Here is a 57,671-nt window from a genome sequence, read left to right as displayed (position 1 = left end):
AAGCCAACACCAAAGGGCAATTGGACACCCGTACCATCCCGATCATTGAAGACCTGCGCTCCATCCTCGCCACCTATCAACCAGTTGCAGGGGATGTGTATTTATTTCCTGGTCGGTTCAATGCTGGACACATCAACCCCGACTCCGCCGCCCGGATATTGAGAAAAGCGAGTCAGCGGGTCGGAATTGAAGGAGCCTCAACGCACTCTTTTCGACGCACGGCTCTAACTCAGATGAGCAATGCAGGAATTCCATTGCGCGTCATCGCCGCTTACTCAGGACACCGCGACTTATCCCAACTGTCAGCGTACCTGGAAGTTAGAGACGAACAAATCTTGGGAGCCGCCGCCACCCTATCAATGCTCTCTCCGATTGTCGGGCAGGTCGGGAAAGTCCAGTATTCCGACATCCCAATTTCTTTGGGGAAAGAGCAGATGGAGCGCCCCTAAAATGATTGCCCTTTCAATGTCACAAGTCGCTGTCACGCTACCCCAAATTCTGCCTCTACAGTTTCGTTAAAGGAGCGCACGAGCGAGATAAATTGGTCGGCGTCGTTGTCTGTGAACATCCCATCTAAGCCTTCTGGATGCGAGTCGGTGAAGGGAGGCTCATGCTGAAGTTGCCCCCCTTTAGGCACGTTGTGAAAGCCGGCTTCGCTTCGTTGCGATCTAACCCTACAAGCTTGCGAATAAAAAGCTTAAGGCTCACGTCTTTGCCATACACTTCCTCGAAACGTTCGCGACTTTCAATCTCCTGTGCGCCGAAGAGCATCTGCTCCAAAGACTCTAAATCGGATGGGGTTAGAGGTGCATTTCGCTTGAGCTTGGCGATCGCCAGACGATTTTCAGGCATTGCATAATAGAGGGATGAATTAGGGTGGGTTTTGATGCAATGCCCAGACTGTCAATCTACTCATATCCGTAAAAACGGCAAGAGAAGGGGTAAGCAAAATTACATATGTGTTAGTTGTCGCCGTCAGTTTATCGAGCGCTACACTATGGCTCAAGGATACAGTGACGACATCAAGCAGCAATGCTTACGGATGTATGTCAATGGCATGGGCTTTCGAGGGATTGAACGAGTGACAGGTGTTCACCATACGACTGTCATCTACTGGGTCAAACAGGTTGGAGAACACCTGCCTGATGCGTATGATCCTGAAGTGGTTCCACAAGTCGGTGAACTTGATGAACTGGAAACCTTTGTCGGGGCTAAAAAAACAAAATCTGGCTGTGGACAGCGGTAGACCACTTTAGAGCAGGCATTTTAGGTTGGGTGTTAGGTGACCATAGTGCAAAGACGTTTGCACCGTTGTGGGCAATCGTTGGAGCATGGCAATGTTATTTCTATGTCACTGATGGTTGGAGTGTTTATCCAGGATTTATTCCATTGGGAGATCAGATTGTGAGCAAAACCTACATGACACGAGTCGAAGGTGAGAATACACGTTTGCGGCACTATCTAGCACGATTACATCGCAAAACATTGTGTTATTCCAAATCCCAAGAAATGCTGAGACATTCAATCCGCTTGTTACTTCACTACTTGAGATTTGGAGATGTCCCGATTCCTGCTTGATTCCTCCCACTATTCAGCAACGCCGATTTTCATTACCCCGAATATAAGCCTCGACTTTCTTCCGGTATTGGTATGGACTAAAGCCCTTTTTTTGATAAGGGGACGTTCACCTCGCGAATCTCTCCTTGTATCTTGGAAGTCGGAGTAAACCAATGTATTGCGACTCACACCACAAAACAAATCCTGGCTCAATTTTGCCCCTGCCGCACCACCTAAGTACAGAGCAATCTCATACAACTGTTTCCCTAAACGTTGCGTTCGTCGGACTCACAGTGCCATCCCACTGAGTATCCGTTCGGTAAAAATCCGACGCTGACAGGGAGCACTGTAACAGAAAAACTTTCGCACTTTCACCTGAAGCGCGATCTCGTAGTCTGCCCATGACAGATCAGCTAACCGACGAATATAGTGGCTATGCACTCGATGGGTTGACTGTCCACAGAGCCGACAAGCATTTGTCGGCTGGATGAAGCAACCAAAGAAAACGATGCGACGATGGTCGCGACCTAATTCAAAATTATGAAGTTTTAGCTGTTCTTGATTAGGTAGTAATTCGTTGAACAGTTTCGCAGTAGAGTTCATCCTTCTATTTTGACAGCCGATTTACTCAAACTAGACAAAAACCTGTAACTGACGCCTTATAAGACGCAAAGTCTTTCGGTATAACTACTTTCTTAAAGTTTTATTTCTAATAGGTGTGTTAGTTAAGTTTACAGGCTTTAATAGTCGATACGTAATTTTACTGATAGTGATTTCATTTCAAAAACAAAGACCAGTCAGGAATTTTGGTAAATTTTAATATAATGTATTATCTGTGAAAAATGAACTGTTTTTCTTGTCTTTCATTTATGTTTTGAACTGTTTTACTTTAAGTTAAAGAAGGGGTGCTTTACCTTGAGAAGTGCTCATTATAACTAAATGATCGTAAGTTTTCAATTGCTAAAAATAATCCTTTTAGGACATAGCTATTAGGCTTAAAGGCAAGCAACTAACTAGTTTTATTGCTCTAATTAGTGTGGGATGGATGGCAGTAGAACGCCTTATCTCGTTGCTTAGGAGCCTCCAATACCGTGCACGATCGATTTCAACAATGCTGTCATAATACTAAATTGTACAAATCATTGTCATACCCGTTATATGGCTTTACAGTGAGAAGTAAAGTTATGATTGAGATTATCGGATCTATCAGGCTCAACCCAATTAAAGTTTTTCGCACTCAAAGTCCAATAGTTGGAAAAATGGTTTTAGTTTCGAATTTCGATTCATTAATCGCTAATTCGACAGAAAGGCTGTTCAACTTGAATACAAAAGACGTTTCCCCTAACTCATCAGACTATCCAAATTTGCCACCAGTTAAGGAGTTTTTGATAAATTGGCATACGCCAATTGGAGAACAATCTGGCTTCAAAGAAATATCTGGCTTCGAATATGATGAAGGCAAGATATTTATAACTGAGGGTTCAAACCTCTGGCAACTAGACCGTGATGGGGCAGTTATAGATCCAGAGAAAAAAACGATCAAGGTTTGGAAGAATATCGAAGTGAAAACGAAGCTACTTCCACCAATTCAATATGGTGATTTCATATTTGTATTGGAAACCGACGGAGAATTACACCAAATCAACAAACTTAACGGTCACAGGGAATCCCGAAAATGGGGAGGAGAAAAAGGAATAGCCTCCCATGTCCCTATTCTGGGTAAAGATTCGCTTTACTATATTAGAGGCAATATTCTCTATGCAGTTAACTTAGATTACCTTCAAGAGGCGTGGACATCAGAATTAAAAACTAATGTGCAGTTTGAAATCTATAGCGGCTATTTCCAAACATGGATGTCCTCTCTCTCGCCATTACCAGTTTTGTTGTTAAAGACTCTTCTACTTATTCCTTTTGCTGCTGATACAACTGGAGTAAATGGGGCTAACATCTTTTCCTACTTAAGTTCACATCTTGGCAAACAGGAAACAAATTCATTTGCTTGGCTAGCTAGCTTCTTCACAGCAAATTTTATATCCGGAAAATTAGACCTTCCCAAAACAACGATTGAAAACCATAGCTTGAGAGGCGCTAACCAATGCGCTTTGCTAACAATCAACGGATGGGAGGCAGGAAACGACTTAGCCATCTTTTTCGGTATTGAAAACAAATGGACTGTGAGGCCAGGGATACCGGATGCTCCAGTGGAGCAGCCGGTATTGGGGTTAATTCTTCTGAAAGATGATGAACAAATAGAAATATCCTACGTACCCTTTGAAGAGCTTCAAGGAGCTTCAAGTGTTTTCATTTCGCAGGTGTCCGAAACCAAAAATGGAGCTACTTTCTGGCTTGCATTTTCCTCATCTTTGCTTTTTGTGGAGCTAACTCTGGAGGAATCAGGCGACCTGACAAAAGTCATTCATAAGAATTTTTTATGTGATGGATTACAGATGACGTGTCCACCTGTTCTAGGTGTAAATGAAATTGCTTATGTCGGAGGCAAAGACAACAAAAATGGCGACTATTGGATAGCAGCTTTCAACCTTCGAAGTACAGAATTCGTTAGCTGATTCAAATTAGCTAAAGACTTTCAGTTGAACAAAACAATTAAACAACAGGTAAACATACGATGACAGAACCTCTTTGGCAGCACGATCCGATAAGATTTATCGAGGCACCTCCAGTTTTATGCGGAGATGTTATGGTAGTCTCCACTTCACAGGAGTTGCTTGGTGTCGATCTATATACAGGTGAAGCGCGCTGGAAGAAAAATATTTCTAACGGAGGGATTCGGGAGATTTCCTACTACGGAGGCTCAATCTTCTTTTTAGGATACATCGTTGATTTCAATCCAACCACTGGTGGTAATTCAGAAAACGATGATGGTTGGGGTGGGCATTCCGAACAAGCGGAGAACCAACTAATTGGATTAGATGCTGGCACTGGAAATTATCTAAACAACTGGTCGAGTGTATCTACCAATCAACCTGGGTTAAGTCAGGTGCTGATCGAATCTGGCATGCTGATTCTCAGAGATAAAAAAAATCTGTACGGCTATGATGCCCATCCTGACGCCAAGGAAGCACTGAGATGGAGTGTAGGTTGGCAGACTATAGTTTCAGATACGGACAGTTCACCTGGACCTATTGGACTCGGAAACGATGCAGTTTTTTTCGTCGCTGGCAATGAACTTTTAGGGGTCAATGTTCGTTCAGGACAGGTACGCTGGCGTTTTCAACCATCTTTAGATGATTTGCCGCAAGATAAGTTACACATGCCCTTGGTGGGAGATGGCTTGGTTATTGTTACTGGCAACAATGCGATCTATGCGCGAGATTGGATAACTGGAGCAGAGAGATGGACATATTCCACTGGTGTCCAAGCTTGGAATACACCAGTAGTTTCATGGGATGGCGGGTGTATCTTTGCAACTTCGTCAACCACTGGAGATGTGATCGGTTTGACTACTGAGTCAGGTGAGGTTTTCTGGCAGTCATCCCTTGAAGATCTAGCGCGTGAGAAAAACGTCGCAGGTCAGTCAGGCGGTTTCCTCCGGCCAATTATTAATACGGATGTAGTTGAACAAGATATAGAATCAGGGCACCTAAAATCAGAAAATCGCGTTTTTCTACCCGCTCGCGCAGGTGCTGTATTTATCCTCGATGTTAACGTTAATAACACCAAAGCTAATTTGGCTATAAACGAACGTTTTGAGGTCGTAGTGAGTGATGATGTTGATGAAGTGAATGGAATAGAATTCACTCCTGTCATTGGTAATGGCTGCATATATATGGTAGATGCTAGGAATGATCACCAGATTGTTGCCAAGACATACTCCCCACACCGCGCTGCATATTTTTCGGGTGATGGCAACTCTCGACTCTCAATTCCAGTACGCTCTAGCTTCAATTTTGGTTTAGACGACTTCAGTTTGGAGGTATGGGTTAGAACGACAGTCGGTGGAGATGTAATCACCCAATCGCCAAGTACAAGCGGTACGGGATTTAGACTTGCTGTTGTGAATCAGCCTGATGGAATCATTGCTGAAAATTATGGGGAAGGGCGAATCCAATTCACGATTGCCGATGAGAAAGCACAAGTGTTGCTCTTTGTTCAATCTGCGGCAACTGTAGTTGCAGATGGCTCCTGGCACCATATTGCGGTGGCGCGCTCTGGGTTAGATATCGATATGTATGCGGATGGAATACACCTACCGATCAACAAGATGATCTATCAGGAATTAGTTCCTGCCGAAGAGCGCGCAAGACTTTCTAAGGGTGTGCAATACTTCCCTCCAGAACTTTTGTCTGAAAATATCAAGATTCCCGCTGTTGGTAATTCTGTTGAGCCGATCTGCATCGGGTCTTATTCACCAAGCGACGGCGCTTTTGTAGACGACACCGCAAAGGATTACAGCGGCATGATAGCTGATGTCCGATTGTGGAATCGACGACTCAATGCCAAGCAGATTACGAACCGGATGGGCAAACTGCTTACGGGGCAGGAGCCTGGGCTGATCGGAGATTGGCCTCTTAATCAACCAAATCCTAGTGATTTCAAAGACCTCACGACTGACCAGAAACTGGGACTTGAAAATACTAAAGGTGTCCTGACAAAGCCTACCAATCTCTCGTTTGATGACAGTCTTTACCCATACCTACTCAATCACGTCAGCCCGAAATGGCCTTATAAAGAGCGTTGGATGGTACGCGGAGAGGATGCACCAAAGTGGTCTCCTGCTGGTGCTGGTGAGGTGGTCTGTTTTTCTACTGATCGGGCTTTTTATGCCATTGACCTCATTCATGGAAACCGCAAATGGGGTCGGGATATGGGTAATCCTTCCGCACCCGCTGCGGACTTGTCTGGTTGCATCGTTCTAGAGGATACTACTGTTCGCTCCTTTGAATTAGAGAAAGGAGTAGAACAATGGTTTACTGACTTAAGTGCACAAACTAACCCGACTGGAGAGCGTATTCCCTCTTCGCCGATACCTGTATTAATGCAACAGTACGCTGTGGTATCAGCAGATGGCATAAATATTTACTGGCTAAATAAGCGAACGGGAGCAGTGATAGGTTACTTCCAAACGCCCTCAAGCGTAGGTAGTTCAATCTATGCTACTAAAGATCAGGTCTACATGATCGCTGGCAATACACTTTACCGCTTTGAGCAGCCGTCTAAAGACAATGGCAACACTCCACTAACGCCATCTGCTAGAGCTGTGCTTCAAGGAAGCGGTGATAGTAGCCTCTGTATAGATGGTGGACGTCTGTTCGTTCATAACGGTGAATGGGTTGAGATACTTGATGCGATGACATTGCAAAAGCCTGAAAATCTTGCGTGGAATCCATCTTCGTTAACAGGGCAGACAATTACTGGAATGGCTGCTTCTGCCAGTGCAAATCGACTAGTGATAACGACCAAATCTTCTGTGTTGTTCTGGGATTTTGGATCTGGAAAACAGGTTAAGGCATTTGACATACCAAACATTTCTAGTCCTTCTGTCTTTGCACCTGTTATCTATGGCAAAGAAGTTTATTGCACTGTTGCAGGCAGCACTGGATCTGTTGCAGGAGGACTATGGATTTTCGATCTACAATCTGGCGACTTGCGAGGGCAAGAGGAAGTTGAGTCTCCTCCAGTAGGCGCACCTTATGTTAATTCACAAACGGTCTTTTTTGGTGTTAATGATAACGGAGCGAGTAACCATTTAGACCACGAAGCGCTCCATTCTGTGGTTGTTGGTAATACTCTGACGCTAAGGCGCAGAAAAGGTACTCCTGCAATTGAGGTACCAGGGATCGAACCAGTATTTTCTGGGCCAGACAGCGAGGGTAGTAACGCCTTCAATGAAGGGCACTTTACATTAGAAGTCTGGATTAATGCAGAGTCTGCTTCCGCCGGGGATATCCTTTATCTGCCACCTGGAAAAGACAACGCAGGTTTCCGGTTGGCCGTTACGGACAATAGCCAAATTATTGCTGAGCATCTCAAGCCTAACAACGCCACTAAATTTACAAGCCAACCGACCAAGGTTGCTGATGGTCGCTGGCATCATGTGGCGGCGGTTTTTCGCGTCAATGATAAGAGTCAACAGATGGCTTACCTTTACCTCGACGGAAAACCGCTTACTGGGGTGGCCCATACCCCATTAACTGCCGTTCCCGAGGCGCAGGTGGATCGGAAGGTTGCTATAGGTGGAGATCGTGCAAGTGCGTTTGAAGGACTCATAGATGATGTTCGAGTTTGGGCAACATGGTTACACGCCGCTGAAATTTCGTTGCGTAAAAATACGAAGCTAACTGGTGCCGAGCCAGATTTGCTGGCTGCTTGGACATTTTCCACCAATGCAGTGCACGATGCTTCTCTGAACCAGCTCAATGTTGATGAAACGCAAGATCTTGATCTGTGGTTGTCAGATCTCAGCTTTGTCCAACCGAATTACCCATATATAACGGCTAAATCAGTTGGTGTGGAAATTGATGAGGAGATAGCTCTCGAAGGCAATGGCGCAACGATTAAAACGGCTAAATACAAAACAGAAATTTCGGTGAGGAAAGCCGATGGTTCACCACGCCCTAGCACAGTTAAGATCTGGGCAAGCGAACCAACTGATATTTCATCCGAAACAAATTCTGGCAGTCAGCCGGTAAACGCAACGGTGTTTGCAGAATTTACTGTTGGTTCAGATGGGAAACTGGAGCTAAATCTATCCTGCAAAGACCTTGAGCATAGCCCGGTTCTATGGATTTGGGCCGACTTTATGTACCCAAACGAACGGTTCCACGTTTCCCCTGCTGTCGCAAGCCAGCACCATGTCATCGCACCACCACCGAAGCTAATAGCCCAATCAACCATGATTCAGGACTATGACTATGCGTCGGGAGATAGCCTCGGGACACACAACGGTACCCCCGGTGATTACACGCCCAATGGCAATGTGGATATCACAACGATTCGGACCACGATTACAGCTGAAACTAACCAAGGTGATTCAATTCCCAAGCAGTCGTTGGAGATTTGGGCAAATGGACATCTAACTATTGAAGTGGGTTCAAAAAGCTACGAAATAAACAAAGAGAACTCGGCCAAATTCATAACCGATGCTGCCGGTACACTGACCGTGGTTATTCACGAGAAGTCGTCTGAGGTAAACTTGCTGGGTACACCGGAGTTACAAGTGCGCGCTGGCTGGATGCCCCGCTCTCAACGAGTTGTCATCAGTCCAGCCGAAAACCAGCACCAAATTTTGTCACAGGTGACTGGCGATCAGATTATAGGCGACCATCAGCTAGAACCCGGTAAGCCAACGCAGACACTAATCACAAAGCTTAAAGGCGATAATCCGGATGCGGCAAAACAGCAGGCACCTGCTATTGCCTCGACACTTCGACAAATGGCGAGTGTAGTCAATAAACCTGCATCGGTGTCGAATAGTGCAGCTGGTTCTGCCCCAGGTAGTTCCACCATTCCGCAAACGGGCGCAGAATTGCCAAATCCGGACTTACATCCTGCCGATCGCGTGAGTACTCTCCATTCACTTGGACACATGGGGGGTGATATACCGATCACGCCGGAGTACATGCCTGCTAAGCATTTTGTCTTCTCACTCAATGGTGATGGAACTTGTACCTACAAGCTTTGCCACACTGAGGAAGATTTGGATGACCACTTGCAATCCTTGAACCTACCAGCATCGAACGAACTATTCGGTGGTGTTGGGTATATAGGTGATGATGATCCTGCCGGTGGCTGGTTTAACAGCCTAGCAGGCTCTATTAGCCAAGCTTTTCATGCAGTAGAACATAGTGTGGAAAAAGCTTGGGATCGGGCACAACACTTCGTTGTGAAGACATGGGATGAGATTAAAGAAGATGTAGGGCAGGTTATCCATCAGGTTGAGGTTGTTATTGCTGATGCTGCTAATGCAATCGGCAAGTGGGTTGTTAAGACAGTGAACGACATTGCTAACCACATTGTTGCTTTTCTAGACAAGGTTTGGGTAGCCTTAAAAGACATTTACAACTTTCTGCGCTCCCTACTTGATTGGAAAGGAATCTTGAAAGTTCGAGATCTAATCGAAACCTCATTCAATCACTTTTTAGATGTTCTGGGGACATCTGCGGCTGAAACCATTCCTAAGAATATCAACGCTGTTTTCAGTACTGCCAAAGAGCAAATTGCTAAGGGGCTGGGTGTACAGCCAGCACCATTTGCTGGATCACTGGCAAGTCAAAAGGATCAGCTATCTGGTGATGGTGCTGCATACGTTTCTCATGGGAAAAGTAGCAAGGGACAATGGATGCAGCAGAAAATGCAAAAGCATGATAACTCCACGCAAAAAATAAGCTATGGTGCTGGAGATGCAACACTAGCGGCTCCCTTTGGTGGCTCGTTCAATACTTCCAAGTATGGAGCGAACATCGAAGAAGACTTCAAAAGGGTTATTGACGATTTTTTAAACATCTTGCAACAGCCTGGAGGCATCACACACTTGACGGTGCCTGAGATTCTTCAGATTGTTTACGATGTCATCAACGTGTCCTTTGACATCGCTGAGGATTTGATCCTTGGTGTGGTTAGCATTGCCTCAGAATTGATTGAGTTTATCAAGGAGGTTCTGAATCACGAGATACATATCCCATTTATTTCAGAACTCTATAAGCTGGTTTCAGGTCATGAACTCACTATTCTGGACGTTGTTTCCCTAATTCTTGCCATTCCAACTCACACCATTCTGGTAATTTTTGATATCAACATTCCTGAAGATGCTGCTGCTATTGTGAGTAGTGCAACTTTCATGGAAAATCCAGATGCTGCGGGCTCTGCTCAAACATCTACGAAACTGTTTTGCATACTTTTTATAATTTCTTCAGTGGTACAGGGAGGCGTTGCTTGTATCACGAACGTGGTTGAGGGTATTGTCAAAGGAGACAATCCTAATCTTGAAGAGGTTGAGGTTCCTGGTTGGCAAAAATGGCTAACAGTGGGTTATTATTTCTGCGCTATCACGTCAGCATCGTTTCAGTTCGTTGCGCGACACCTTTACTTTGGGTGGCCTAGCCCTACCAGTTCCATTTCAAAAGCGTTCAGTTACATGCCACCAGTTACTGTCCTTTGTTATCTGGCTCTTATCGGGCTCAAATTGGGTCCAACTGGAAACTCTGGAGGCTTTCTCCAGTCTCTAAAAAATTCCTCTATAGGAAGAAGACGGGAATTTGTCCTCACTGTTATGGGATTAGCCTTGCTAGGTGTAGGTGTTGCTGGCTTGGCAACTACCGACTCAGGGAAACCAGAATATGGAGAAAATGCAGTGAATACAAGTTCGTCTATCGACATTGTTTGTGCTTTTCTTCTCTACCAGCCAATTTGCGTGGCGACTCAAACTGAAGTGAATGTCCCACTGTCTGCTGCTGGGAAAGGAGCTATCAGTCTTGTTGTTTATAGCATATGCAACACAGCAATAGAAGGAAGCATGGGAATTGCAAAGGCAGAATAAGCCTCTGCTACCCATGCTTAGGCTCATGAATCTCATCAATCCGTAAACTGTAGGGGCGGACTTAGTAGACTAATTGCATCTTGGAAGGGATTTGACGGCAAAACCCGCCTCTACCAAATATCAAACTTATTTAATTCCCATTCCTTAGCAGCACTATTAGCTTGGGAAGGAAAGAGAAGGCATGATTTTAGAACTTGTGCTGCCAAGGCAATAATTCAAATCTTAGGAGCAGATGATGGTTGAAGTGAGCAATACTGGCAATGTTAACAGTCAACTTGTCGGGCCGCCAGTGAATTCGATTATGCCCGATCAGCTTAAAGCTCCCCAGTTTTGGGAAGCAGTGGCGTTTTATTTTACGAAACAGTCTAATCCGATGGCACCGGCAGCAAACGGTGTTAATTGGTCTGGTGTGGACAAGGCTGGGGTTGATCTTACCAATGCAAACTTGAATGGTGCAACGCTAATCAGCATTAATCTAGAAAACGCGAAATTGGTTGGCGCAAAGCTCAACGGGGCCGCGTTGATTCAGGCAAATATTGCTGGAGCCGATTTTTCGGATGCTTCAACAACAGCGGCAATATTCTCGAAGGCTGCTGCACAGAAGTCTATTTTTACACGTGCTTCTCTTGTGGGAGCAGATTTCACTAGCGCTGATCTGACTGGAGCAGTTCTGACTGGAGCAGTTCTGACTGGAGCAGTTCTGACTGGAGCAGTTCTGACTGGAGCAGTTCTGACTGGAGCAGTTCTGACGGGCCTAAATCTGGCGGGTCTAAATCTGGCGAGAGCAAATCTGACTGGAGCAAATCTGACTGGAGCAAATCTAACAGGAGCAGTTCTGGAGAGAGCAGTTCTGGGAGGAGCAAATCTGATGGGAGCAAATCTGGCGAGAGCAAATCTGATTGGAGCAAATCTGACTGGAGCAAATCTAACAGGAGCAGTTCTGGAGGGAGCAGTTCTGACTGGAGCAGTTCTGGAGGGAGCAAATCTGATGGGAGCAAATCTGGGGGGAGCAGTTCTGGGGGGAGCAAATCTGATGGGAGCAAATCTGGGGGGAGCAGTTCTGGGGGGAGCAGTTCTGACTGGAGCAGTTCTGGGGGGAGCAAATCTGGCAGGAGCAAATCTGGCAGGAGCAAATCTGAGTGAAACAAATCTGAATGAAACAAATCTGAATGAAACAAATCTGACTAGAGCAAATCTAACAGGAGCAGATCTGGGGAGCGCAAATCTGACTGGAGCAAATCTAACAGGAGCAGATTTGAGGGGAGCAGATCTAACAGGAGCAGATTTGAGGGGAGCAGATCGGACGGGAGCAAATCTGACTGGAGCAAATCTGACTGAAGCACTTTTTTGACGGAACTGCGATTGGAGGGACAAGGAGTAAATCTGATGGAATCAAATTTGAGGAGAGTAGATTTGACAAGCAAATAGAATTGAGCCGAAATACTTGTACATGAATTTTATGTTACACAAGCTTACACGCCTTGCTCTATTTAATTTTCATTGATTTTAAGCGGGGGCTGCATCGCCGTCTCTAGGGGTTGTGTAATGTTCTGTAAATTCGGCACATAGTCTCCAAAATGCTTGACGTGCCTTGTGATGGAAGGACTAGTGGCTGCAAGTGTCTCTCAGTTTAGCCGGCGGCCTTCTGCACTTAAGATTTGAATTACCCACGAAAAATCGACTGCGTTTTGCAAGGTGACAGCACAGGCAACGACATCCGGATATTTGAGACGTTTCTCCTACTCTTCAAGGTAATTTTCTAGGATACCCCCATCCTTACCAGACCCAAGAAAAGCCAACTCAAAAATTGATTCAAGCCTTCCACGATGTTCGCGCACACTGTAATCTACTGTCGTAACTCTCAGTCAGAAATATACTGCAACAAAAAGACGGTTTGTACCACCTGCCTAACTTTTGCAAGCTTGGTAGAGCTTGTTTGTGCGGCTATAACTACTGAGCTTGCGGACACTTCTTTTACGCCTTTATATAGCAACGGAGACAAAATGGTCGCTAAGAGCAACTATCCCGTAGGCTATAGCGAGACAGTTTGACCCTTTAAGCGTCTAATCAAAGTAGTCACTTAAAGCTTTACTCTGTGATAGTTTCAGCCTTGCGACCACCATTTCTCTCTCTCTTTACAAAGGTGACTATGGTATCCCTACGCACAACTGCTCCACCTATTCGATGCCAGCAAGGACTTAACTCCTGCATGGCGATTGTTATCTGCGATGCAATATGGATGTACCTCCAACTGAACCTAGCGGGTTCCACTTCCGCCGAACTGTTTGCTCCTTCGCCACTATTCCTTTATTACAACGCCCGAAAGTCTACTGGTAATGAAAATCACAATATTCCAGTTTCCCCGTCAGCCGCGATCGCAGCATTAGAAGAATTTGGAGTCTGTCCCGAGAGGTCCTGGCGTTACGATGTCACCCGATGGCGCGATCGTCCTTCTCAGGAAGCTTTCAACGCTGCACGATGTTTATGTAATATATCCTGTGAAAAACTTGAGCAAGATATTGACTTGCTTATTGGAAGCCTGACAGAAGGACGGCCGTTTTGGTTTTGCCTACGGTTATATTATTCAAACATGCACAAGTTCGATCGTGGCGAAATTAAGTGTGGGGAACTGTTGCCGAGGCCAGAGATTAATGAAAATCCTGTGCGGAACCATGCGATGCTCGCTATCGGTTACGATGTTGCTACCAACTCCTTCGAGGTTCGTAATTCGTTTGGTCAGGAATGGGGAGACTCGGGACATATCTGGATACCAGCTGATTATATGCTAAATAAAGCAAGCTGCTATGCGTTTTGGCACATCAAAGGTTTGACTTTTAGTCCCATCTATTGAGAAGGCAGTGCATTCAGTAGAGGAACAACTGATTCGGGCTACAGCTTTAATGTTAAGACCGCACTTCTAGGAGAATAAGCAATGAGATACGTTCGGAGTTGCCCTCATTAACGACTTCATGCAAGCGCCGATAATCAAAAACCAAAAATTTACCGTCCTGAAAATTTCGCTGTTCTCCATCTACAAACATATAAGAATTTCCACCACTTTGGAGGCAGAGAGAGGCCGTGACAAAAGGGTTCCGATGTCGATGCGGTTTGATTCTTCCTCCGGGCGAAAGGAAGGAAGGAAAAGGAATACGCTTGAACTGAAGGTATTGATTCCAATATTTCTACTGTACGTGGTACAATTTTCCGATTCTTGAAGCAGATTTCATCGCTAATTACTATTCGGTCTTCAGGCTCACTCTTTAAGGGAAATACCTTCCATAATCCACTAGCTGCCCGTCCATCAAGAATTGGCATTGAGAACTGACACGATACTATTGCCTCGTCCCGAATTGCTGTCCAATGCCTCTGAATACTTGTTAATTCAGGATAGTTGGCGAGGGACTCCATGAAAGATGAGGGTAAAATCAAGAATGGCTCCTTATGTAAACTTATTTTTGCTAATTTTAGCAACGGATGTTGTTAGCGAATAAAATACAGTTAATTAAAGAGTAAGCACAAAAATGAATCATCTACTAACATAGCAAGCATGGATTTTTGATAGGCAAGAAGTTGTATAACTCAGATCTTGCACCTCATGAGCTGAATGTCTTATCCCTGCCTCTGTACCAGCATTCGCTTTTGTTTGACTTCCTCAAGAAGCGGAGCGACAGCAATCTTGGACAGGCAAGTTTCGAGTACGACTGTATTAAATTAAAGCAAAATAATTAAAAGGTTTCGGGTCAAGCCCAGAGGATGTTTTAAAAGGGTTAACTTGGGTTCTGAAAGCTACCTTAGTAGGAGAATACATAACCTCAAAACCTCATTCCGTCGTAGTATATCCTCAGTAGTTGAGGTAGTCAAAGTCGGACAAGGAGACTTTTAAAACATCCTCCCAGATCCGCGGACAAGAGTATCTTAAGTTATAGACATTTTTTTTATCTCTAAAAGGTAATTTTAGCATCATCTATTTAAACTCTCTTAAACGACAGTTTATGGTTATTTTCGTAGATGGCACAAAGATGGGACTTGGCTTGTGGTACATGACAAGCTGTACCAGTGGGTTAGGGTTGCATCTGGGCGTGAACCCAGCCCCTCAGAAGCAGCAGTTGACAGCCAATCAGTGGAAACAGCAACCATGATATCCCAAGAGGTAGGTTACGATGCTGCTAAACAAATACACGGGCGTAAAAGACATCTAAGCGTTGATTTATTAGGGCTAGTTCTACGGGTTTTGGTTACCTCTGCAAGTCTTCCAGAACGTCAAGGAGCAAAACTTGTCCTTAAACGAGTTCATGATACGGGGAATCAGGTCAAGCGTTTACACACTATCTGGATGGATGGAGGATACCGGGGAGCAGAATTTATGCGATGGGTGATGGATATGTTTCGATGGATTGTTGAAATTGTTCTTAGACCTTTGGAAAAAAAAGGTTTTGTCCATTTACCCAAGCGTTGGGTTGTAGAGCGAACTTTTGGTTGGCTGAATTGGTGTCGGCGCTTAAGTAAAGACTATGAACGCCTACCAGAAACCTCGGAAACTTTTATTTATATTGCCATGATTCGTATTATGGTTCGACGACTCGCATAATCTATGACTTGCTTCGACTTTTAAAACATCCTCTATGATGTCATACAATCTTTTTTAATGTCAATTGATTAGAAAAGACTTAATTGGGTGAGTTCAAGCCTAGTAATTATAATTGAAACTGTTGATTATTTAATCATTAGCCAAAAAATAAGACTGCTGCTAAAAAATTTCATAACTTCCTGTCTCTGCTACTTTTTTTAATTGTTATGATTCTAAGTTATGGAAATCAATAATGCGGAAAATAAGAATGATGTTATGTAGTAGTTGTTAGCGTAGAAATACAAAGAAATGGTACTCCGCAAGCTTCTAGATAAAAATGCTCAAACCTCGCAACGAGTGCGATCGCTCTCAATGCAGGGGGTGACAACGTTGGCAGCACTAGCACTGACTCTTGGAATCAATACGGTGCCTGCTTTTGCGGCACCGTCCAAGCAAACCGAAAATTTCCACAACTTTGCTGACTGGTGCAAAAATCAAGCTAGTCTTTCTATTGATGCTAAACAAACTGTAACAGCGTTATTGAAAGTGGCAGGTACGGCTGAATGCGATCGCGCGTCAGCAGTTCTTTCCAAGCGCACTGCGCTCTTCCTCAGCAGGCGTCGGATCGCAGAGCTTAGCCCTCTATCAAGTCTAACAAATCTCACCTACCTCGACCTCAACTTTAATAAAATAAAGAATATCAAGCCCTTATCTAAATTAAGAAACCTCAAAGAACTCTATCTTAATAACAATCAAATCGCAGATATTAGCTCCGTTAACCAATTGAATAAGCTCACTGTCCTTATCCTTGGTAGCAATCAAATTAAGGATATTAGTCCCATTAAGCAACTAACTAATCTTACCGGACTCAATATTAGCAGCAATCAAATTGCAGACATCAGCCCCCTTCAAAACTTGAGCAACTTGGCTGAAATCTACATCGAAGATAATCAAATTAAAGATATCACCCCCCTATCAAACCTCACTAACCTGACCGTAATCTATGCCGAAAACAATCAAATTGTAGATATTAGTCCTTTATCAAAATTGACCAAACTTACCTATCTCTACCTCAATAACAATCAAATTACGGACACTACCCCTCTAAAGGGGCTTACCAATATCGCTGGACTTGATTTGCGAGGAAATCCAGTTGCAAATAAGGGTAGTGCTAAGTAATTAATGATGCATTGTAGTGATGAATAAAATACCAAATAGCACCAATATGATTCTCGACGGATTTTGAGAAAGATAAGGTTTTGCGGACTAAGCGACACACCTGTTGCCTCAAGATATTAGACCTCCTGCATGAATGGTCAAGTAGTGTGCCAGTTCACGATCGAGATTGCACAATAAGGGAGTAGACCCGCATCAAGACGCTGGGGAGTTGGTATGCCGTATACGCTTTTGTATAGTAATCGAGAAAAAATGGTCGCTAAGAGCAACTGTCCCATTTTCAATGTTTGGTTCCGCTAAATCAGTCGGGCTATACCAACGTAAAATCAAACTTTTGCCGCATTAACTGTCCCGTTTACAGTCCAAAATGGGACAGTTGGTACCGTTAAGTATTTAATCGAGATAATCGTCAAAAGCTTTATAGCGCAAGCTTCGCAGCCTTAGCGACCAAAATTTCTCCATTGCTATACAAAGGCGTAAATGGGACAGTCGCCATCCCGAACAACGATTTTTCGGCATTACAGACCTCTAGGCAGTGAGCGGTCAGATATCAAAATGGGACAGTTCCTTCTGATTCCTCACTAACGACCAAAATTTTTCCATTGTTAAGACTAAGCCAAGCAGACATTTTGGAAGGCGAACGCCAGTTTTGATTGTAAAAACAACCAATTATTCACAAATTCCCTATTAAATTCTGAGGCGGCAACGTTTTTGCCGGGTACTCTCTGTAGCATAAAACTACTTCTTTACAGAGGTATCCAATGACTAGGCGGCTGGAACGCTTGCTGAAACTTGATGATCTACTGCGAACATCAGCTCGTCCAACGACAGCATATTTAATGGCTGAGTTGGAGGTTAAAGAACGTACTGTCAGAAATGAACTCGCATTCTTGCGCGATCGCTTCAATGCCCCAATTGCCTTTGACCGAAAGCGTGGATTTCATTACACCGATCCAGATTGGCGTTTGCCAACGATTCCATTAACCCAAGGTGAACTATTTGCTTTAACTCTAGGAGCCAGGATGCTGGAAGCCCATATCGGGACAGCCTATCAATCTATCTTGCAATCTGCAATTGGGCAGTTGAGTCAACGCCTACCTGAACAAACTTGGGTAGATTTGCAATCATTGGTTGATGAGCGAATCGCTTTTAAATCTGGAGCTAATGTTCAACTGGATGTACAGATTTGGCAACAAGTAGAAGAATCGTGCCGAACCCGTCATCGTATTTGGATGCAGTACTTTGTACCCGATCGTAATGAAGTGAGTGAGCGACAATGCGACCCCTATCTTATCTACTTGTGTCGTGGCAACCCCTACTTGATTAGCTACTGCTGGTTACGACAAGACATTCGTTGGTTCCGCATCGACCGTATTCAAGCTCTGAAGATTTTGGATGAAACGTTTGACGTAAATCCGGATTTTGACCCGAAGCAGTACTTTACCAAAATCTTTCAGTTTGAAGTAGGTGGGGAACCTCAACAAGTTGCTATTTGGTTTGACACGTCAGTGGCTAACTATATCCGTGAGCGCCTCTGGCATAACAGCCAAACCATTGAGGAACATCCAGATGGTTCCATAACCCTGAACTTAACTGTGTCTGGCATGAATGATGTCAAGCGCTGGGTTTTAGGTTACGGCAAGGCAGCGAGGGTATTAGCCCCTCCCCAACTTGTGAAATCGCTTCACCAGGAGGTCGCAGGGATGTTTAACCAGTATCACATTACCGAAAAAACTTCTGAAGCCTAATCAAGATTTACATGAACGAGAAATTTTGGGCAAAAACAGGGCAAGGTGAATTTCAAGAAGATGGCTCACCTAAATATCATCCAGTGATTTGTCACTTGGCAGACACCGCAGCAGTGGCGATGGAGATTGTGCGCCATTATCTCAGCCGAAGTGCAATTGCTAGGTTAGAGATGGGGCTTGGGTTAAAGGAAGAAGCATTAATTCGATGTTGTGGATTTCTTGCGGGTTGCCATGACCTTGGCAAGGTCAGTCCAGCTTTTCAGTTCCAAGTTCCTGAAGTTGGGAAGATACTAGCAGGAGAGAGCTTATACGACCTCTGGTCATCCTTACCGCGTGAACTCACGGATAGAAGGGCACCTCATGGCATCGTCACAGCAGCAACACTGCCGGACTTTCTTTTAGAAGCAGGCATTGGTAGCAAGTTATCGGAACGTTTAGCCAAACGTTTGGCAAGGAAATTATCAGCGATCGTCGGTGGGCATCACGGCTTTTTTCCATCCGCTGCTGAGATCAAAAATCTCGATCGAGTTATTTCTGGTACTGAGGAGCGTAGCTCTTGGCGACAATTCAGTAAAACTATTTTTGAGCAACTGCAAAGCTTTGTTGGACTAACGGCTGATGATTTACCTATTGAGTGCAGCAATGCAGCCGCCATGCTACTGGCTGGTCTGACGACGGTATCGGACTGGATTGCTTCAAATGCTGAATGCTTTCCCTATGCCGATGACAAGCCCTTTGAAGACTATGCCGAAGAGCTTTCCACAAAGGCGAAAGCTGCTCTAACTAAAATGGGGTGGACTCAACTCTCGACAGGACAACCCCTAACCTTTAATGAGCTATTCCCCTCAATTACAGAACTAAGACCACTTCAGCAAAAAGCAATCGCCATAGCCCCTCAACTGGAACCACCTTGTCTAGTGCTAGTAGAAGCTTCGATGGGGGAGGGTAAGACAGAGGTAGCGCTCTATCTGGCAGATACACTGCAACACCAAGCTAGCGCAGGAGGTTTCTATATAGGGTTGCCCACTCAGGCGACCAGCAACGCCATGTGGAAACGGGTAGAGGAGTTCCTCAAGCAACGATACCCGCAAGAGACAGTCAATTTAACGCTGAGTCATTCCGCCGCCGCGCTCAAAACAGATTACTTGAAATCCGTTTGTCGCTTGAACCAAGTTTATGACGAAGAAAAGCGAGTCGTCGCAAGCGAGTGGCACACGGCTCGTAAACGCACGTTACTCAGCCCCTATGGAGTGGGAACACTAGATCAGGGATTGATGGGTGTGGTGCGATCGCGCCATCAGTTCGTTCGCTTATTTGGTCTGGCAGGGCGCGTTGTGATTATAGATGAGATTCACGCTTATGACATCTATACCAGCACACTCTTAGAACGATTTTTGGAATGGGCAGCCGTTCTAGGTTCACCTGTGATAGCTCTATCGGCAACGCTACCCGCGGGAACCAGAAAAGCTTTGGTAAATGCTTATGCTAGGGGGTGTGGCGACCCTGAGCCTGAGTTTCCTACATCTGCTTATCCTCGCATTACAGCAATGACTCAGGGCAAGGTTACAGTGCAAACTTTTAACCCTTCAAGCCATGTCCAACGATCGCTTCAAATTCAATGGGTTGCTGATAGCGAGTGGATGGCATCACTACAACGGCTTCTAAAAGATGGCGGTTGTGTTGCCGTGATTTGCTCAACCGTTGGTCGCGCTCAAAAAGTCTTCCAACGATTGCAAGCACATTTCCCTGCTGAAGAATTGGGGCTGTTTCATGGACGTTTCCTTTTCATTGACCGAGAGCAGATTGAGGCTGATTGTTTACAGAAGTTTGGAAAGGAAGAGTTGGGGCAGGCAAGCTCACGTCCCCATCGTTTCATCTTGGTCGCTACCCAGGTAATTGAACAAAGTCTGGATGTTGATTTTGACCTGATGATTAGCGACCTTGCCCCAATTGATTTGCTCCTGCAACGGTCAGGACGATTACATCGACACGATCGCCAACGTCCAAGCTTGCTGAAACAGCCAACCTTATGGCTTGTGGAGCCAACCTTGAACGAGAAGGGCAAGGCTCAGTTTAGCGAAGCAGGCATTATCTACGATCGCCACGTCTTACTCCGCACTTGGTTACGGCTACGCCACCAAACCACAGTTGGACTACCAGAGGAAACAGATCGCTTAATTGAGGCTGTATATGACTTAGACGCTGTTATTCCCACAGCCTTGGAAGCCGTTCATGTTGAAGATTGGCAGGAATCCCTAGAGATACACAAGCGCGAAGAACGAGAGTTGAAGGAAACGAAAGCGAACAAGGTCAAAATTCCTCCTCCGATTGAAGAGATTGACCCCGAGCAGTTCACTCGTCAGGGTGAACAAGACGATGATAAGGCGATCACCACATTGACCCGGTTAGGAAGACCTTCTATCACAGTAGTCTTTCTGCAAAAAACTGAATCAGGGCTAATACTTCCCCGGAACCAGCAGCGCGTCGATTTAGAGGATGAGCCAGATTTAGAACAGATTCGAGAGCTGTTGGCGCACAGTACCCGAATTGCAACACAAGGATTAGTAGAAAAACTCGCTGTCCAGCCTCCCCCAATAACCTGGAAATCTGCACTGTTGCGGCATTGTCGTTATGTTGTTCTCAATGCCGAAGGTATGACTCAAGTGGGCGAATGGCTATTGCGATTGGACGAGCAATTGGGGGTAGTGATTGAGCGCTTAAAGTAAGCAGCAGACACCAAAAAACGATGACATTACCGTTGTTGGGGGAAGTAATAGATGACTTTCAATTTAACAGAACAGCAATGGATTCCTGTGGTGACGCAGGACTGGCAATACCAGGAAGTTTCCTTGATTGAGATGTTTGAACGGTGGCAACAGTTGCGCGAACTACAGGCAGAAAACCCTCCCACAACACTGGCGCTCTATCGTTTTTTGCTGGCGATTTTGCACCGAGCTTATCAGGGTCCGCGAACTGTTGACCACTGGGAAGAGATTTCGGAGGACAACGGTCAACAGGCGATCGCCTACCTCAAAGAGAAAGCAGAGTGCTTTGACCTGTTGCATCCTACACAGCCTTTTATGCAGGATATCGCGCTTCCTGAACAGTCAAGCATACCCATTTACAACCTTTCCTTAATGCAAGCAGATAACACTTCAACAGTGTTCTGTCACGAGCATCAGTGGACTGGGTATAGTATCTCCCTGTCACAAGCGTCCCGGTTGCTTATACGCCTACAATCCGTCGATCCAACTAGTCTTAGGGCATTTTATCCACCGCAAAGTAAAGGCAACCGCTCTGCTGCCAATACGCCCACGATCAACGCTGCCAACATAATTGTGTGTGGCTCACCCCTTAAAGAGATGCTGCTTTTTAACTTGATGCAGTATAACCCTACAGCAGAAATTCCCAGTGTAGTTTCTGGTGAGGATCTGCCGACTTGGGAAACAGGTTACACTGGACAGCCTAAAAAAGCGATTCCCAACGGTTATATCAATTATCTGACCTACCCTTGGCGCAGACTGCGTCTGTTTGCTCAAGGCGCACAAGTCAGTCAGATTGCTATCACGATGGGGCACTCTCTGCCAGATGGTGTATCTACAAGCCAGTGGGAATGTGGCATTGCCTTTCGAGAAGATAAGCCAGTCCGCCTTTCAATGGAACGGCAACTCTGGCGAGATGCTCACAGCTTTTTGCAGTCTGCGGATAAATCCAATCGTCCTCGCATCATCGATTGGTGGGAAAAACTTCGTTACGAGGAACTGGTAGAGAACACAATTCATTTGCAAATATTTGGTCTGTGTGCCGATAAAGCGAAACCATTGGGCTGGAGTGTAGAGCAGTTTTCTGCACCAGTGCAATATTTAACCGAGCGCGATTTGTGGAACGTTTTATCAATCGGCATCAAAATCGCTGAAGACCACCAACAAGCCTTCCGGTCGTTTCGAGGCAGTCCCTATTACGCATTAGCTCAAGGGTTAAACCCACCAACCACTGGAGGTGATGCTATCAGCAAACACGCTCTTTCGCTTGCTGCTGCACTCGATGGGGCTTCTCGTTATTGGGCAAAGTTAGATCGGGAATTTTATCGATTCTTAGATGAACTACCCCAAGACGCAACCACTGGAGCAGATGGCATCACTCGCTATGGCTTAAACAAATTGCCTGATTGGACAAACACCGTTCAATCTGTGGCGCAAGAAGCGTTCAAAGAATCGATCGCATCCATCCGCAACTACCAAGCACGAGCATTGGCATTACGCTCGCTCAACAGCCTGCTTCGCAAGCTCTGGGGCGAGAAATCTGGAAAAGCAGCCTAAATTCTGTACTGAGGAATATTGATGACAACATCCGCAAAATCTCCGCCATTAGAGCGTGAAACTACTTTTTTGAAAGCAATTCATCAGCAAACCAAAAACGATAACGGTGCGAAAGCTGTGCTGAAACGTGCTTTGTCTAGTGAGCGAAGGCAACCTCAGAATATTTATCCGTTAGTACTACGGCACTTGACAGGTATCCACGAGCGACAGCAAGACCTCTGGATTTTCGTAGCGTGTCTTTCTGTGTATTACCCACCCCCACAGGACATTCACCCCGCCGAAGAACAGCACAACTTTGGGCATAGCTGCAAAAGGTTAGCAAGTACCAGTAGCTCAGATGGTGCAGAACGTCGTTTTCGGACGCTGCTAGACACCTCCCTAGAAGACATTCAGATCCCATTAGCTGCATTGGTGCGGCTGATGAAAAGCAAAAAGATTCGGATTGATTATCCGCGCCTGATTGCCGATTTGTGTCAGTGGGAACACCCAGATCAGTATATCCAAGACCGATGGGCACGCGCCTTTTGGGGTGTTTCAGATGTTCAACAATCTTGATTAAAAGAGAGTAACAACCATGCAAATTGAATTCCACATTCTACAAAGTTTTCCACCTGCTAACCTGAATCGAGATGAAAATGGGATGCCCAAATCCTGTGTATTTGGCGGTCGTCCTCGTGCCAGAATTTCTAGCCAGTGCCAGAAGCGGGCAGTGCGGCAGTACTATCAGAAACACTCTGGTTTAAAACCCGAACAGTTTGCTGAACGTTCGCGTGCCTGGATGCCTGAGCTAAAAAGCTTGCTGATCGGACAAGGTATTGCTGAACCTCAAGCCGAGATTGCTGCCAAGTTATCTCTAGCAGTCCTCGGTGCAGAAATTGAAGGCGACAAGGTAGAGTCGAAAACCATCCTGTTTTTGGGTAGAACAGAGATTGAAGCGATCGCCGCCATCCTCAGCAAAAACTGGAATGCCATTGAACCAGGATTAACAGGTGACAAACCCAGTCTGCCCACTAAAGACCCCAACATTCCAAAGGTGATTGAAAAAGCCCTAGCTGAAAGTGGTAAACCTGGCGATGTTGCTCTCTTTGGTCGGATGATGGCAGCTCTGCCTACTGTAAATGTGGATGCTTCAGTACAGGTTGCTCATGCAATCAGTGTGAACGCCCTGCAACAGGAATTTGATTTTTTCACAGCTGTAGATGACCTCAGTGCCAGTGACGATCAAGGGGCAGACCACATGGGTGAAACAGGCTATAACAGTTCGACCTACTATCGCTTTGCTAATCTCGATACTGAGCAACTAGTAACCAACTTAGGAACTAGGGAAAATGCATCAGCGATCGCTAAGGCATTTTCCCTAGCGTTTGTAAAAGCTATCCCCAGTGGTTATCAGAACAGCTTTGCAGCTCATAGCTTGCCTGCTCTGGTACTGATGGTTGTTCGTCAAGGGCAGCCAGTATCTCTTGTCGATGCGTTTGAAAATCCAGTGCGTCCCTCTGGCGGCATGAGTTTGCTAGAGAAGGCAGTGAAAGAACTGGATCAGCACTGGGCAGACATGATCAAGATGTATGGCAACAGCGACGTGAACTACATCGGCATCGTAACCCGCTCCCGTTTGGCTGAACACTTCAATGCCTTGAAAAGCGATCAGGTCGCCTCGACGGATGACTTAATTTCTCAGGCGATCGCAACTGCCTTCAACGTCAAACCCATTGCAGGAGCTGCTTAGCCATGCCTACCCTGTTATTACGGATTCGCGCTCCCATGATGAGCTGGGGAGATCACAGCCGCTTCACGATTCGCGATACCCGCGCTGAACCTACTAAATCTGCCATCATCGGATTGCTCTGCGCCGCACTAGGTCGCCCTCGGTGGGAATCAGTGAACGACCTCGCTGCTCTAAAAATGGGTGTGCGGGTAGATAAGGAAGGGATAGTGCAATGTGACTATCACACTGTTATGGACAGTATCAAATCCAGCGGTGGAAAGGGCGATACGGTTGTGAGTCAACGCTATTACATTGCCGATGCTGATTATGTGGTGGGCTTAGAGGGCAACAGTCGCTCCTTCCTAGTGCAACTCGATCAGGCATTACAACAACCAAAATGGCAACTTTACTTTGGTCGCAAGAGTTTTATTCCTAGTCGTCCTATACGGATTGGTCTCCATGAAGAACCCTTACTCCGGGCACTACAACAGTATCCCTATGAAGGGAAGGGCAAAGTAGATCAGCGATTGCGCTACGTGTTGGAGGTGCCGAACAGCTTGGATGTGCGCCGGGACGTGCCAATGGATTGGCTGCATCGGCAGTTTGGCAGTCGCTGTGTCAAAACCGAATTTTATCCTATGGAGGTTTACGCCGAATGTACCTCTCCAAGTTGATATTGAATTCTCGTAATACCCAAGTCTATCGCGAGCTTGGTAATGCTCATGCTCTGCATCAACGCATTATGCAAGGATTTCCTGATGAGCAACGTAATCAACCTCGTGCCGAGTGGAATATTCTTTACCGACAGGAACCCGATAGCCAAATCGTCTTAGTTCAATCTGATATCATTCCTGATTGGAATCGACTGCCCCAAGATTATCTGGAGCATCACGATACAAAATCTTTAGGGCTGATGCTCACTCACATTAAAGCAGGGATGACGCTTCAATTTCGGTTGAAGGCAAATCCCAGCAAGCGGGAGCATGGAACGGCCAAGACTAGAGCCATCACTCATCAAACAGAGCAGGTCGCATGGTTGGAGCGACAGGCATCTCGACATAGCTTTAAGTTGCTAAATGTGGACGTGATTCCAGTACCCAATATCTACGGTCGTAAGGCGAAGACTCCTGCTTCGATCAAAATTGTTGGCGTTCTTTATCAGGGGGCGTTGCAGGTTTCTAATCCTGAATTATTTACTCAAGCCCTACGCTGCGGAATTGGTCGCGGTCGCTCCTATGGCTGCGGTTTACTATCAATTGCCAGACTGAATTAAAACTAAGGAGGTGAGGAGCGCCCTATGGCAACACTACGTACTCTTCCCAAGGTACGAGATAGCATCAGCTTCCTTTATTTTGAACACTGCCGTATTAAACAGTCCGCAAAAGGCATTGCCATTTTTCAGGAGAAAGATAAGTATGTTGTGCCTTGTGCCAGTATTTCAACACTCCTGCTAGGACCCGGAAGTTCCATCACCCATGCTGCTATCAAAACACTGACAGAGAATGCCTGCACGGTGCAGTGGGTGGGCGAAAACGCCTTACGATTCTATGCTAACGGCATCGGCAGTTCCAGCAATACAGAACGCTTGTTTCATCAAGCACAACTATGGACAAATCCCCAGCAACGGCTGGCGATCGTCAGACGGATGTACCAGTTTCGCTTTCAGGAGGAACTGCCCGATCACCTGTCGCTTCAGCAAATTCGTGGCTTAGAAGGAGTTCGCGTTCGCACTGCTTATAGTCGCATGAGTAAGGCAACGGGCGTGAAATGGAAAGGACGAAACTATAAGCAAGACGACTGGGATGAAGCTAGCCCAATTAACAAAGCCCTGTCAACAGCAAATACTTGCCTCTATGCGGTTTGTCAGGCGGCGATTATGTCGGTTGGCTATTCTCCAGCCTTGGGATTTATTCATACGGGCAAACCGTTGTCGCTCGTGTACGACATTGCCGATCTCTATAAATAAGGCAGAAACCACGATTTTTGCTGCATTTGAAGCAGTTGCGGAGTCTTCCGATGATTGGGGAAGGGCTGTCCGCAAAAAATGTAGAGAGAAATTCAGCAGCTATCGACTCATGCGGCGCATGATCACAGATATTGACCAAGTTATGGGATTTAACAACCGGGATACTGTTGAGTCTGAAGCCGTAAATTTGCTTTGGGATGACCAAATTGAGTGGGTGGAAGGTAGCAAAAATTGGTCTGAAGGTGAGCCATTATGATTGTACTGATCTTAGAAAAGGCTTCGCCGAGCTTAAGAGGAGAAGTCAGTAGATGGCTGTTTGAAGTAAAAAGTGGAGTCTTCATTGGGCGCATTTCTGCCTTAGTGCGCGAGGAGCTTTGGAAACTCATTAGTGAAAAACTAAAGCAGGGATCAGCCACACTGGTTTATCCAATTAATAATGAGCAGGGATTCGATACGCAAGTTCTAGGAAAACCATCGCGAACGCTAAAAGACATAGACGGGTTACTTCTAACAAAAGTCAAGTAAATTGGCTATTTTGGAAGTGTTGTCCCCACGCCTGTGGGGGTGAACCGCACGCCCAGCCCCGTGATGTGGCAAGGCTCAGCGTTGTCCCCACGCCTGTGGGGGTGAACCGACCCACCAGGATGTATTGGTCGGAATGAGAATCCGTTGTCCCCACGCCTGTGGGGGTGAACCGGACGTGTTTCAGCTATCGGCGCGAAAACACACACGTTGTCCCCACGCCTGTGGGGGTGAACCGTGGCATCAATCGATCGACATAGAGGACGGTGACGTTGTCCCCACGCCTGTGGGGGTGAACCGCAGGCGGGAAGTGGTTGGGCTTCGACTCTGGGGTTGTCCCCACGCCTGTGGGGGTGAACCGGACTTGTACCCGGCACAAGTCGAGTACCTACTGGTTGTCCCCACGCCTGTGGGGGTGAACCGTGCATAGGGTCGAATGACCCTAGCCAATCCCAAGTTGTCCCCACGCCTGTGGGGGTGAACCGGAGCGGAAATGCTCTGCTTGTTGCACAGCCTTAATTGTCCCCACGCCTGTGGGGGTGAACCGCCACGCTTATAAGCGAAGCTTTTGTCAGTGGGCGTTGTCCCCACGCCTGTGGGGGTGAACCGAAGATACCGATATCGGCACTGCGAACCTAGGAGCCGTTGTCCCCACGCCTGTGGGGGTGAACCGGACGCTAGCACTTTGGCAATCTTTGCAGATCCTCGTTGTCCCCACGCCTGTGGGGGTGAACCGGCTCGGAGAGGGTTTCCTCTGGCTCCAAGAGAAGTTGTCCCCACGCCTGTGGGGGTGAACCGTCATACGCTCGTTGGGACGGGTTAACACTTGCGTTGTCCCCACGCCTGTGGGGGTGAACCGTTGCACGCATCAACAACAACCCGTATGCCTTGCGTTGTCCCCACGCCTGTGGGGGTGAACCGGATTTAATCCCTTGAACGATTGAATAAATAGGCGTTGTCCCCACGCCTGTGGGGGTGAACCGTTCAAGGATGGGCGATTCAACTGGGTGACTTACGTTGTCCCCATGCCTGTGGGGGTGAACCGCTTGGTAGGCTACCTCCTCTGCGAACAACATGAGTTGTCCCCACGCCTGTGGGGTGAACCGGGAGCTGTTGGAGTTCCTGCGATCGCTCCTTCAGGTTGTCCTCACGCCTGTGGGGGTGAACCGTTAGACCTATTCTATTTTTGTTTGGGTAAGGGTAGTTGTCCCCACGCCTGTGGGGGTGAACTGAAGGAGGGTACGACGCAATCACCCTAGCGATGCGTTGTCCCCACGCCTGTGGGGGTGAACCGGGTTATCGGGTAATTAATTGTTCTTGACCCCGATAGCAACGTTGTCCCCACGCCTGTGGGGGTGAACCGTCCCAAGTGATTGGGTTTTCTTTCAAGCTCTTGAGTTGTCCCCACGCCTGTGGGGGTGAACCGGCAGTGGCAGCGATCGCGCAATCGGGGCTAGGGGTTGTCCCCACGCCTGTGGGGGTGAACCGGAGAACCGCAGCGCCCCGATTCAAATTTGCAGCTGTTGTCCCCACGCCTGTGGGGGTGAACCCGCGGTCGCCCCTGGCAACGCGCCGCAGACCAAATAGTTGTCCCCACGCCTGTGGGGGTGAACCGATCGGGCGGCGCAAGTGATCGAGCAGCAAAAATCGTTGTCCCCACGCCTGTGGGGGTGAACCGTATTTGGGGACGTTTTCTACCGTCACCCACCGAGTTGTCCCCACGCCTGTGGGGGTGAACCGTCCTCGAAGGCGATCGCGAATCCCAGGGTGCGCGAGTTGTCCCCACGCCTGTGGGGGTGAACCGTCAGAAGCGACTCAGGTAGAGTACCGCATTCAAGTTGTCCTCACGCCTGTGGGGGTGAACCGTCGATTAGTAGATGAAAAAACTCAACGCTGGACGTTGTCCCCACGCCTGTGGGGGTGAACCGAGAAAGCCCCAACTCAATGCTACCAATCCCGGCAGTTGTCCCCACGCCTGTGGGGGTGAACCGTGCCAAGTCGGTTTGGCAGTCGAGGATGAAACAGTTGTCCCCACGCCTATGGGGGTGAACCGGAGTGGGGGAAATTCGCCAAGGGGCAACCTACGTTGTCCCCACGCCTGTGGGGGTGAACCGTTCGCCTGAATGATACTGCCCGCGATGGTGCCGCATTGTCCCCACACCTGTGGGGGTGAACCGTATTCGACCTATCGCCAAGTGACCCACGTAGGTCGTTGTCCCCGCGCCTGTGGGGGTGAACCGATTGACCACACCTATGCCCGCTCAAAGGTAGGTCGTTGTCCCCACGCCTGTGTGGGTGAACCGTTCGCAAAAGGTCAACCCACGGCAGCAGAACTCGTTGTCCCCATGCCTGTGGGGGTGAACCGTACGCTCAAGCCCGTGAAACGTACTATGAAAACGTTGTCCCCACGCCTGTGGGGGTGAACCGAGCAAGATCGACAAAATACTGGATTGGCTGTCAGTTGTCCCCACGCCTGTGGGGGTGAACCAGAGCAGAAATGCTCTGCTTGTTGCACAGCCTTAGTTGTCCCCACGCCTGTGGGGGTGAACCGATGGGTGAAGGTGACTTGTGGCTAGCCAAGAAAGTTGTCCCCACGCCTGTGGTGGTGAACCGAACGACAGATGCGCTCAATCGAAAGCTATATCTCGTTGTCCCCACGCCTGTGGGAGTGAACCGTCATCCAGCGACCCGGATGCTTCTAGGTCATCGTTGTCCCCACGCCTGTGGGGGTGAACCGCAAGTTGCGGGCGACACTGCCGCAATTATTGCCGTTGTCCCCACGCCTGTGGGGGTGAACCGGGGCCGGGTGGATTCCATGAAATCAACCAGCTCGTTGTCCCCACGCCTGTGGGGGTGAACCGTTAACCGCATTGGCAATCACGGGTGTCATTGCCAAAGATTGATGCAGGGGAGGCGGCAGGAAAGAGCATTTGTTAAATAGCAACTCCACCCAAACCAGTATTTAGTCGGGCGAAGGCAGTAACCCCAAAATTCTAATGAATCCGTTCGCTCCTAGCACTGACTCCACCGAAGAGACTCCTTTTAGGCGGAGTGTAAACTTTCCTATCCGGCCATTGAGTTGAAAATCGATTAATTGGTTGCGGTCGGTTTCGCCTACTAGGTAAAAAGCAGTTAGTCCAGGTTTTTTTGAAATTATCAGTCGTTACTAATGAATCAGGAAATTTGGTAGCTTTCTTTTAGCGGAATCTAGGCTAAACACATCATCTAAAACAAGCTCTCTTCCGAGGATTAGACTTCTCAACCCTCAATTGAAAGGAGTACCTCTATTTGTGCTAATAAGGACTCTAATTTTTTACGCTTTTTGGGGTCGTTCAACGCTTTAGATTTTTTAGCAATTTTAGAAGCGGTTGTCATCCGCACCGCAATTGATTCAGCTAAATCCTGTTCGGGGGATTGTTTCTGCTCTTTGACTCGCTCTCTAATTTGAGCCAAGGATAAATCTAAAGTAATCGCTGTCTCTAATAGCTGCTGCCGTAACACTTCATCTTTGAGTACAGCGATGGCTTTCGCTTTGGTATATTCAATTCGCCCTTGGCGCAGAGCCAATAAAATATCGTTGGGAAGCTTGAGCAGAGCCAGACGATTAGTTACAAAGGAGGTCCATGTCATCTGACCTATTTCATCAAACACCGCTTGCACTGCTGAGAATTCTGGTTGGTTAATAACGTTATTAACTCCATTCATCGCCCACTTGTGCATCCGGTAAAGTAAGGCAATTGCTTCTTCTGTGGTGCATGATAACTTCAGCGCCAGCAGTTGTAAGATTCCTTCGGTTTCTTCAACCGGATTTAAGTCTTCTCGTTGCAGATTCTCAACGAGGGCAAACTGTCCTGCCTCAAGGTCAGTCATCTCTCGTACAAGCACGGGCACGTCAGATAGCCCGATTGTCTGTGCTGCTCTGTACCGACGCTCTCCTGCGACTAATTCATAGCGCTCGCTTTCTAGGGGTCGTACTAATAGCGGTTGCAAGATGCCATCTTTTTTAATTGATTCCACCAACTGTTGCATCTTATCTGGAGCAAACCATTTTCTTGGCTGAGATGAGGGCAGAGAAATTTGCTCAATGGGGACTTTGTTAGCAGTGGCTTGATTTAATTCTTCTTGCGCTTCTAGCTGGCTAAACACTCCTATCGGTTTGACCGCCTCCGTGTTTCTAAGCTTGAGCCGGTCATTATCGGATTTAGCTCGTTGAGTCTTAGTGGTTCTAGTCGTGGATTGGCGGGGAGTCATAACTGTTCCATTGCTTCTGCTAATTTGTCGAATAGCTCAAGAATGTGCTGATTTTTGGAGCGCCCCGAACACAAGCCTAAAGGTAAACCCTGTTTTGAGGCAACGGCAAGGGAAGTGGCTGTCGGTATTGGAGGGAACACTGGCGCTAGAGGTGACAACTGCTCTCTAATTGCTTCTAAGACTTGCTGATCCAGTGTGTTTCTAGATGAATACTTAGTGGGCACAAACCCAGCAATTTTCAAGGACTTGTTCATCTTTTGGACTTTACTAATCGTCTTGAGCAAGCTGTCTGTGCCTTTAAAAGCTTTGTACTGGGTTTCGATTGGAACTAAGACGTGTGTTGAAGCAACCAGGGCAATTAGGCTTAGCAGCCCCAAACTAGGTGGGCAATCAATCAAGATAAAATCATATTTCTTTCTGACCGGAGCTAGCACCTGTTTGAGTTTGAGTTCTCGCTGAAGAGCGAACATTAGTTCCTGCTCGCAGTCAGCTAATAGGATATTACTTGGTGTTAAGTCTAAACCTCCCTCTAACCCCTCTTCTATCGGCAACGGTTCATCTTTAGATAAGGCGCTATGAATGGTTTTGTCTCGTTCTGCTGGTTCCAAACCCATAAACATTGTTAGGGAGGCTTGAGGGTCAAGGTCAACCAGCAGCACCCGATTCCCTCTATCGGCTAAATGAAAGCCGAGGTTGTGAGCTAGGGTTGTTTTGGCTACTCCACCTGCCTGGTTAAAACTTGAAATTATTTTGGTCACTTGGCACCTCCCTACTTTTAGCCTACAGGATTCAATTCTCCTGCCATCCCAGAAAACTTGAGATTACAATCGTTCAGTTTTTCCTGAACAGGAAATCAGAAGTACCACTTTGCTTCGAGCGTTCCTGCTGGCAGAATGCTGAGGTAGCGATCGCCTATTGCCAAGCCTAAAAGGAATTTTGATGTTCCAATAGGCGATCGTGCTGAAATTGTCCAGGAACTGGTGCATCTTTTGGTTCCCAATCACAAAAAGGTATTCAAAAGCTTTTTGTACACCTATCTGCCTGATTGGGAGGAACCAGAGCAGCAGTTGCAGAGCAATTATGGAAAAACTATAACCATTAATGGCTAAGACTGATTAGATTCAACTAATAACCTTTCAGGACATGGTGCGATCACGTAAGGATTGCAGATTCTCGCGGAAAATAAATGTGTTGGGATGATTGACTCCTAGTTGTCGTTCAGCAATTTCTATAGCTTGCAGACACAACGGCTCGGCTTCGGCGTACCTTCCTTGAGAATAATAGAGTTTTCCTAAATTGTTCAGGCTGGCGGCGACATCGGGATGCTCTTCTCCCAGCAGACGTTTTCTCAACTTTAAAGCTTGCAGATACAATGGCTCGGCTTCGGCATACCTTCCTTGAGAATTGTAGAGATAAGCTAGATCGTTCAGGCTGGTGGCAACATGGGGATGCTCAGTTCCCAGCAGGTGTTTTCTCAACTCTAAAGCTTGCAGATACAACGGCTCGGCTTCGGCGTACCTTCCTTGAGACGAGTAGAGATAAGCCAGATTGTTCAGGCTTAAGGCGACATGGGGATGCTCCTCTCCCAACCGGCGTTTGCACAGTTCTAAACTTTGCAGATACAACGGCTCGGCTTCGGTATACCTTCCTTGAGACGAGTAGAGATAAGCCAGATTGTTCAGGCTTAAGGCGACATGGAGATGCTCAGTTCCCAGCAGGTGTTTTCTCAACTCTAAAGCTTGCACATACAACGGCTCGGCTTCGGCGTACCTTCCTTGAGACGAGTAGAGTCCTGCTAGTTTGTTCAGGCTTAAGGCGACATTAGGGTGTTCTTCGCTCAAGCGTCCTCTCGCTGTTATCAAACATTGCTCGTACCAAGGTTCTGCCTGGCTGTAGGCTCCTTGACCTTCGTAAAACCACCCTAAGCCACAAAACGGCCAAACAAAGTCTTGATCACTTAACCAGTTCGTCTGGTATTCTGCGGTTTCGGCAAGGTGGGGGATAGCGGATGCGGCGGTGATGATATCCTGTTGCGTCGGGGTATCGGGAATTTGCTGCGCGGCTGCTGCCATCGCCTTACAGAACCTTCGTTTGAGTTCGTCTGTCTCAGCTAATTGTTCCAGCTTACTCCTCAAGAATTCTCGAATCAGCTGATGCAGCTGATAACTCCCCTGAGCGCGACGCTCCAGTAGACTCAGATTCAACAGTTCTTCATCTCTAGCATCCTCTAACACTTCCGAATCTTGTTCGGGCAAACTTTGCTCCACCAACAACCAAGGAATGGGCGCAAGCGCAAACAAACTCAGCAGACACGCTAATTGCTGAGCTAACTTATCGAGTTCTTGCCAACTCAATTCAAAGGCAGCAGCCACTCCCAACTGTGCTGTCATATCCTCAGAGCGTTGTTGCAGCGAACGATGCTCTAATCCCAATCGCTGACGCATTTGAGCAATGGATAAATCTGGCTTACGCTTCAAATATCGCCCCACCAGCTCCAACCCCAAGGGTAAATATCCCAACTCCTCACACAGTTGTTTAGCTTGGTCGAGTTCCCTATGGATGCGCTCCTCGCCTACAAATGACACCAAAAGCTTTATCGCCGCATCTTGCGAAAGCACCTCCAAGCGTAGCAGTTCAAAGGATTCCCCTAACCCTTGTCGTCGGGTTGTAATCAGTACTTTGAACCGGGGTTCGGCTGGGGGCAAATAGGGCTTGATTTTTTCATAACTCCTGACATCATCCAATACCAGCAGCACCTCACCCCCTCGCCAATGCCGCCAGCAGTAAGCCACTTGTTCTAGTAAATCCAACCCATCTGGTATCTGCAAATCTAACTGAACCCTGGCAAAGCTGATAATTTGAGTTCCTATATCTGCTTCTGCCGCCTGCAACCAGCACAATCCTCCTGGGTAAGTCCCCTGCTGCTGATGAGACAGGGCATATTGCAGCGCTAATTCCGTTTTGCCAACGCCCCCCATTCCAGCAATGGCACAAATAGCAACTCGTTCCTTCTGCTGCAACTGTTCGTGTAGCGTTTTGAAGGCTTCATCCCGCCCAACGAATTGAATCACACCACTGCGCGGTAGATTCGAGGGAATCTCTTCTGGACGAATACCAGCAACGGTAGGGGTAGCAAACAGTTGACCGCCCTGATTATCTCGCCAGCGCAGGTAGAGGACTGGACGATACCACTGGTTGCCGTCAGCCCCCATCGCCTCTCGTCCCTGGTTGACAGCGACACTCAGAGAATCTTTCTGCCCCAAAGACCGATAAAATTGTTCGGCGAACTGAGTCGCTGCCTCGACACTGACCGAGTATTGCATCGCCACCACTGCCGGGACTCGATGACCAATTAAGTTTTGCGCCGTGCCATTAAATACTGATTCTCCAGCAACTGCCATCCCCGATTGACAGGCACTCAGCACCACCAAAGCCACCCCACCCGTTTGATGAGTACCGTCGCTCAAACGGGTCTGATGTAGCAGCGTTCCCAATTCTTGGGCACTGATATAATCCGCTTCACCCTCCTCATCCTCAAACACCAGATATCCTTGAGGCTCAGGCAATGGAGCAAGACAAGCTTCTTTTTTACAGCGTTCGAGCTTGATTCCCTTATACATAGCACCGCACTGCTGACAGCGCTTGCCAAACAAACCATGTCCATCAAAATGCAGAACGTGAGGCGCTTCCTTGTCTCGGTTTTCGGTGAGATAAGTTCTCAGTTCATTGAAGGTGGAATACTCCAATTCCCTTAGACAAATATGTCCGGCATCGCTTGCCTTCTCCAGTCCTTTCCGAATGGCTTGTTGTTCCTGTTGAGAGAGTCGTTTGAGTCCCAGTTGTGAGTCAAACGCTGCCGATGACACCAACAGCACATTCACCTGTTCGACTGGCGGTAAGGAAGGCGGCGCAGTATCGTGAGCAATGTATCGCGAAAAACCGAGCTGGTGATGGAGTAAAAATCGCTGCCCATCATGCAGCAGTTCCCAAGGGTAATCGGATAGGCGGGAGCGCTGTACGGCATCCGCTTCTAACTTTAACTGCACGAGCAGTTGGGTGTTTTTTTCTTCCGCTTGACGCAGTGAGGAATGTAACGCTCTCTCGACTCTAGAACCGGGAGGAAACAGGGCGTGATAAAGTGCTTTACCAATTTTGGCTTGAAAATTAGGATGGAAGGTTGTCCGGTCAGCCGCCAAAATCTCAGCCGTAACCATCCATTCCTGCTCACCCTCTCCCAGAAAGCTCTCCGAACGGAAGCTGGGACTTTCCAACGTTTTGATGAGAGTGATTCGCCAATCTTGAGAACCGTCACAGAAGGGCAGCGATGACTCCGTTTCCCCCTCACCCGCTGGCGATTGAGTGATGATGACCTTGAACAGAGTCGCATCAATCGGTGAAAGGTATAACTCAAATAGTTCCATTAATCTGCTGGCTTACGGTGTTTAGAACTGCTCGTTTAAGTTCTCGCCGCTACCGCCTTTAAAAATTCCTTCAATATGGTCATCCACCAGTTCGTTCAAGCGTTCCGGATGACGTTTTTTGTACAGACCCAAAAGAGTTTCTTTGTTAACAATCGGGGAAAGTTTAACCTTCACTTTCTGTACATCATCCCGGCTGCCTCCCCCACCTAGCTCTAGGACGTAGATTTTTATTCCTCCCTTGGCTTCCTTCTTTACCGTTACTTGGAGTTCGAGTTCCACCTCATCCACGCTCAACAGGGGGATGTCCGTCTCACCTTTACTGGAGGGAGTGAGTAGTTCCTGCTTCACCTGCTCAATCAGTTCCGCCAGCCCGATGCTATTTTCCTCTGCCACGCTGCAATTACTCCTGTATTGGTTGGTTAATTCTCTAAATACTGAATTTCTGGAGCCTTTAAGAGACTTGACTCGTGTTCTCTAGTTCTTTTATAGCCCAATCAAATAAAGAGCGCCTTCGTCAGCTAAAGCACAAGTCTAGAGTCTGTGTGTCATTCATCTGCTTCAATGTCGTAATTCGCAAACAGAGCAGAAACAGTTATGTCCACCGCTTTGACTAACTTTTCCATAGTCTCTAGTGAAAGGTTCAGTTTCCCCCTCCCAATATTGAAAATATAGGTACGCTGAAGCTTAGCCATTCGGCTAGCTCCTCTTGAGGATAGGTTCGCACTATTAGTGCTGCTGGGTTAAACCGTCCCCATCACTCAAGACTCCCAATTGTCACAAGCGCGCTCGTGAGCATCTGCTACCGCAGAAAGTTGAGGCGAGCGGAAAGCAACACGAGGGATTGGGCGACATGGCTATCGGGATGCTACCCTAATTTTGCTTGCCTATCAGCATGGTTGACGAGTTTCTCTCGTTAGTGGCGTTGCACTGGGAGCCAGTCGATTTCAACGGTGGCACGCTCTACACCAATCGTTTGAAGCCGAGTATGAGTTCGATTCATCCGTTCCGGGGTACTGAGTTACCCTCTCTACGACAGCTGCGAGTTTCATCTGAGTGAATATGACCAAAAAACGTCCACAGAAGAAGAAGACAGCCCCTACCGATGAATTAAATATTCTGGCGGTTCAGCCATCTTCTCAAAAAGTAGAGCCAGCGGATGTACAACAATCTGCGGATAAGATTGAAAATCCTGTTGATGATGCCGCATCAACCCCTGTGCCAGTGGAGCCTCAGACTGTTGAACCAACAGAGCCTTCCCTTGACACCTCATCAATTCCTGTAACTTTCGACTCTCCCCCAACGTCGGAGCCAGCTCCGGAACCAAGCGATTCTATAGCCTCTTCTGATGATGAGCCGCCAGCTTTCTTCCAGGCTGTGGGCATTCTCATAGGTGATGTCACTTTCGATGCGGAAAAAACTTTTGTGAGTGTCGGGGGAAAAACCTATCCACTCTATTATTCGGGTTCCCACAAGCGGGCTGATGTGGCCCTCAAAAAAGAGATTGAGACCACTGGAATACGAGAGCAGAAGTTAATTGTCTATCCCAAAATCACTCACTATCCTGGCGGTCAACAGCCTTACTCTGTCGGGTTCCAACTGGTTGCTTTTGTGAAGCCCGAAGCTTCCCAGGCGGGTGTTTCCCATGAACTGCAAGATTTGGAGTTCAGAATCTGCGGTTTATGGCAGTTCATTCCCGTTTGTCGAATCCCATGCATTTCCGTGTTTAAGAACTTCAATCAGCAACGCCTTGAGTTCATTAAATCGGCACAGTTGGACAAAAAAGTGAATTTCATGAAGGCTTCTCACATTCCGGTCCTCTGGCGAGATGCCCTTGTGCCTCCATTCCGTTTCAACCCCAAGCTGGAGAAAGAAGCTCAGGGTAAAGCGTTCTTTGTCCAGCTCAAGGCTCGGTTCAATAGTGAACGAAATACTTTTGAATTTGTTTCCCTTTTAGCAATCCCTAGCTCTGATGCTCCTAACTACCTCAAAGCGGGTAAGAAGGATAAGCTTGAGGTTGCCAAGACAAGGCTGGCGGCTTCAAAAGCTCGTCAGCGCGATGAGGCGCGTGTTTCCCATAACGATGCTGCCTACCCTCCCCGTATAACTACCTCCGCCCCAAAGCCCAAGCGAAAACCCAAAGTGGTTGCAGAGCAGTAATTAGTGTTTTACGTAACCATCTCATTTGACCTGCCTTCAATGCAGGTTGCGGGGGGTCTACTCAGATGAATGGAGTTTTTGGAAGTGTACACCCAACCCTCTCAACACTTTCCCAGAGAAGTCAATCAGATTCTTTTTCACCAAGAAACCTGTAACGGGTATAAAGCTTTTGATTTACGAGGTTTTCTACCCAGTCTGGGGCGCTTACGAAGGAGAGCGGATTCTTTTTCACCAAGAAACCTGTAACGGGTATAATTTATACACAAATAAGCTTTCACCCACAATGAGTAAACCCACTGGCGGCAGGACGAGAAAAGAGGATTACACCACCTCCGTGATGCGGGTGCCAGACCCAGTGAAGCCGAAAGTCATTGAACTCATCGAAAAATTTCATCAAGACAGACAGCCGAATCAACCTGTAACAAGTCATTCCCAGTATTGGCAGATTCGGGCTTCTTTAATTCCTGAGCTGCTGGATTTTGGCGGGAACGAACCCATTTTGGTGACCGAGTGCAGCATTACTAATGCCGACTGGTGGAACCAAGATGGCACACAACACTGGGAAAAATGCTGGTGCGAAAACTTAAAACGCTTTAATGACTTAGCAGATCGAGTGAATGAATGTCTGCGGCAAGTTGACAATAGTTGGACGCTGGCATTCCCAGACGACAATGAGAAAGCCGTTAAGAAGTTATGCGAATACCGCTTAATCTATCTAGATCAACCTACGACTGCTGCCACACCCCTAGAAGCTGTGCAATGGGCGTTGACATCTAATTATTTTGGCTCTGGGTTGAAGGAGAAGATTGTCGATGCTTTTAGACAAAAGCAATGGGGAATTTTAAAAGCTTTAGAGGTGGGGGTTCACCCGCCGGTGAATCGGCGGGAATATTGGCATAAAAACTACACCGAACAACTGGGCAAACCTAACGTGAATTACTGGCAGTGGCGGCAGAACCCAGAATCACGAGAAATTGCCAAAGAACTGACTCAGCTTCTCAAACTGCCAGAACCTTCCTCTGATACGCGGCGAGTGCTTGAGTGTTTGGCAGAAGGGAAAGATCCCTTCTACGATCCCAAGCCAAATGGAGGGGAAATCTATCTCGGCTTTAATACATTTCTGAGCAAAGGCGCGCTTGCTGGCTACGACCCCAAGGTGAAGCAACGTTGTCGTGACGCCTTTAGAAATTGGCATCAAACAGTTCTTGCCGACTTGGGACAGGATACTTTAGAAGGAATTTACCGACTCTGCTACGGCTGCGACTGGATGCTGATTGAATCCATCTTGGCTCCACCGTTTGTCGGGGCATGGTGGGACGTTTTACAGGTATCGCCCAACGCCACTCCAGAAGAAGTCAAAAGCGCGTACCGGGCCGCGGCTAAGGTTTGGCATACGGATGTCAACAACAGTCCCATCGCTCTTGCTCGGATAACTGCACTCAATAAAGCCTACGAAGAGGCGAAAGCAAGTTTTACCAACTACAAGTATCGAGTCTAGCGATCGCCTGCTCGTCTCATCCTCCCCCAGTCCTGATGGTCTGGGTTGAATTTTCTGTGCTAGTGCAACATCGCCTTTGTATAGCAATGGAGAAATTTTGGTCGCTAAGGCTGAGATGCTCACAGGCTAAAGCTCCTGGGGATTATTTTGATTGGACGCTTGATGGTTTGAACTGTCCCAATCTTGCCTGTAAATGGGACAGTCAATCTTGAAAATCCTTGATTTTACGTTGATATAGCTTGCCTATTGCTATCAGCCCAAGCCTCGAAAATGGGACAGTTGTCCTTAGCGACCATTTTTTCTCCGCTGCTATACAAAGGCGGATCATCATTCCTCCCGCGAGTCTTGCCCAGCTAAAGCCAAGCGAGGCCAAGGAGGAGGCTAAAAACCTTCCCAGCCTTACCGAAACCCAGGAAGAAGACGAAGCAGCCATAATTTTGAGGCTAGACAAACCCTGTTGTATTAGATGCGGCGAATCCGAAGAAATTAAGGTTCACAAGGCTCTTGAAAGAAAATCGGGTGGATACTCTCAGAGATGGCAGTGCAAGAAGTGCAAAAAGACATGGGTAAGGAAGGCGGCGATCGCACTACTGGCGTACCACGATCGTCACGGCGTTCTTGACTGGCGCTAGGCCTGCTGCTACTGCACCTGCCGTCCATGCATGGTGCCATGTCTGGTTTGGTAGGGTTGGCGGTCCGTACATCTGGAAGTAGTAGTCCGGTCCGCCTCTCATGCTTCCAAGCTCGTGGCTGCGGGCGTAGTTCTCTAGCGTCACACGGTTGCCAGCGCTCATGGCAACGACCGCCCCAATATGCTGTCCCCACCCGGTTCGCCCGGTCGCACCTCCCGGCACCATAGGGGGGGTTGTTAGGGCAGATATGGTTGCACCAGTGGGATCTGCCTCCCAGTCTGGGCCTGGACCATGCACAAAATTAGTCGGCAACCCGAGTTGGGCTGACTCGTAAGCCTCTCCGACTCCAGGTTGGGCATGGACGTTGACCCCTAGTGCCTGGGCGATCTGCGCTGCCAAGGCAGGTTGGTCACGCTGTAGAAGAGCGTACTGCCTCGCAAGATCTTGCATTCCGGAACCGCCACTGAGGGTTTTCTGGAACTTTTCCAATGCCATACGGGTCGCCCTGTCGTCTGATCCTTCCATCCACAACTCCCACCAGGCGGTAGGCCATGCTTTACTGAGCCAGCTGCTTGCCGCCGCCCATTCCAGCATCGCCGCTGCCGTACGGTACTCCCCATAGTCGCGGCTTGTGTCACCCCCGTAAGCGATCACCATCTCCCGATTCATCCCTCGTGGGGGCTGACCGATGATAGCAGTGGCAACCATGATGCAATCCTGATCGACGTCTAGTCCTATCCCCTGTTCTGACGGTGTGTGCACAGCACCAACCGGATTGACTACCCTAGCCAGCACCCTGTCGAGGTTGTGGGGTCCCTGTCCCGGTATTGTGACGGTGATCGCATTTGCTCTATCTGCATACAACTCGTATTTAGACTGTGCAAGAAGGGGGTTGCTCGCCTGCCAGACGGCCTGCTCTGCATAAAATACCTTCGGCTGGCGAGCCGACAGATCGGAATCCTCAATGGCCATCCTGCCGTCCTCCGACACCCGAAGTTGCAACGGTGCGCCGACAACAAGAACCTGACCTACCTGACCTACCCCTAATGGTTGTTGAGCCTCAAACTCTGCTGGTACTATCCCGGGTAAACCTGGCATGGCGTTCACCACTACCGAATTCACCGTGTTCACCTGCACGTACCTCTGAATGGTCGAGGCATACTGTGCGGGTGAAACATTGGGTTTCAGGAGTCCACAATCTGACTCTGCCGTTGCCCGTTTGCCAATGCTGCGCCTCACCGTCCCCCCATTCTGCTGCACCACATGAGTTAACTCATGAGCAATCAACTCCTGTCCCTCCCTGCTCCCCGGCTCATACGCCCCTTGCCGAAAAAACACATCCTGCCCCGTTGTAAATGCTTTTGCCTGAATCGATTGATTTAACTGGTCTGATTGGGCATCCGTATGAATCTTTACCTCACTGAAGTCAGCGCCAAACGCCTGCTCCATCGGTTGGCGGATACTCTGCGCGAGTGGCTGTCCGCTTCCTCTTGCCTGTTGGATGGTTGCTTCTAAGTCAGGCGTGGCATCCATGCTGTCGCCATCAGACTTACGCTGCACCATCGGCTTCATCTGGAGTTCTTTGTCCTCTTCTGGCATCACTTCGCGTTGGAGGACGGATACATCCAACTTTCTCATCAATCTATTTTCACGATTCGGTATTTCCTGTTGATGAGTCAAGTTGGAGTTTTGCACAGTACCAGCTTTCATTCGTTGCACGAACTCGCTTTCGGGTTGGCTAAAATCCCTTCCATAACTAGGTACTGGCGCATGAAGCCGCTGCACTACTTCTGCTGCTGTCTTATCAGCTTCCTGCTCGTACTTATCTCCAGGCGCTCCAATGGTAAGTTTTGGTTGAATCCTTGATGGCGTTGGGCTGCCAGGGTTTTGTATCGAAATATTGGCGAAATCGTGACCGAAGCGCTGGGCACTTTCCAGTTGTGCCTGTAGGTCTGGCGTTTCTTGATCTTGGGGTTTCGCTTGTACTGCAAAGGGTCGCGACTGAAACTGACTCTTAACTTGCGCTGAGGAATTTTTCGGCTCTTTTTTCGGGTCGTGCAAGCGCATTTTCATAGTCTGCTCCAGCTTCCTTTATGCAGTTTTGTTTGATTGGTAAATAGAACTTACTTTAGGAATTTTTTACTATGCAGATAGAGTAAGTTTATGAGTTTTTTTTGCTTAGTAACCCTAAATATAGCAGCACAACTTAGTTAAGTTAACGTTCGGTGTAAAGACTATACAGCTTTCCCTAGTAGAACTCGTTAAGCGATCGCTCCACCAGCCAATAAAAAAGCCCCTACTAGAGACCCGTGGGGGCTTTTTATCTTATGTTCCCATTGAGACAAGTGGAGGGATCGCCGTTCAAAAAAGTGGGGAGTACTTTAACGCAAGAATCGGGTTAGTAATATGTTTCTCAGTTGCGTGAAGTACATCAGAATAACCTAACCCCCAATTCCTTCCCAGCTTCGGGAAGGCACAATGGTTTCATGTTAGTTAAAGCATTCTGGAGCTATGAAGTCTTGGCGAATCCAGCCACGAGCGCCACTTCTAGGAAAACCAACTCTGTACCAAGAAAAACCTTGGCGATCCTCGGCGACTGCTAAATCTTGAGGGGTACCACCGGAGGTTCGTAATATGTGAACGCGATCACCCACCAGTCCATAGCCTTTCTGTTGATAGTTTGTGCTAGGACCGGTACGCAAATTAATCCGCGTTCCTGGGGTTTTACCAGTCAGCGTTGCCGCGCAATAAGACATTTCACTCTGAGGAATCTTTGACTGTGCAGAAGCCGGTGCTGCTGACAGCATCAAAGTAGCTACAAGCCCAGTGAAGGCAACTACTTGAGTCTTGACTAAAGCACTCTTAACGATTCTCATGTTTTCCTCAAACTAACTAATTTAAGACTTTTGGCAGATTGTCTAATCTGCGGTTATGTTCTGCTCCAATAGAACTTAAGCTCTTTCCAGAAAATTAACCCGTGGGATGTGCGATCGCCTCATCAGCCAACAAAAAAGCCCCCGCTTGGAAACACTGGGGGCTTTTCAATGACTCGGCCTTTGGGATTCTACTTCCTGCGTTCCAATGCTGATCCACTGGCTCCCAGCATGAAGCCCAGCATCAAAGCAGCCTTAATCTGTCCGGGCTGGATGAACAACGCAATACTTGCAATCAATGACCCGACGAATACGCCCCAGCCGACGCAGCGGGCGGAGCGATAGAGCGGGTTTCTTTGCCGCCTCGCGAGTCTCACTTCTTCTTCCAGTCTCAGTGTTTCGGCGTGGAAATCTTCCAGGGACTTGAACTCTTTTCTCAAATGACCTTGTAGGGCAGCACCCCTAAGCGCCCGTTTGGGTTTGGGTTGTGTCATGGCTGGTCATCTCCCATCAATTCCTTGAATTGGGCATAAGCCTGTTTCCAGCCTGCCTTGTTTTTCTCGCAGCCCCAGAGCGCCTGAATAATTTGGGTCTGGGAAAGCCCCGACACTTTCATCTGGTCAGCTAGTTTCAATACCTGCGTTCTGGGGAGTTGGGCTGGCGTGAAGGTATCGCCGGTATCGCGCTCGGTATCGTCGGAACCGCCTGTGTTATCAATGGTTTCAGCGCTTCCAGTATCGACGGTATCAGATTCGGTATCAGCGGAATCGATACTGGTATCGGTTCCGGTATCGCTGGTATCGGCTGTTTTTTCACGGGTTCCGGTATCGATTCCGGTATCGATTCCGGTATCACCTAGCAGGAATTCAAGCCGCTGCCTGATGTCAGTCTGGTGAGCGAAAGAACCATCCGTTTGCTGTATTGTTGTCGGCATTGATTGAGGTTGAGGTAGCATCCCTATCAACAATTCCTCGGTTAGCCAGTCTGGGATTTTTCCTTCCTCCCTGGTGCCGTCCAGCCATTGAATCTTAAATTTCCCTGTAGGCTGGATAGTCTCCAAGCCATCATCCCCGATGGTCTTGTCTCCAATTGTCTCGACTCGCACGGTGCCTTCAACGCCTTTGTATAGCAGCGGAGAAAAAATGGTCGCTAAGGACAACTGTCCCATTTTCGAGGCTTGGGCTGATAGCAATAGGCAAGCTATATCAACGTAAAATCAAGGATTTTCAAGATTGACTGTCCCATTTACAGGCAAGATTGGGACAGTTCAAACCATCAAGCGTCCAATCAAAATAATCCCCAGGAGCTTTAGCCTGTGAGCATCTCAGCCTTAGCGACCAAAATTTCTCCATTGCTATACAAAGGCGAACATACCCGAACTGATGATGACCGGGTGAGGTTTAATTTTCCTCATGTGCTATCGGAAAATAGTATTATCAAGAGCTTATCTATGCAAAAAATCACCCCATCGCAGCACAACCTAGACCGCTTGCTTGATGCGAAAATAGGCACATCCTTCGATACCAGCGTTAACCCGGACGTGCTTGCCCAACTACTGGCTGACAAACGAAGTCTTAACACCCGTCGCGCCTACGAAAGGGACGTAGTACAGTTTTTCAAATTTATGACGGGCAAGGAAGTCACGCCAGACCTGGTACTCGAATTCCTGCATCTCGAACGTACCCAAGCCGTATCCGTGGTGCTGAAGTACAAAGCTTCATTGATTCAAAAAGGACTGAAGGAAGCGACTGTCAACCGTCGCCTCGCTGCCATCAAAAGCCTGGTATCAATGGGGCGGAAGATTGGCGTCTGTGTCTACGGCTTGGAAGATGTATCTGGCGAGAAGGTACAGAAGTATCGGGATACCACCGGAATTGATGTGGATGCATTCAAGCGAGTGCTAGCAGTCTGCGATCGCTCCACTGTCCAAGGCAGTCGCGATTATGCACTGCTTAGGCTGCTCTGGGGGAATGCACTGCGGCGGAACGAGATCAGCCAATTGAATATCGGTGACTTTGACCCCGATGCCAAGACACTACGAATACTCGGAAAAGGGCAGGGAACCCAGCGTGAGGTGATTGATTTGGCTGAGGGCACGGTAGAGGCGATCACTCAATGGGTAAGCGCTAGAGGTGATGCGCTGGACGATACTCCATTATTTACCTCCCTGGACTATGCCAAACCAGGGCATCGGTTAACTGGTGATGGAATCAGAAAGATAGTAGTAAAGCTTTGTAGCAAGGCTGGCATCAAGAAAACAATGTCGCCGCATCGCATTCGGCACAGCGCCATCACCGCTGCATTGGATGCTACTGATGGCAATGTACGGAAGGTGCAAAAGCTTTCGCGTCATCGGCAATTAGACACCCTAATGATTTACGACGACAACCGGGGCAAGGACCAAGCTGAGGTTTCAAATCTACTCGATGAAATGATTTTTTAGAGAGCTGTGGCAGCGGCGGGTAAACGTGCTGGGATTAAAGGCAAGGTTAGCCGCACTGGTTGCGTCATGCGTCACGCTTCGCATTCACTAGACAGAGGTACGCTGATATATGACTAAAAATTTGACGAAAAAAAATCTCCCTAGCTATCGATATCTACTCTCACGACATACCTCTGTACGATCAAGTTCTACTCTACTAATTTGTATGCTGAATCCCTCAACAGCAGATGAAGAAAAAAATGATCCAACAATTTTGAGTGTATGTCGTCTTGCAAAAAATGGAGGATTTGGTCGGTTATTAGTTTTAAATCTTTTAGGTGTTCGTGCTACTAACCCCTTTGATATTTGGGCGTATGAAGATCCTCTGGGTGTAGATAATTATCGAACGTGGGATAGGGTACTAAAAGAAGAACTAATTCCAGGGGTAGACACCATATCTGTAGCTTGGGGACGGGCACCAAAGGAGCGTCGTCAATTGCTCCACTTTATTCCTGCATTAGCCGAGGCATATTGTCGTCTAAAACCCTGGAGAAAATCTGTCATGACTTGGGTTCAAAACATTGATGGTTCGCCTCGACATCCACTTTATATTAGTGGCAGGACAGAACTACAGCCCTATGATCTTGATAGTTATGTGAAGGATATCTTGCAACGTAACAATACCCTATTGTCTAACAATTTAAAAGATTTTGTCGAATAACAGATTATTTGTCGTCTCAACAAGTTGTTGAGAAAGCAGGGAATTTAAAGCACGAGTTGACATTAGATATGTAATGTAATGTTCTGGTTTTGGTTGTTGAAGCATTGTTATTGAAGGTACGTAATTGTCTTTGAAAAAGTAAGTTATCACAGGCAATTATTACCTATAACAAACGGGTTTCTCACCACTATCATTGAGATGCGCCGACCTCCCTCCACATTGGGATATGGCGCTCTCGTCAAAACCTACACTGCCGGCCTGACAATTTCCAGAATGTGGTTTGGGATGCCTCACGCAATCGCCTCCCAAGTTCTGGGAACACTAGGACTGTCCCAGAGGAGAAGGTGTGATAAACAAACTCGCAATTGCCGCTGCCTTAGTCCTTAGCTTGAAGAGTAATTACCAATTGGTACGGGGAAAGTGCGCTGCCAAGGTGTAGGGCTAGCGATCGCTCCGAAGATGGTGAAGACAAACTTGCCGCCGATGGTTGCAGTTCGCAAGCGATCTCATTCTTGATTCTGGTGACGATGCTCTCGCATCAACCGATAACTAGACGTGCCCAATCGCCGTAGGTTAAAACAGCGATCGCATCCTTGCACTTTCCCCTGTAATAACTGTGCGTCTCCCAATCCGACGACTCGCTTTAATCTTTCTCCTAACATCTGCTGCAACGCCTTTCGCGCCTAACTTTCCAGCAATCTTCCCTACAATACAGGCGTTAGCGCAAACCCCAGATTCTCAGAAAACGGAAGCAGACCAACTGCTAGACCAAGGCAACAAGCAGTATTTAACCAGTCAATTTGAGGCAGCATTACAGTCTTGGCAACAGGCACTAAGTCTCTATCGGGAAATCAAAGATCCCTTAGGTGAGGGGAAGGCTCTGGGCAATCTGGGACTTGCTTACTATAACCTAGGAGATTACGCCAAAGCGATTGAGTATCAGCAGCAGAGTTTAGCCATTGCGCGGGAAATCAAAGATCCCTTAGGTGAGGGGAAGGCTCTGGGCAATCTGGGACTTGCTTACGATGTCCTAGGAGATTATGCCAAAGCGATTGAGTACTACCAGCAGCATTTAACTATTGCGCGGGAAATCAAAGATCCCTTAGGTGAGGGGAAGGCTCTGAACAATCTGGGAATTGCTTACAATGTCCTAGGAGATTATGCCAAAGCGATTGAGTACTACCAGCAGCGTTTAGCTATTGCACGCGAAATCAAAGACCGCCAAGGTGAGGGAACATCTCTGGGCAATCTGGGAATTGCTTACTTTTCCTTAGGAGATTATGCCAAAGCGATTGAGTACTACCAGCAGCATTTAACTATTACACGCGAAATCAAAGACCGATTAGGTGAGGGGAATGCCTTAGGCAATCTGGGAATCGCTTACTTTTCCTTAGGAGATTATGCTAAAGCGATTGAGTACTACCAGCAGTGTTTAGCTATTACACGCGAAATCAAAGACCGATTAGGTGAGGGGAATGCTCTGGGCAATCTGGGAAATACTTACTTTTCCTTAGGAGATTATGCCAAAGCGATTGAGTACCACCAGCAGCATTTAACTATTGCGCAGGAAATTAAAAACCGCCAAGGTGAGGGAACATCTCTGGGCAATCTGGGAATTGCTTACAATGTCCTAGGAGATTATGCCAAAGCAATTGAGTACTACCAGCAGCGTTTAGCTATTGCACGGGAAATCAAAGACCGATTAGGTGAGGGGCAATCTCTGGGTAATCTGGGAAGTGCTTACGATGCCCTAGGAAATTATGCCAAAGCGATTGAGTATCACCAGCAAAGTTTAGCCATCGCGCGGGAAATTAAAGACCGCCAAGGTGAGGGAACATCTCTAGGCAATCTGGGGAGTGCTTACTTTTCTTTAGGAGATTATGCCAAAGCAATTGAGTATCACCAGCAGCGTTTAGCCATTGCACGGGAAATCAAAGACCGATTAGGTGAGGGAAATTCTCTGAACAATCTAGGGGTTGCTCTCCAGAGGTCGGGCAATCTAGGGGAAGCTGAAAAAACCCTCCGCGCTGGAATTGAGGTATACAAATCTCTACGAGAACGATTGGGCAACAATGATGCCTACAAAGTGTCAATTTTTGAGGAACAAGCTCGCACCTACCGCCATTTACAACAAGTCCTGATTGCCCAAAATCAACCCGTTGCTGCTCTGGAAGTTGCTGAAAGTGGTCGTGCCAGGGCATTTGTGGAGCTACTGGCAACACGCTTCTCATCCCCTTCCTCTACTCAACCGAGTGTCTCTCCCAATCCACCCGACATCCAGCAAATTCAACAAATCGCCAAACAGCAAAACGCTACCCTGGTTGAATATTCGATTATTTATGACGAGTTCAAGATTCAGGGTAAACAAGAAGCTCGCGAATCAGAACTCTACATTTGGGTAATCCCACCCACAGGCGTTGTATCGTTCCGTCGTGTTGACCTCAAACCTCTATGGCAGCAGCAAAATACGACGCTTCCACAATTAGTTGTCAACAGTCGTGAATCGATGGGTGTTAGAGGTCGCGGCTTGAGCATCATCGCTAGATTAGATGAAACTTCCCAAATTAATCGATTACAGCAACTCCATCAACTACTCATTCAACCCATTGCCGACCTTCTGCCGACTGACACTACTGCCCGTGTCATCTTCATCCCTCAACGCTCCCTGTTCCTGGTTCCCTTTGCTGCGCTCCAAAATGCCAATAACAAATACCTAATCGAACAACACACTATCCTCACGGCTCCTTCAATTCAGGTACTGGCATTAACCCGTCAGCAACGACAACGGGTTCCAATGTCAGTTAGGGATATCCTAGTGGTTGGCAATCCTACGATGCCCAGCCTTGCCCCCAAAATTGGGGAAAAGCCTCAACCGCTTTCGCCCCTACCGGGTGCCGAGAAGGAAGCGATTGAGATTGCTCGTCTCCTGAACACGACAGCCCTCATTGGTAAACAAGCCACTGAAGCCGCCGTTGTTCAGAAGCTACCCACAGCCAAAATGATTCATTTGGCGACTCACGGATTGTTAGATGATTTTCAGCGTAGCGGAGTACCGGGAGCGATCGCGTTGGCTCCTTCTACTCAAGATGACGGGTTACTTACCGCCAGCGAAATCCTCAATCTCAAGCTCAATGCTGAGTTAGTTGTCTTGAGTGCTTGCGACACTGGACAAGGTAAACTGACGGGCGATGGTGTGATTGGACTGTCTCGTTCTTTAATTACGGCAGGTGTCCCCAGTGTTATCGTCACTTTATGGTCGATACCGGATAACCCTTCTGCCTTACTGATGACGGAATTTTATCGGAATTTGCAACAAAACTCGGATAAAGCGCAAGCTTTGCGAAGCGCGATGCTGACGACGATGAAACAATATCCCAACCAACCCAACGCTTGGGCTGCATACACGTTAATTGGGGAAGCTGAGTAACTCGAAGTCTCGACTTGCGCTCCGATGCCAAATTGTTTGAATGGTGGGCACCAGAGGGAACCAGGTTTGTTGGTGGCGATCTAGTGCTGAAGCGACCCACTTATGACGGCGAACCAGTGCCCAGGCCTCGGCAACGATTCACGCCAGAGTCAAAGCTAGAACTACTGGATTATCACCCAATGTTTACGGGCAAATGTCCCCGCTGCAAGATGCCCTTTGAGGTGAAGAAGCCGCCCTCAGTAAATTGGGATTGCTCCCGGTGCGGATGGGTAGATGATAGCGTGTGAGCGATCACAGCACCCAGTCCTGATCTAACGCCTAAAATTACGGCAACTTTGAAGAGATTATCAGTTCTAACCTCATTGATTGGTAGTCTTACCTCAAGAACACCTAGAAAATAGTTACGATGACACAACTGCACGCCTTGATTTTTGACATTGATGGAACGATGTCAGATACTGAGCGAGATGGTCATCGCGTTGCTTTCAATCGTGCCTTTGCTGAAGCGGGTTTAGATTGGGATTGGTCAGTCTCGCTGTATGGAGAGTTACTTGAGGTTACGGGGGGAAAGGAACGCATTCGCTTTTACTTGGAGCAGTACCAACCGGATTTTGAGCCACCGACTGGCTTGGACAAGTTTATCGCCGACATTCATGCAACCAAAATCAAATGTTTCCAACAATTGGCGGCTGAGGGGGCTATGCCGTTGCTCGTAGGAGTGAAGCGATTGATAGAAGAAGCCCGAACTCAAGGAGTTCGCTTGGCGATCGCAACAACAGCTTCACGCCCCAATGTTACAGCCTTATTGGAACATACCCTTGGAGCCAATAGCCCTGACTGGTTTGAGGTGATTGCCGCTGGTGATATCGTTCCTGCCAAAAAACCAGCACCAGATGTTTATCAGTATGTCTTACAGATGATGAATTTAGAGGCCCAAGATTGCCTTGCGATTGAAGACTCGTACCAGGGTTTAGAAGCTGCAAGTCAACTAGGTTTGAAAACAGTGGTTACGGTCAACGAATACACGCAAAACCAAGATTTTTCCGGAGCCATACTGGTATTAAATCACCTGGGAGAACCTCTTCAACCCTTTAGTGTTATTGCTGGTGATGCTGGAGATGCAAGTTATGTCGATATAGCACTGGTGCAGCGTCTCCACGCTCACTAACGTTTGAGAATAACGTTAGTAATCACTAGAGCTAATAAGATGAACACAAGCCATCTTTGCTTCTGGAACGGACTACCTGTTTAGTGATAAATCTTAACTTTCCTTGCATCTTTTTCAAGATATTGAGATATTGAATTGAAAAAATCAATTCAGATAGAAACTTATGGCAACTGAGCAAGAGCTTCAATCTCTTTTTAATACCTTGGATAGAGATCAAGATGGTAAAGTATCGAGTAATGAGCTTTTTTTAAGTCCTGGGTTAAATGCAGTCATTTCAGCAGAAACAGGTACTAGCCCCGCGGAACTGCTAGCGACGTATCGAGATGAAGAGGGTAATATTACCTTTGAAGACTTGAAACAAGCTGTTAAGAAAGCAGGGAATTTAGAATAAGCGCGATCGCATACGCCAGCAGCGATTGAAATAGGATCACTTACCCAAGTGGATGAGTGTTTTACCTGATAAAGAATTCAGCAGTTCGAGAGCAGAAAGCAATCGCTGACTACCAAGGATAAGAAATTACTTCTTATCCTTTCATCTGGCAGAGATTTAAGCACCAGTTGACATTAGGAGTGTAATGTCAAGTTCTGGGTTTTGTTGTTGAGACATCGTAATTGAAGCGTGATTATCTTTGAAAAGGCTCATTTTCACAGGCAATGGTTTTCAGTCCTAGCAGGTGCTAGCTTATCATCTTCCATCAAAATATCAGACTCTACTTGACTAAGACATTTGAGATGCATCTGTTCCAAATCGTTCAATACTGCGCTCACCTCAGTACCAAACTTGTAGTATTCAGTTAAGCTTCCTAATCGGTAGTTAAACGGCTGGTAACGATGCTTGAAATATAGCTCAACGTTGCCCCTGTATTCCCAAGCACCAAGTACCTTAAGTTCTACAGCTTGGTAGTAGCAGCGTAAATCCCGCCTAATTTCTAGCATCCGTTCTTCAATTGTTCGCTTAGTTATACCAATTTTATATAGGATTTGATTATCAGCTTTCACTTCTAGGTAGTACAAGCGATGCTCTAGGATTCTTCTAAGCTGAGTTCGGTATAACCATAAATCAACCGTTCTTTCTTTCAGGTCAAGAGACTTAACAACTTTAGCGAGTTCCACCTTACGCTTCAGATTCGATAATTTCTTGAGGATAAGTGGCTCCTGAATTTGATTGAATTCCATTAAAGGCAGCACTCCACACGGAATCATTCCTAGCTGAGTGAACTCGTAGCCAGGAGGATTCAGATAAGGATTCTTCTGTAATAGTTTGGCTTTAATTAATGGCTTGAGTTCGCTAGAAGAAGGGATACTCCAGCTATTTGCTCCGCATGACTTCCAAAGGGTTTTGAGTAGTTGCAGCGCCTTACCCGATAGTTCAATATTAAAGTTGTCGTATAGAGGTAAGCTGGGGAACTCTCGCTTAACCGTCACGGAGCGACAACTTTCCTCAACGTGAGCGAAATGATGTTCCTTAACTTGACCCTTCTTGGCAACTAATTTGACTCCACAATAGGGGCAAACTAGATCGCTTTTTCCGCTGGGAACATCAACGATATCAACCAATTTATTATCAGCATTAACCCCAAACTTTAGCAGCCACACATCAGCCATATCGCCAATCACTAAGTATTTACAGTCAACTTCCACGGTAGATAGAAATCAGGACGCTCCCTTAAATAAACGCGATCGCCCCTCACGTTTTGGGAACACTAAGACTGTCCCAGATGAGAAGGTGTGATGAACAAACTCGCAACTGCCGTTGCCCTAGTCCTAGCCTTAACCGGAATCCCCGCCACTGCCCAAACCACAGCAACAGTAGTCAGCACTGGCGATGGCGATACGCTGCGAGTCAAGAGCCAAGGGAAGGTGGTCACGATTCGCATGGCTTGCATTGACGCGCCAGAAACAGGACAGCGCCCCTGGGGTCAGCAATCAGCGGCGAAACTCAAGCAACTTCTCCCCCCTGGTAAAGCTGTACAGGTTCGGGAGATTGAGCGCGATCGCTACGGGCGGACTGTCGCTGAACTCTACCTAGCAAATCAGTCGGTGAACCTCCAGATGGTTAAGCAGGGGCAAGCAGTTGTCTACCGGCAATATCTAACCGGCTGTGCATCCACCAAGAATCAGTATCTTCAGTCTGAGGCTCAAGCCAAGCAGAAGAAATTGGGATTCTGGAATCAGCCCAAGCCAGTCATGCCGTGGGATTTTAGGAAGGGGCAATCAGCCAGCAATCAACCATCTTATAGCCCCAAGCCCAAGCCAGCTCCATCTGCCCAACAAAACTGTAGTCCAGCTTATCCAGGCGTATGTATTCCCCCCGGCCCACCGGATTTGAATTGCCCGGACATCTCCTATCGAAATTTCAAGGTTCTGCCTCCCGATCCGCATGGCTTTGACCGCGACAGTGACGGGGTTGGATGCGAAAAAAGGTAACAGTGCAGTGAGGAGCGATCGCTCAGTTAAGCAGAGAAGACTAAGTATGTACCCACTGCGTCGTTAGTAAGGAGGTCTGCTACGAAACGCTCTTGGATGGAAGTTACTGAATCTGCTGCCCTTGTCGGCTCTGCATTGGGAACCGTCGCGGCGGCAGTCTCGCAGCAGGTGGTCTATGCAGCCGCTCCCCTGACGGTAGCTCTCTCGCTCAACGCAATCAATCGCCACCGATTTCAACAACAGACGCAGCAATACACCAAAAGTGCGATCGCCGACGTGCATTACGTTGTTCAATCCCTGCATCACCAGCGCCATACGCTACCGCCAGCCGAAACAGTAGACCTCGACCCGATCAATCAGTCCCTTGCACAGCTGGCACAGCAGTTCGACAACCGACCAGAGCTAGGGCAGATTCAGGAGTTGAAGGACGCACTCTCATCTCTTCCTCATCCCCTAGAACTGGAGAAAGTTATTGCTTGTCAAATTGAAAAATCAGCACAAGTCTTGACACTTGAGATTAACGGACAGCTTGCAGCCATCAAGCCTTATGAGTATCAATTGGCGATTGACCGCCCTGGCAGCCGCGCCGTGTTCATGGAAGCCCTCGCTCTTGCTCAGGAACGGTTGATTTTAGTTTGTCCGTGGCCCAATATTTACGGCGTTAATTCTGAAGTGATTCAGAAGCTTGAGGAACTACTGAAGCGCCAGGTTCACGTCGCGGTCGGCTGGGGACATCTCAAGGATATTGACAAGGTAAGTTCTATTGGTCCAATCCGCCAGCGGCTTAAATCTTCTTCCTATCTCTACAGTGCTTTGCCCGAACTGGAAAATTTAGAGCAGAAATATCCAGACCGATTCCAGCTAAAGCTACTAGGAACCCATGAGAAGTTTATCGTGTGTGATCGCTCGTGGACGATGCTGGGAAGTCATAATTTTTTGACCTCTGATACCAAAAGCACGGAGCGAGAGGTGGGTTTAAGAACGAATGACCCGCGCATCATTGCAGATTTGATTAAGCGGTTTGACACTGCTAAGGACTTGGAGAAGCAGTAGCCTATCCGGTTCTAAGGGAAACTTGAGTAAAACCAACTGCAAGAGTATGCCGAAGATTCCAGAGTGCGATCTCGCTCTAGCTCAATCCCCGCAATCCTTTTATCGTGTGTGCTGTGCATCCAACGGGACCCAATAGCGATCGCTGTCTCGACTTCCGACCCGCTGCCGAACTAGAGGAACCGGACGAACTGTGGGCACCTCCAGGGACGAGGTTTGTTAATGCTGATCTACTGCTGGAGCGACCCACTTATGACGGCGAACCAGTGCCCATGCTGGAGCAACGATTCACGCCAGCGGAAAAGTTAGAACTGCTGGATTATCACCCCATGTTTACGGGCAGATGTCCCTGCTGTGAGATGCCTTTTGAGATGAAGAAGCCGCCCTCAGTACATTGGGATTGCTCTAGGTGCGGATGGGTGGATGATAGCGTGTAAGCGATCGCTCAAGCCAAGCGTTGCAGAACCACTCAATGATTTGGTTTGATTCGCGGAAAAAGAGGAACCAGCCACTCATTGTACTTGGATGAGTGTCTTTCACAGTAAAGGTTATAGCGATTTCAAGAGTTGAATCTGCCCGCCTCATTATTGACTACTTTTAGTCATCAGGAATGATGGCAAGCACTGCACAGCTTCATTCGCCAACGAAGCATCTGGGACTTTCACCACTGGGCTTGGAGTACGCCGACCTTCCTCCGCACTCTCGACCACGACGATCTGTATTGTATGGACACTGGCAGCTTCCTAAGATTGAATTGCGGATTGGACCTCCTACCTCTGGAGTTGGCGATGCCTGCTCTGGTATCTGTGTAGATTCAGATGGGTCTGGTGCATCCCAGCAATCGCCGATTGTATTCACCCGATACATAGCCGGTCACTGACGACCCAGAAACGTAAAACCACTTCAAGCCAATATGTTTTACGGTAATTCGTTCGCCATTGTTCAAGGTGTCAATCACAGGGGCATCGCCATTGTCTGACTGCCTGACGTTCAGCGTTGTGTTTTCGGTTTTAACTATGCCGCATCTGCTTACCCGGTCGTTTGGGTCTGGTTCTTCAGCGACCAGAGTAAGCGCAGTAGTAGGTTTTGATTCAGGCGTGGTAGAAATTTCAGGAGATGGGCTGGCAACCTCGGATGGACTTTCGATAGGCGTTGGCGACACCTCAGAAACAACTGGGGGAGATACAGGTGGCGAATTGGTAGTTTGAGGGGGTTTGGACTGACCAGCGAGCGTCCCTACCAAAATTAATCCCGCTAATAAATACTGTTGCCGCTATCTTTGCATTGCGAGTCCATCGGCTAAGCCAAACCAAAGGGATACCTACTGGCGGGAGAAATATCAGGGCAGGTAAGATGTAGCGCTTCTTCTGATACCACTTTCAGGCTTGTTCGTTGGGCATGGGTCGGGTTTGACCGGGACTGCAACATTAATCTATCCGCCCGCAACAACCCATGCCCGGATTGAGCATTCAGCGATCGCCCTTCCAGCGCCAAAACTCACCCCCTTAGTTAAACGGAGTGAGTGTCATCGTCGGTAGTTGTTGGTGAACCTCAAATCAGAGATTTATCGCTGGTCTGTGATGCCTGTTGATGGTATTTGCTGGCACTTGATGATTACTTCGCTCCCGATGACAAGAGCGATCGCACTGAGTTGACGATTCAACCGCTTCTGTAAGCTCAGCACCCCATCGGCTTAGCTTCACATTTAAGTCTGGTGGGTTTGCGATTTACGGTAGCCTTTCAAAATTTCTATGATTCAGGACACACGCATCATCCTGTTCAGCATTTTTCCCAGTAGAGGCGATCGGGATCATCATGACTATCCGCGCACTCAAACTGAAGTTCACTCCAAACAAGGCACTTAAAAAACAACTGGTGCTGATGTCTTGGGCAGCACGGGATTTAACCAATATTTTGGTGGCTCACGCTCGATATATTAGAGAAGACAGAGGTCCGGCCTGTGAGGTAGTTCCTGCTCAAGGTGATAGCTGTACGCTTCAAACTTGGGATAGCGAAAGTAAAAAATGGATTGATGTCCCGCGAGATGGTAATGGTGTTCAACACGCGATTGTCCCTTGTATGGTGCCAATCACTCGAAAACCTAAAAAAGGGGAACTCAATAAAGCTAAGCCACTCATCAAGTCGCACGGAGAGACTGCTGGACAATATTGGGATAAAGGACTCGCATGGGAAATTCTTCAAGCCCTCTACTCTGGTAAAAGTTGTCTCTGGCCTCGCACCTATACTGACCGCATAATCCCCAAAGGAAAAAGCAAAGGTTTAATAGAAGTCGTAGAAGCTACAATTCAGCAGAAGCCAAAAGCTGAGTATAGCTTAAGTTTTGAATATGATGGAAAACCGCATATAGTAACGCTTAGTGCTAGAACGGTCGGGGTTATTGCCCGTAACTTTGACGGGAACTTCAAGAGTTTTGAGAGTAATCTTAGGCGCGGCGATCCAAATGCTAAGCCGCCTTATAAACAACGAAATTACGTTCCTGTTGTCTTCAAGAAGGATGAAATCCATTGGGAGGGAGAAGGTCTAAGACTTGGCTGTGTGTCGGAGAAAAAACGACATCAGGGGATTACCATTGCTTTCCCGGCATTGAAAAAGTTAAAGGGTCAACAGTTCCAAGATGCCAAAATTACCCGCTCCTTGAACGGTGAATATTGGCTGCATCTGACCCATGAAAAGAATATTGAAAAGAACCCCGAACTAACAGGAATTGGTGCCATTGATTTCGGGCAGAAGCGAGCCATCGTCATTGCTAACCAGAAGGGCGAAACGGCTACGATTTCTGGTAACAACATCTGCGCGGTTAAACGAGTCCGCGATCGCCGCCTCAGAGAGATTGGGCGTTTACGCAGTCGCACTTTGCGGGGGCAGGCTCGTCAGTACCTCAGCAAGGATGAGCAAGACAAAGCGTTAGAAAAGAACCGTAAGAAGCCGGGGTCTGGAGAGAAATACGTCCGCAGCTTGGTTGCTCGAAGACGACGAGACGGCAAAGACGGTCAAGGGCGAGACTTAGAAGCGATTGGGCAGAAACAACTAGGAATTCCTCTTAGGAAGCGATCTCGTCGGCAATTTAAGATACTCAAAGCATCTCGCCAACTCTCTGTACGGTCGCGTCGCGCATTGGACTATGCCAACCATTGCGTTACTAGGGCTGCTGTAGACTGGGCGGTTGAAAACAAAATTGGCACCCTTTACGTTGGCGAACTTGACAACATTCCCAAAGGTAGAAAAAAGGGACAGCGCCGGATGAAGCAGGTGAAGCGCAACAGCCTGTGGGAGTGGCCTACGCAGACAAAATATTTGGCGGATAAGCTCGTTGAAGCTGGCGGTATCGAGGTCAAGAAAGCCAGCGAGCGATTCACCTCTCAGAAATGTCCCCAATGCGGTACGCTCCATAAACCGAGCGGTCGCCGCTACCACTGCCGACCTCATAAGGAGGGATGCGGATGGAAAGGAGACAGAGACCAAGTAGGGGCAGTTAACTTCTTGAACACCTGCCTTGAACGGGATATGGGCGAACCGGGTAATTTAGTACCGGGACGCAATTACA

General features: G+C 47.6%; 45 protein-coding genes, 2 pseudogenes and 1 CRISPR repeat array (1 of these 48 running past the window's edge). Of the genes and pseudogenes, 32 read left to right on the top strand and 15 right to left on the bottom strand.

The features are described from left to right. On the top strand, nucleotides 1-449 hold the 3' portion of the coding sequence (locus NDA03_RS24050; RefSeq protein WP_348239374.1) for a site-specific integrase. 208 nt of this gene lie to the left of the window's left edge; 449 of the gene's 657 nt are visible here — the last part of the coding sequence; its start codon lies off the left edge, out of view; its stop codon occupies nucleotides 447-449. A gap of 124 nt (nucleotides 450-573) precedes the next feature. On the opposite strand, the gene NDA03_RS24045 is transcribed toward NDA03_RS24050, so the two are convergent. After that, nucleotides 574-852: a type I restriction-modification enzyme R subunit C-terminal domain-containing protein gene (locus NDA03_RS24045; RefSeq protein ID WP_348239373.1), complete on the bottom strand. Its 279-nt coding sequence runs from the start codon at nucleotides 850-852 to the stop codon at nucleotides 574-576. 34 nt (nucleotides 853-886) lie between these two features. Between NDA03_RS24045 and NDA03_RS24040 the strand changes: the two genes are divergently transcribed. Continuing rightward, nucleotides 887-1,578, top strand: a protein-coding gene (locus NDA03_RS24040) for an IS1 family transposase (RefSeq protein ID WP_348239372.1) whose coding sequence is annotated in 2 segments (ribosomal slippage) — nucleotides 887-1,217 and nucleotides 1,217-1,578 — 693 coding nt in all. Because the reading frame shifts where the segments join, the coding sequence is not laid out codon by codon here. A 267-nt stretch (nucleotides 1,579-1,845) separates the two neighbouring features. On the opposite strand, the gene NDA03_RS24035 is transcribed toward NDA03_RS24040, so the two are convergent. Then, nucleotides 1,846-2,160, bottom strand: a complete 315-nt coding sequence (locus tag NDA03_RS24035) for a transposase family protein (RefSeq protein ID WP_348239371.1) — start codon at nucleotides 2,158-2,160, stop codon at nucleotides 1,846-1,848. A 581-nt stretch (nucleotides 2,161-2,741) separates the two neighbouring features. Here NDA03_RS24035 and NDA03_RS24030 point away from each other — a divergent pair. From NDA03_RS24030 to NDA03_RS24005, 6 genes and pseudogenes are all read left to right on the top strand, one after another. Continuing rightward, nucleotides 2,742-4,124 (top strand): hypothetical protein, encoded by a 1,383-nt coding sequence (locus tag NDA03_RS24030; RefSeq protein ID WP_348239370.1) that lies wholly within the window; start codon nucleotides 2,742-2,744, stop codon nucleotides 4,122-4,124. A 59-nt stretch (nucleotides 4,125-4,183) separates the two neighbouring features. Then, nucleotides 4,184-11,053: a LamG-like jellyroll fold domain-containing protein gene (locus NDA03_RS24025; RefSeq protein ID WP_348239369.1), complete on the top strand. Its 6,870-nt coding sequence runs from the start codon at nucleotides 4,184-4,186 to the stop codon at nucleotides 11,051-11,053. A gap of 232 nt (nucleotides 11,054-11,285) precedes the next feature. Continuing rightward, the gene (locus NDA03_RS24020; RefSeq protein ID WP_348239368.1) at nucleotides 11,286-12,404 is read left to right on the top strand and encodes a pentapeptide repeat-containing protein; all 1,119 of its coding nucleotides are present in this window, start codon (nucleotides 11,286-11,288) and stop codon (nucleotides 12,402-12,404) included. An 858-nt stretch (nucleotides 12,405-13,262) separates the two neighbouring features. After that, on the top strand, nucleotides 13,263-13,904 hold the full coding sequence (locus NDA03_RS24015) for a C1 family peptidase (protein ID WP_348239367.1): 642 nt from the start codon (nucleotides 13,263-13,265) through the stop codon (nucleotides 13,902-13,904). Between the two features lie 1,134 nt (nucleotides 13,905-15,038). Next, nucleotides 15,039-15,641 (top strand): annotated as a pseudogene (locus NDA03_RS24010) (IS5 family transposase); the annotation flags it as partial. A 288-nt stretch (nucleotides 15,642-15,929) separates the two neighbouring features. Next, nucleotides 15,930-16,799 (top strand): leucine-rich repeat domain-containing protein, encoded by an 870-nt coding sequence (locus tag NDA03_RS24005; protein WP_348239366.1) that lies wholly within the window; start codon nucleotides 15,930-15,932, stop codon nucleotides 16,797-16,799. Here NDA03_RS24005 and NDA03_RS24000 read toward each other — a convergent pair. After that, a pseudogene (locus NDA03_RS24000) lies at nucleotides 16,792-16,926 on the bottom strand (IS1 family transposase); the annotation flags it as partial. The gene NDA03_RS24005 and the pseudogene NDA03_RS24000 overlap by 8 nt on opposite strands. Before the next feature lie 631 nt (nucleotides 16,927-17,557). Between NDA03_RS24000 and NDA03_RS23995 the strand changes: the two are divergent. The 10 genes from NDA03_RS23995 to cas2e are packed head-to-tail and all read left to right on the top strand — an operon-like array spanning nucleotide 17,558 to nucleotide 27,062. Then, nucleotides 17,558-18,544, top strand: a complete 987-nt coding sequence (locus NDA03_RS23995) for a WYL domain-containing protein (protein WP_348239365.1) — start codon at nucleotides 17,558-17,560, stop codon at nucleotides 18,542-18,544. Nucleotides 18,545-18,555: 11 nt separating this feature from the next. Continuing rightward, nucleotides 18,556-21,270, top strand: a complete 2,715-nt coding sequence (gene cas3, locus NDA03_RS23990; protein ID WP_348239364.1) for a CRISPR-associated helicase Cas3' — start codon at nucleotides 18,556-18,558, stop codon at nucleotides 21,268-21,270. 51 nt (nucleotides 21,271-21,321) lie between these two features. Continuing rightward, entirely contained in the window at nucleotides 21,322-22,863 is a 1,542-nt protein-coding gene (gene casA / locus NDA03_RS23985) for a type I-E CRISPR-associated protein Cse1/CasA (protein ID WP_348239363.1), read from the top strand. Nucleotides 22,864-22,884: 21 nt separating this feature from the next. After that, nucleotides 22,885-23,418, top strand: coding sequence for a type I-E CRISPR-associated protein Cse2/CasB (gene casB, locus NDA03_RS23980; protein ID WP_348239362.1), 534 nt, complete (start codon nucleotides 22,885-22,887; stop codon nucleotides 23,416-23,418). A gap of 19 nt (nucleotides 23,419-23,437) precedes the next feature. Continuing rightward, nucleotides 23,438-24,592 carry a type I-E CRISPR-associated protein Cas7/Cse4/CasC gene (cas7e, locus tag NDA03_RS23975; protein WP_348239361.1) on the top strand — a complete coding sequence of 385 codons (1,155 nt, stop codon included), beginning with the start codon at nucleotides 23,438-23,440 and terminating at the stop codon, nucleotides 24,590-24,592. A gap of 2 nt (nucleotides 24,593-24,594) precedes the next feature. Continuing rightward, on the top strand, nucleotides 24,595-25,245 hold the full coding sequence (cas5e, locus tag NDA03_RS23970; protein WP_348239360.1) for a type I-E CRISPR-associated protein Cas5/CasD: 651 nt from the start codon (nucleotides 24,595-24,597) through the stop codon (nucleotides 25,243-25,245). After that, entirely contained in the window at nucleotides 25,227-25,844 is a 618-nt protein-coding gene (gene cas6e, locus NDA03_RS23965; protein ID WP_348239359.1) for a type I-E CRISPR-associated protein Cas6/Cse3/CasE, read from the top strand. Before cas5e ends, cas6e begins: the two co-directional genes overlap by 19 nt. 24 nt (nucleotides 25,845-25,868) lie before the next feature. After that, on the top strand, nucleotides 25,869-26,537 hold the full coding sequence (gene cas1e, locus NDA03_RS23960) for a type I-E CRISPR-associated endonuclease Cas1e (RefSeq protein WP_348239358.1): 669 nt from the start codon (nucleotides 25,869-25,871) through the stop codon (nucleotides 26,535-26,537). Then, on the top strand, nucleotides 26,518-26,793 hold the full coding sequence (locus NDA03_RS23955) for a hypothetical protein (RefSeq protein ID WP_348239377.1): 276 nt from the start codon (nucleotides 26,518-26,520) through the stop codon (nucleotides 26,791-26,793). The genes cas1e and NDA03_RS23955 overlap by 20 nt, the downstream gene beginning before the upstream one ends. Further along, complete coding sequence (gene cas2e, locus NDA03_RS23950; RefSeq protein WP_348239357.1) at nucleotides 26,790-27,062, top strand: type I-E CRISPR-associated endoribonuclease Cas2e; 273 nt, start codon at nucleotides 26,790-26,792, stop codon at nucleotides 27,060-27,062. Before NDA03_RS23955 ends, cas2e begins: the two co-directional genes overlap by 4 nt. Before the next feature lie 18 nt (nucleotides 27,063-27,080). Beyond that, nucleotides 27,081-29,920: direct repeats of the CRISPR family, unit length 29 nt; unit sequence GTTGTCCCCACGCCTGTGGGGGTGAACCG. 397 nt (nucleotides 29,921-30,317) lie between these two features. Here the strand turns inward: cas2e and NDA03_RS23945 are convergent. Together NDA03_RS23945 and NDA03_RS23940 are read right to left on the bottom strand one after the other, a co-directional pair. After that, nucleotides 30,318-31,310 (bottom strand): ParB/RepB/Spo0J family partition protein, encoded by a 993-nt coding sequence (locus NDA03_RS23945; protein WP_348239356.1) that lies wholly within the window; start codon nucleotides 31,308-31,310, stop codon nucleotides 30,318-30,320. Continuing rightward, nucleotides 31,307-32,068, bottom strand: coding sequence for a ParA family protein (locus tag NDA03_RS23940; RefSeq protein ID WP_348239355.1), 762 nt, complete (start codon nucleotides 32,066-32,068; stop codon nucleotides 31,307-31,309). The genes NDA03_RS23945 and NDA03_RS23940 overlap by 4 nt, the downstream gene beginning before the upstream one ends. Before the next feature lie 222 nt (nucleotides 32,069-32,290). On the opposite strand from NDA03_RS23940, the gene NDA03_RS23935 reads away from it, so the two are divergent. Then, nucleotides 32,291-32,419 (top strand): hypothetical protein, encoded by a 129-nt coding sequence (locus NDA03_RS23935; protein WP_348239354.1) that lies wholly within the window; start codon nucleotides 32,291-32,293, stop codon nucleotides 32,417-32,419. 27 nt (nucleotides 32,420-32,446) lie between these two features. On the opposite strand, the gene NDA03_RS23930 is transcribed toward NDA03_RS23935, so the two are convergent. The 3 genes from NDA03_RS23930 to NDA03_RS23920 all read right to left on the bottom strand — a co-directional run bounded on the left by NDA03_RS23930 (nucleotide 32,447) and on the right by NDA03_RS23920 (nucleotide 36,423). Further along, nucleotides 32,447-35,731, bottom strand: coding sequence for a tetratricopeptide repeat protein (locus NDA03_RS23930; protein WP_348239353.1), 3,285 nt, complete (start codon nucleotides 35,729-35,731; stop codon nucleotides 32,447-32,449). Between the two features lie 21 nt (nucleotides 35,732-35,752). Beyond that, nucleotides 35,753-36,124: a trypco2 family protein gene (locus NDA03_RS23925; protein ID WP_348239352.1), complete on the bottom strand. Its 372-nt coding sequence runs from the start codon at nucleotides 36,122-36,124 to the stop codon at nucleotides 35,753-35,755. Between the two features lie 152 nt (nucleotides 36,125-36,276). Next, entirely contained in the window at nucleotides 36,277-36,423 is a 147-nt protein-coding gene (locus tag NDA03_RS23920; protein WP_348239351.1) for a hypothetical protein, read from the bottom strand. A 200-nt stretch (nucleotides 36,424-36,623) separates the two neighbouring features. Here NDA03_RS23920 and NDA03_RS23915 point away from each other — a divergent pair, with 200 nt between their 5' ends. The 3 genes from NDA03_RS23915 to NDA03_RS23905 all read left to right on the top strand — a co-directional run bounded on the left by NDA03_RS23915 (nucleotide 36,624) and on the right by NDA03_RS23905 (nucleotide 39,386). Beyond that, nucleotides 36,624-36,788, top strand: a complete 165-nt coding sequence (locus tag NDA03_RS23915; RefSeq protein WP_348239350.1) for a hypothetical protein — start codon at nucleotides 36,624-36,626, stop codon at nucleotides 36,786-36,788. A 2-nt stretch (nucleotides 36,789-36,790) separates the two neighbouring features. Beyond that, a complete protein-coding gene (locus NDA03_RS23910) occupies nucleotides 36,791-37,888 on the top strand; it encodes a hypothetical protein (protein WP_348239349.1) in 1,098 nt (365 codons plus the stop codon). 283 nt (nucleotides 37,889-38,171) lie between these two features. Beyond that, on the top strand, nucleotides 38,172-39,386 hold the full coding sequence (locus NDA03_RS23905; protein WP_348239348.1) for a J domain-containing protein: 1,215 nt from the start codon (nucleotides 38,172-38,174) through the stop codon (nucleotides 39,384-39,386). Between the two features lie 587 nt (nucleotides 39,387-39,973). Here the strand turns inward: NDA03_RS23905 and NDA03_RS23900 are convergent. The 4 genes from NDA03_RS23900 to NDA03_RS23885 form a co-directional block, all read right to left on the bottom strand. Further along, a complete protein-coding gene (locus tag NDA03_RS23900) occupies nucleotides 39,974-42,091 on the bottom strand; it encodes a DUF4157 domain-containing protein (RefSeq protein ID WP_348239347.1) in 2,118 nt (705 codons plus the stop codon). Between the two features lie 416 nt (nucleotides 42,092-42,507). Next, nucleotides 42,508-42,894, bottom strand: a complete 387-nt coding sequence (locus NDA03_RS23895; RefSeq protein ID WP_348239346.1) for an SH3 domain-containing protein — start codon at nucleotides 42,892-42,894, stop codon at nucleotides 42,508-42,510. Nucleotides 42,895-43,082: 188 nt separating this feature from the next. Then, the gene (locus NDA03_RS23890) at nucleotides 43,083-43,385 is read right to left on the bottom strand and encodes a hypothetical protein (RefSeq protein ID WP_348239345.1); all 303 of its coding nucleotides are present in this window, start codon (nucleotides 43,383-43,385) and stop codon (nucleotides 43,083-43,085) included. Further along, entirely contained in the window at nucleotides 43,382-44,059 is a 678-nt protein-coding gene (locus NDA03_RS23885) for a hypothetical protein (RefSeq protein WP_348239344.1), read from the bottom strand. The genes NDA03_RS23890 and NDA03_RS23885 overlap by 4 nt, the downstream gene beginning before the upstream one ends. A gap of 282 nt (nucleotides 44,060-44,341) precedes the next feature. Between NDA03_RS23885 and NDA03_RS23880 the strand changes: the two genes are divergently transcribed. The 6 genes from NDA03_RS23880 (at nucleotide 44,342) to NDA03_RS23855 (ending at nucleotide 51,020) form a co-directional block, all read left to right on the top strand. Next, nucleotides 44,342-45,334: a tyrosine-type recombinase/integrase gene (locus tag NDA03_RS23880; protein ID WP_348239376.1), complete on the top strand. Its 993-nt coding sequence runs from the start codon at nucleotides 44,342-44,344 to the stop codon at nucleotides 45,332-45,334. A 109-nt stretch (nucleotides 45,335-45,443) separates the two neighbouring features. Further along, complete coding sequence (locus tag NDA03_RS23875; RefSeq protein WP_348239343.1) at nucleotides 45,444-46,034, top strand: DUF1643 domain-containing protein; 591 nt, start codon at nucleotides 45,444-45,446, stop codon at nucleotides 46,032-46,034. Between the two features lie 616 nt (nucleotides 46,035-46,650). Next, entirely contained in the window at nucleotides 46,651-49,461 is a 2,811-nt protein-coding gene (locus NDA03_RS23870; RefSeq protein WP_348239342.1) for a CHAT domain-containing tetratricopeptide repeat protein, read from the top strand. Between the two features lie 14 nt (nucleotides 49,462-49,475). Next, nucleotides 49,476-49,748: a hypothetical protein gene (locus tag NDA03_RS23865; RefSeq protein WP_348239341.1), complete on the top strand. Its 273-nt coding sequence runs from the start codon at nucleotides 49,476-49,478 to the stop codon at nucleotides 49,746-49,748. A 119-nt stretch (nucleotides 49,749-49,867) separates the two neighbouring features. Then, nucleotides 49,868-50,629, top strand: a complete 762-nt coding sequence (locus tag NDA03_RS23860) for an HAD family hydrolase (protein ID WP_348239340.1) — start codon at nucleotides 49,868-49,870, stop codon at nucleotides 50,627-50,629. A gap of 163 nt (nucleotides 50,630-50,792) precedes the next feature. Further along, nucleotides 50,793-51,020 carry an EF-hand domain-containing protein gene (locus NDA03_RS23855; protein ID WP_348239339.1) on the top strand — a complete coding sequence of 76 codons (228 nt, stop codon included), beginning with the start codon at nucleotides 50,793-50,795 and terminating at the stop codon, nucleotides 51,018-51,020. A 254-nt stretch (nucleotides 51,021-51,274) separates the two neighbouring features. On the opposite strand, the gene NDA03_RS23850 is transcribed toward NDA03_RS23855, so the two are convergent. Continuing rightward, entirely contained in the window at nucleotides 51,275-52,270 is a 996-nt protein-coding gene (locus tag NDA03_RS23850; protein ID WP_348239338.1) for a competence protein CoiA family protein, read from the bottom strand. 90 nt (nucleotides 52,271-52,360) lie between these two features. Here NDA03_RS23850 and NDA03_RS23845 point away from each other — a divergent pair, with 90 nt between their 5' ends. From NDA03_RS23845 to NDA03_RS23835, 3 genes are all read left to right on the top strand, one after another. Beyond that, entirely contained in the window at nucleotides 52,361-53,056 is a 696-nt protein-coding gene (locus tag NDA03_RS23845) for a thermonuclease family protein (protein ID WP_348239337.1), read from the top strand. 96 nt (nucleotides 53,057-53,152) lie between these two features. Next, nucleotides 53,153-54,109, top strand: a complete 957-nt coding sequence (locus NDA03_RS23840; RefSeq protein WP_348239336.1) for a phospholipase D-like domain-containing protein — start codon at nucleotides 53,153-53,155, stop codon at nucleotides 54,107-54,109. A gap of 113 nt (nucleotides 54,110-54,222) precedes the next feature. Further along, on the top strand, nucleotides 54,223-54,543 hold the full coding sequence (locus NDA03_RS23835) for a hypothetical protein (RefSeq protein ID WP_348239335.1): 321 nt from the start codon (nucleotides 54,223-54,225) through the stop codon (nucleotides 54,541-54,543). Between the two features lie 377 nt (nucleotides 54,544-54,920). On the opposite strand, the gene NDA03_RS23830 is transcribed toward NDA03_RS23835, so the two are convergent. Further along, nucleotides 54,921-55,349, bottom strand: a complete 429-nt coding sequence (locus tag NDA03_RS23830) for an SH3 domain-containing protein (RefSeq protein ID WP_348239334.1) — start codon at nucleotides 55,347-55,349, stop codon at nucleotides 54,921-54,923. Between the two features lie 56 nt (nucleotides 55,350-55,405). Then, on the bottom strand, nucleotides 55,406-55,600 hold the full coding sequence (locus NDA03_RS23825) for a hypothetical protein (RefSeq protein ID WP_348239333.1): 195 nt from the start codon (nucleotides 55,598-55,600) through the stop codon (nucleotides 55,406-55,408). Between the two features lie 321 nt (nucleotides 55,601-55,921). Here NDA03_RS23825 and NDA03_RS23820 point away from each other — a divergent pair. Then, nucleotides 55,922-57,671, top strand: a 1,750-nt coding sequence (locus tag NDA03_RS23820) for a transposase (RefSeq protein ID WP_348239332.1), incomplete at its 3' end; no start/stop codon positions are given.

Origin of the sequence: Trichocoleus sp. Lan, from assembly GCF_039961855.1 — a bacterium.
Taxonomy (GTDB): Bacteria; Cyanobacteriota; Cyanobacteriia; order Cyanobacteriales; family FACHB-T130; genus FACHB-T130.
Note: the sequence above shows the minus strand (reverse complement) of the source record. Positions and strands in the feature narration are given on the sequence as shown.

Coding starts and splice junctions, on each gene's coding strand:
- NDA03_RS24045 (WP_348239373.1), bottom strand. CDS start 852: ATGCCTGAAAATCGTCTGGCGATCGCCAAGCTCAAGCGAAATGCACCT.
- NDA03_RS24035 (WP_348239371.1), bottom strand. CDS start 2,160: ATGAACTCTACTGCGAAACTGTTCAACGAATTACTACCTAATCAAGAA.
- NDA03_RS24030 (WP_348239370.1), top strand. CDS start 2,742: ATGATTGAGATTATCGGATCTATCAGGCTCAACCCAATTAAAGTTTTT.
- NDA03_RS24025 (WP_348239369.1), top strand. CDS start 4,184: ATGACAGAACCTCTTTGGCAGCACGATCCGATAAGATTTATCGAGGCA.
- NDA03_RS24020 (WP_348239368.1), top strand. CDS start 11,286: ATGATGGTTGAAGTGAGCAATACTGGCAATGTTAACAGTCAACTTGTC.
- NDA03_RS24015 (WP_348239367.1), top strand. CDS start 13,263: ATGGCGATTGTTATCTGCGATGCAATATGGATGTACCTCCAACTGAAC.
- NDA03_RS24005 (WP_348239366.1), top strand. CDS start 15,930: ATGGTACTCCGCAAGCTTCTAGATAAAAATGCTCAAACCTCGCAACGA.
- NDA03_RS23995 (WP_348239365.1), top strand. CDS start 17,558: ATGACTAGGCGGCTGGAACGCTTGCTGAAACTTGATGATCTACTGCGA.
- cas3 (WP_348239364.1), top strand. CDS start 18,556: ATGAACGAGAAATTTTGGGCAAAAACAGGGCAAGGTGAATTTCAAGAA.
- casA (WP_348239363.1), top strand. CDS start 21,322: ATGACTTTCAATTTAACAGAACAGCAATGGATTCCTGTGGTGACGCAG.
- casB (WP_348239362.1), top strand. CDS start 22,885: ATGACAACATCCGCAAAATCTCCGCCATTAGAGCGTGAAACTACTTTT.
- cas7e (WP_348239361.1), top strand. CDS start 23,438: ATGCAAATTGAATTCCACATTCTACAAAGTTTTCCACCTGCTAACCTG.
- cas5e (WP_348239360.1), top strand. CDS start 24,595: ATGCCTACCCTGTTATTACGGATTCGCGCTCCCATGATGAGCTGGGGA.
- cas6e (WP_348239359.1), top strand. CDS start 25,227: ATGTACCTCTCCAAGTTGATATTGAATTCTCGTAATACCCAAGTCTAT.
- cas1e (WP_348239358.1), top strand. CDS start 25,869: ATGGCAACACTACGTACTCTTCCCAAGGTACGAGATAGCATCAGCTTC.
- cas2e (WP_348239357.1), top strand. CDS start 26,790: ATGATTGTACTGATCTTAGAAAAGGCTTCGCCGAGCTTAAGAGGAGAA.
- NDA03_RS23945 (WP_348239356.1), bottom strand. CDS start 31,310: ATGACTCCCCGCCAATCCACGACTAGAACCACTAAGACTCAACGAGCT.
- NDA03_RS23930 (WP_348239353.1), bottom strand. CDS start 35,731: ATGGAACTATTTGAGTTATACCTTTCACCGATTGATGCGACTCTGTTC.
- NDA03_RS23920 (WP_348239351.1), bottom strand. CDS start 36,423: ATGGCTAAGCTTCAGCGTACCTATATTTTCAATATTGGGAGGGGGAAA.
- NDA03_RS23915 (WP_348239350.1), top strand. CDS start 36,624: ATGGTTGACGAGTTTCTCTCGTTAGTGGCGTTGCACTGGGAGCCAGTC.
- NDA03_RS23910 (WP_348239349.1), top strand. CDS start 36,791: ATGACCAAAAAACGTCCACAGAAGAAGAAGACAGCCCCTACCGATGAA.
- NDA03_RS23905 (WP_348239348.1), top strand. CDS start 38,172: ATGAGTAAACCCACTGGCGGCAGGACGAGAAAAGAGGATTACACCACC.
- NDA03_RS23900 (WP_348239347.1), bottom strand. CDS start 42,091: ATGAAAATGCGCTTGCACGACCCGAAAAAAGAGCCGAAAAATTCCTCA.
- NDA03_RS23895 (WP_348239346.1), bottom strand. CDS start 42,894: ATGAGAATCGTTAAGAGTGCTTTAGTCAAGACTCAAGTAGTTGCCTTC.
- NDA03_RS23890 (WP_348239345.1), bottom strand. CDS start 43,385: ATGACACAACCCAAACCCAAACGGGCGCTTAGGGGTGCTGCCCTACAA.
- NDA03_RS23885 (WP_348239344.1), bottom strand. CDS start 44,059: ATGGGACAGTTGTCCTTAGCGACCATTTTTTCTCCGCTGCTATACAAA.
- NDA03_RS23880 (WP_348239376.1), top strand. CDS start 44,342: ATGCAAAAAATCACCCCATCGCAGCACAACCTAGACCGCTTGCTTGAT.
- NDA03_RS23875 (WP_348239343.1), top strand. CDS start 45,444: ATGACTAAAAATTTGACGAAAAAAAATCTCCCTAGCTATCGATATCTA.
- NDA03_RS23860 (WP_348239340.1), top strand. CDS start 49,868: ATGACACAACTGCACGCCTTGATTTTTGACATTGATGGAACGATGTCA.
- NDA03_RS23855 (WP_348239339.1), top strand. CDS start 50,793: ATGGCAACTGAGCAAGAGCTTCAATCTCTTTTTAATACCTTGGATAGA.
- NDA03_RS23845 (WP_348239337.1), top strand. CDS start 52,361: ATGAACAAACTCGCAACTGCCGTTGCCCTAGTCCTAGCCTTAACCGGA.
- NDA03_RS23840 (WP_348239336.1), top strand. CDS start 53,153: ATGGAAGTTACTGAATCTGCTGCCCTTGTCGGCTCTGCATTGGGAACC.